The sequence below is a fragment of the Paenibacillus sp. FSL M7-0420 genome (assembly GCF_038002345.1).
Classification (GTDB): domain Bacteria; phylum Bacillota; class Bacilli; order Paenibacillales; family Paenibacillaceae; genus Paenibacillus_AQ.
Map to the genome: position 1 here is coordinate 3,690,365 of NZ_JBBOCJ010000001.1, position 57,671 is coordinate 3,748,035.

General features: G+C 50.2%; 49 protein-coding genes (2 of these 49 running past the window's edge). 44 read left to right on the forward strand and 5 right to left on the reverse strand.

Annotated features, from left to right (window positions below; all coding sequences use genetic code 11):
- The 9 genes from MKX51_RS15550 to MKX51_RS15590 form a co-directional block, all read left to right on the forward strand.
- A protein-coding gene (locus MKX51_RS15550) for a bifunctional 4-hydroxy-2-oxoglutarate aldolase/2-dehydro-3-deoxy-phosphogluconate aldolase (RefSeq protein ID WP_340993042.1) crosses the window boundary here: on the forward strand, nt 1–104 show its end. The gene continues 568 nt to the left of window position 1, outside the view; the window shows 104 of its 672 coding nt (coding positions 569–672); its start codon lies off the left edge, out of view; its stop codon occupies nt 102–104.
- Complete coding sequence (dgoD, locus tag MKX51_RS15555) at nt 101–1,249, forward strand: galactonate dehydratase (protein ID WP_340993043.1); 1,149 nt, start codon at nt 101–103, stop codon at nt 1,247–1,249. Before MKX51_RS15550 ends, dgoD begins: the two co-directional genes overlap by 4 nt.
- 148 nt (nt 1,250–1,397) lie before the next feature.
- Nucleotides 1,398–1,853: a GNAT family N-acetyltransferase gene (locus MKX51_RS15560; RefSeq protein WP_340993044.1), complete on the forward strand. Its 456-nt coding sequence runs from the start codon at nt 1,398–1,400 to the stop codon at nt 1,851–1,853.
- A 195-nt stretch (nt 1,854–2,048) separates the two neighbouring features.
- Entirely contained in the window at nt 2,049–2,993 is a 945-nt protein-coding gene (locus MKX51_RS15565; RefSeq protein WP_340993045.1) for an aldo/keto reductase, read from the forward strand.
- A 22-nt stretch (nt 2,994–3,015) separates the two neighbouring features.
- Nucleotides 3,016–3,423: a MerR family transcriptional regulator gene (locus MKX51_RS15570; RefSeq protein ID WP_340993046.1), complete on the forward strand. Its 408-nt coding sequence runs from the start codon at nt 3,016–3,018 to the stop codon at nt 3,421–3,423.
- A gap of 141 nt (nt 3,424–3,564) precedes the next feature.
- Entirely contained in the window at nt 3,565–4,230 is a 666-nt protein-coding gene (locus tag MKX51_RS15575) for a GntR family transcriptional regulator (RefSeq protein ID WP_340993047.1), read from the forward strand.
- A gap of 20 nt (nt 4,231–4,250) precedes the next feature.
- On the forward strand, nt 4,251–5,939 hold the full coding sequence (gene ilvD, locus MKX51_RS15580; protein ID WP_340993048.1) for a dihydroxy-acid dehydratase: 1,689 nt from the start codon (nt 4,251–4,253) through the stop codon (nt 5,937–5,939).
- A 24-nt stretch (nt 5,940–5,963) separates the two neighbouring features.
- Nucleotides 5,964–6,773, forward strand: coding sequence for an AraC family transcriptional regulator (locus MKX51_RS15585; RefSeq protein ID WP_340993049.1), 810 nt, complete (start codon nt 5,964–5,966; stop codon nt 6,771–6,773).
- A gap of 90 nt (nt 6,774–6,863) precedes the next feature.
- Complete coding sequence (locus MKX51_RS15590; protein WP_340993050.1) at nt 6,864–7,835, forward strand: proline dehydrogenase family protein; 972 nt, start codon at nt 6,864–6,866, stop codon at nt 7,833–7,835.
- A 75-nt stretch (nt 7,836–7,910) separates the two neighbouring features.
- On the opposite strand, the gene MKX51_RS15595 is transcribed toward MKX51_RS15590, so the two are convergent.
- Entirely contained in the window at nt 7,911–8,096 is a 186-nt protein-coding gene (locus MKX51_RS15595; RefSeq protein ID WP_340993051.1) for a hypothetical protein, read from the reverse strand.
- A gap of 381 nt (nt 8,097–8,477) precedes the next feature.
- On the opposite strand from MKX51_RS15595, the gene MKX51_RS33215 reads away from it, so the two are divergent.
- The 15 genes from MKX51_RS33215 to MKX51_RS15665 all read left to right on the forward strand — a co-directional run bounded on the left by MKX51_RS33215 (nt 8,478) and on the right by MKX51_RS15665 (nt 26,757).
- Nucleotides 8,478–8,600: a terminase gpP N-terminus-related DNA-binding protein gene (locus MKX51_RS33215; protein WP_445322068.1), complete on the forward strand. Its 123-nt coding sequence runs from the start codon at nt 8,478–8,480 to the stop codon at nt 8,598–8,600.
- Complete coding sequence (locus MKX51_RS15600) at nt 8,552–8,773, forward strand: hypothetical protein (protein WP_340993052.1); 222 nt, start codon at nt 8,552–8,554, stop codon at nt 8,771–8,773. Before MKX51_RS33215 ends, MKX51_RS15600 begins: the two co-directional genes overlap by 49 nt.
- Nucleotides 8,774–8,962: 189 nt before the next feature.
- Nucleotides 8,963–9,541, forward strand: coding sequence for a DUF3238 domain-containing protein (locus MKX51_RS15605; protein ID WP_340993053.1), 579 nt, complete (start codon nt 8,963–8,965; stop codon nt 9,539–9,541).
- 106 nt (nt 9,542–9,647) lie between these two features.
- On the forward strand, nt 9,648–10,085 hold the full coding sequence (locus MKX51_RS15610) for a hypothetical protein (RefSeq protein WP_340993054.1): 438 nt from the start codon (nt 9,648–9,650) through the stop codon (nt 10,083–10,085).
- A 292-nt stretch (nt 10,086–10,377) separates the two neighbouring features.
- Nucleotides 10,378–12,690, forward strand: coding sequence for an AraC family transcriptional regulator (locus MKX51_RS15615; RefSeq protein WP_340993055.1), 2,313 nt, complete (start codon nt 10,378–10,380; stop codon nt 12,688–12,690).
- A 158-nt stretch (nt 12,691–12,848) separates the two neighbouring features.
- A complete protein-coding gene (locus MKX51_RS15620; protein ID WP_340993056.1) occupies nt 12,849–14,483 on the forward strand; it encodes an extracellular solute-binding protein in 1,635 nt (544 codons plus the stop codon).
- 41 nt (nt 14,484–14,524) lie between these two features.
- Nucleotides 14,525–15,415 carry an ABC transporter permease gene (locus tag MKX51_RS15625; protein WP_340993057.1) on the forward strand — a complete coding sequence of 297 codons (891 nt, stop codon included), beginning with the start codon at nt 14,525–14,527 and terminating at the stop codon, nt 15,413–15,415.
- A gap of 15 nt (nt 15,416–15,430) precedes the next feature.
- Nucleotides 15,431–16,330, forward strand: coding sequence for a carbohydrate ABC transporter permease (locus MKX51_RS15630; protein ID WP_340993058.1), 900 nt, complete (start codon nt 15,431–15,433; stop codon nt 16,328–16,330).
- 39 nt (nt 16,331–16,369) lie between these two features.
- Nucleotides 16,370–18,193, forward strand: coding sequence for a hypothetical protein (locus MKX51_RS15635; protein ID WP_340993059.1), 1,824 nt, complete (start codon nt 16,370–16,372; stop codon nt 18,191–18,193).
- 257 nt (nt 18,194–18,450) lie between these two features.
- The gene (locus MKX51_RS15640; protein ID WP_445322009.1) at nt 18,451–19,416 is read left to right on the forward strand and encodes an ABC transporter permease; all 966 of its coding nucleotides are present in this window, start codon (nt 18,451–18,453) and stop codon (nt 19,414–19,416) included.
- 13 nt (nt 19,417–19,429) lie between these two features.
- Entirely contained in the window at nt 19,430–20,311 is an 882-nt protein-coding gene (locus tag MKX51_RS15645; protein ID WP_340993060.1) for a carbohydrate ABC transporter permease, read from the forward strand.
- Between the two features lie 38 nt (nt 20,312–20,349).
- Complete coding sequence (locus tag MKX51_RS15650; RefSeq protein ID WP_340993061.1) at nt 20,350–21,843, forward strand: extracellular solute-binding protein; 1,494 nt, start codon at nt 20,350–20,352, stop codon at nt 21,841–21,843.
- A 60-nt stretch (nt 21,844–21,903) separates the two neighbouring features.
- A complete protein-coding gene (locus MKX51_RS15655) occupies nt 21,904–23,757 on the forward strand; it encodes a sensor histidine kinase (RefSeq protein ID WP_340993062.1) in 1,854 nt (617 codons plus the stop codon).
- On the forward strand, nt 23,738–25,366 hold the full coding sequence (locus MKX51_RS15660) for a response regulator (RefSeq protein ID WP_340993063.1): 1,629 nt from the start codon (nt 23,738–23,740) through the stop codon (nt 25,364–25,366). Before MKX51_RS15655 ends, MKX51_RS15660 begins: the two co-directional genes overlap by 20 nt.
- Nucleotides 25,367–25,407: 41 nt before the next feature.
- Nucleotides 25,408–26,757, forward strand: coding sequence for an FAD-dependent oxidoreductase (locus MKX51_RS15665; RefSeq protein WP_340993064.1), 1,350 nt, complete (start codon nt 25,408–25,410; stop codon nt 26,755–26,757).
- Between the two features lie 84 nt (nt 26,758–26,841).
- On the opposite strand, the gene MKX51_RS15670 is transcribed toward MKX51_RS15665, so the two are convergent.
- Nucleotides 26,842–27,585 (reverse strand): suppressor of fused domain protein, encoded by a 744-nt coding sequence (locus tag MKX51_RS15670; RefSeq protein ID WP_340993065.1) that lies wholly within the window; start codon nt 27,583–27,585, stop codon nt 26,842–26,844.
- Nucleotides 27,586–28,009: 424 nt separating this feature from the next.
- On the opposite strand from MKX51_RS15670, the gene MKX51_RS15675 reads away from it, so the two are divergent.
- From MKX51_RS15675 to MKX51_RS15770, 20 genes are all read left to right on the forward strand, one after another.
- On the forward strand, nt 28,010–29,374 hold the full coding sequence (locus tag MKX51_RS15675) for an MFS transporter (protein ID WP_445322069.1): 1,365 nt from the start codon (nt 28,010–28,012) through the stop codon (nt 29,372–29,374).
- A gap of 69 nt (nt 29,375–29,443) precedes the next feature.
- Nucleotides 29,444–30,670, forward strand: a complete 1,227-nt coding sequence (locus tag MKX51_RS15680) for a macrolide family glycosyltransferase (protein WP_340993067.1) — start codon at nt 29,444–29,446, stop codon at nt 30,668–30,670.
- A gap of 55 nt (nt 30,671–30,725) precedes the next feature.
- Nucleotides 30,726–31,160 (forward strand): DUF4259 domain-containing protein, encoded by a 435-nt coding sequence (locus MKX51_RS15685; protein ID WP_340993068.1) that lies wholly within the window; start codon nt 30,726–30,728, stop codon nt 31,158–31,160.
- A 650-nt stretch (nt 31,161–31,810) separates the two neighbouring features.
- Nucleotides 31,811–37,147 carry a sugar-binding protein gene (locus MKX51_RS15690; protein ID WP_340993069.1) on the forward strand — a complete coding sequence of 1,779 codons (5,337 nt, stop codon included), beginning with the start codon at nt 31,811–31,813 and terminating at the stop codon, nt 37,145–37,147.
- Nucleotides 37,148–37,413: 266 nt separating this feature from the next.
- Nucleotides 37,414–38,562 carry an AMP-binding protein gene (locus tag MKX51_RS15695; RefSeq protein WP_340993070.1) on the forward strand — a complete coding sequence of 383 codons (1,149 nt, stop codon included), beginning with the start codon at nt 37,414–37,416 and terminating at the stop codon, nt 38,560–38,562.
- Nucleotides 38,555–38,836 carry a phosphopantetheine-binding protein gene (locus MKX51_RS15700; RefSeq protein WP_340993071.1) on the forward strand — a complete coding sequence of 94 codons (282 nt, stop codon included), beginning with the start codon at nt 38,555–38,557 and terminating at the stop codon, nt 38,834–38,836. Before MKX51_RS15695 ends, MKX51_RS15700 begins: the two co-directional genes overlap by 8 nt.
- A 23-nt stretch (nt 38,837–38,859) precedes the next feature.
- A complete protein-coding gene (locus MKX51_RS15705; RefSeq protein WP_340993072.1) occupies nt 38,860–39,135 on the forward strand; it encodes an acyl carrier protein in 276 nt (91 codons plus the stop codon).
- Between the two features lies 1 nt (nt 39,136).
- Nucleotides 39,137–40,096: a DUF6005 family protein gene (locus MKX51_RS15710; protein WP_340993073.1), complete on the forward strand. Its 960-nt coding sequence runs from the start codon at nt 39,137–39,139 to the stop codon at nt 40,094–40,096.
- Nucleotides 40,047–41,420, forward strand: coding sequence for a glycosyltransferase family 4 protein (locus tag MKX51_RS15715; protein ID WP_340993074.1), 1,374 nt, complete (start codon nt 40,047–40,049; stop codon nt 41,418–41,420). Before MKX51_RS15710 ends, MKX51_RS15715 begins: the two co-directional genes overlap by 50 nt.
- Nucleotides 41,407–43,203, forward strand: a complete 1,797-nt coding sequence (locus MKX51_RS15720; protein ID WP_340993075.1) for an ABC transporter ATP-binding protein — start codon at nt 41,407–41,409, stop codon at nt 43,201–43,203. The genes MKX51_RS15715 and MKX51_RS15720 overlap by 14 nt, the downstream gene beginning before the upstream one ends.
- On the forward strand, nt 43,200–44,744 hold the full coding sequence (locus MKX51_RS15725) for a class I adenylate-forming enzyme family protein (protein WP_340993076.1): 1,545 nt from the start codon (nt 43,200–43,202) through the stop codon (nt 44,742–44,744). Before MKX51_RS15720 ends, MKX51_RS15725 begins: the two co-directional genes overlap by 4 nt.
- Nucleotides 44,728–44,985: an acyl carrier protein gene (locus MKX51_RS15730; protein WP_340993077.1), complete on the forward strand. Its 258-nt coding sequence runs from the start codon at nt 44,728–44,730 to the stop codon at nt 44,983–44,985. The genes MKX51_RS15725 and MKX51_RS15730 overlap by 17 nt, the downstream gene beginning before the upstream one ends.
- On the forward strand, nt 44,982–46,124 hold the full coding sequence (locus MKX51_RS15735; RefSeq protein WP_340993078.1) for a hypothetical protein: 1,143 nt from the start codon (nt 44,982–44,984) through the stop codon (nt 46,122–46,124). Before MKX51_RS15730 ends, MKX51_RS15735 begins: the two co-directional genes overlap by 4 nt.
- A 4-nt stretch (nt 46,125–46,128) precedes the next feature.
- Nucleotides 46,129–47,118, forward strand: a complete 990-nt coding sequence (locus tag MKX51_RS15740) for a hypothetical protein (protein ID WP_340993079.1) — start codon at nt 46,129–46,131, stop codon at nt 47,116–47,118.
- A gap of 46 nt (nt 47,119–47,164) precedes the next feature.
- Nucleotides 47,165–47,974 (forward strand): sugar phosphate isomerase/epimerase family protein, encoded by an 810-nt coding sequence (locus tag MKX51_RS15745; RefSeq protein WP_340995617.1) that lies wholly within the window; start codon nt 47,165–47,167, stop codon nt 47,972–47,974.
- Entirely contained in the window at nt 47,974–49,260 is a 1,287-nt protein-coding gene (locus MKX51_RS15750; RefSeq protein WP_340993080.1) for an ATP-grasp domain-containing protein, read from the forward strand. Before MKX51_RS15745 ends, MKX51_RS15750 begins: the two co-directional genes overlap by 1 nt.
- Complete coding sequence (locus MKX51_RS15755; RefSeq protein ID WP_340993081.1) at nt 49,257–50,528, forward strand: hypothetical protein; 1,272 nt, start codon at nt 49,257–49,259, stop codon at nt 50,526–50,528. The genes MKX51_RS15750 and MKX51_RS15755 overlap by 4 nt, the downstream gene beginning before the upstream one ends.
- Before the next feature lie 30 nt (nt 50,529–50,558).
- Nucleotides 50,559–51,617, forward strand: coding sequence for a hypothetical protein (locus MKX51_RS15760; protein ID WP_340993083.1), 1,059 nt, complete (start codon nt 50,559–50,561; stop codon nt 51,615–51,617).
- A gap of 267 nt (nt 51,618–51,884) precedes the next feature.
- Complete coding sequence (locus MKX51_RS15765; protein WP_340993084.1) at nt 51,885–52,106, forward strand: hypothetical protein; 222 nt, start codon at nt 51,885–51,887, stop codon at nt 52,104–52,106.
- A 209-nt stretch (nt 52,107–52,315) separates the two neighbouring features.
- Nucleotides 52,316–52,891 carry a dihydrofolate reductase family protein gene (locus MKX51_RS15770; RefSeq protein ID WP_340940495.1) on the forward strand — a complete coding sequence of 192 codons (576 nt, stop codon included), beginning with the start codon at nt 52,316–52,318 and terminating at the stop codon, nt 52,889–52,891.
- A gap of 238 nt (nt 52,892–53,129) precedes the next feature.
- Here MKX51_RS15770 and MKX51_RS15775 read toward each other — a convergent pair whose 3' ends face one another.
- The 3 genes from MKX51_RS15775 to MKX51_RS15785 form a co-directional block, all read right to left on the reverse strand.
- A complete protein-coding gene (locus MKX51_RS15775; RefSeq protein WP_340993085.1) occupies nt 53,130–55,829 on the reverse strand; it encodes a CHASE3 domain-containing protein in 2,700 nt (899 codons plus the stop codon).
- A gap of 207 nt (nt 55,830–56,036) precedes the next feature.
- Nucleotides 56,037–56,510 carry a C40 family peptidase gene (locus tag MKX51_RS15780; RefSeq protein WP_340993086.1) on the reverse strand — a complete coding sequence of 158 codons (474 nt, stop codon included), beginning with the start codon at nt 56,508–56,510 and terminating at the stop codon, nt 56,037–56,039.
- A gap of 124 nt (nt 56,511–56,634) precedes the next feature.
- Nucleotides 56,635–57,671, reverse strand: the 3' portion of a protein-coding gene (locus tag MKX51_RS15785) for a glycoside hydrolase family 2 protein (protein WP_340993087.1). 757 nt of this gene lie beyond the right edge of the window; the window shows 1,037 of its 1,794 coding nt (coding positions 758–1,794); its start codon lies beyond the right edge, outside the window; it ends in the stop codon at nt 56,635–56,637.

Consider the following 57,671-nt stretch of genomic DNA (forward strand, 5'->3'; position numbering starts at 1 on the left):
TGGAGCAGGGCGACTATGGGAGAATCACAGAGACGGCCCGCCAATTCGCCAAGGAAGTCCGCAAGGCCAGAATGAACAACAACAAAGGAGCAAAAAAACCATGAAAATAACCGGATTCGAGACCTTTATCGTTCCTCCCCGCTGGCTGTTTCTGAAGATTGAAACCGATGAAGGTATATCCGGCTGGGGGGAGCCGGTGGTCGAAGGCAAGGCGCATACGGTGCAGGCCGCAGTGGAAGAGCTGATGGATTATTTGATTGGGCAGGACCCCCAGCGGATTGAAGATCTATGGCAGCTCATGTACCGGGGAGGCTTCTATCGTGGCGGGGCTATTCTGATGAGTGCGATAGCGGGAATCGATCAGGCGTTATGGGATATTAAAGGGAAAATCTACAATGCGCCTGTGTACCAGCTGCTGGGCGGCGCTTGCCGCAATTCTATGCGGGTGTACTCCTGGGTCGGCGGAGACCGTCCCATTGATGTTGTTAAGGCGGCGCTGGAGAAGAAGGCCGCCGGGTTCACGGCGATTAAGATGAATGCCTCGGAAGAAATGCAGTTTATTGATACACATGACAAGATCTATGCTATCGTCGAGCGGGTCGCCGCCATTAGGGAGGCCTGCGGACCGGAGTTCGGGATTGCTGTTGATTTTCACGGACGGCTGCACAAGCCGATGGCACGAGGACTTGCCAGAGAGCTGGACCCCTACCGTCTGATGTTCATAGAAGAGCCAGTGCTGCCGGAGAACAACGAAGTACTGCGGGAGATCGCACATCATACCAGCACTCCGATCGCCACGGGTGAGCGGATGTACTCGCGCTGGGAATTCAAGAATCTGCTGAAGGATGGGGTGGTTGACATTATTCAGCCCGACCTATCCCATGCCGGAGGGATCACGGAATGCAAGAAAATATTCGCCATGGCCGAGGCGTTCGATGTCGCAGTCGCGCCGCATTGCCCGCTTGGGCCGATCGCCCTGGCCGCCTGTCTTCAGGTGGATGCAACGTCTTACAATGCGGTCATTCAAGAACAAAGCCTGGGCATCCACTATAATCAAGGCAATGACCTGCTGGATTATATCACCGATCCGTCCGTCTTTGCCTACAGTGACGGGCATGTCCAGATTCCTTCCGGACCGGGACTTGGCATTACCGTGAACGAGGAGTATGTGCGGAAGATGGCGGAGGACGGCCACCGCTGGAGAAACCCGGTATGGCGGCACCGCGACGGCAGCATTGCGGAGTGGTAAGCTTAAGCAAATATAGTCCTATTGAAGCCGCTATTATAGCGGTTTTTTTATTTTAGATGTTGTCAGAAAACCTGCCATGGGGGTAATATGAAATACAGAAAGTAGACAGGTATAATTCATACTTAACATTAACGTAGGAGTGGTAGCAGTGAAGATTCTTGTAGATGATTTGAGCGGGGCACAAGTGATTGGATTAATTGCAGAACATCTGCAAGGAATGGCCGAGGACTCTCCGCCAGAGAGCATTCATGCCCTTAATCTGGACGGGTTGAAGCAGCCGGAAATTACCTTCTGGTGCGCTTGGGAGGATGAGGAGCTTCTGGGCTGCGGAGCGATCAAGGAATTGGACAAAGAGCATGCAGAGCTCAAATCGATGCGGACAGCTAAAAAGCATTTACGCAAAGGTGTAGCCAGAAATATTCTTGCTCATATTATTGAAGAAGCCAATAGCCGCGGATACAAACGGATCAGCCTGGAGACGGGCTCCATGAATTCATTCCTCCCCGCCCGCAAGCTGTATGAAGATTTCGGCTTCACGTATTGTGAGCCTTTTGCCGATTATATCCCGGATCCGAATAGTAAATTTATGACGAAGGCATTGTAGGTTTATTATAAAAACACTTGAAGAACAGCATTCTGTAGTTGCAGAGGATGCTGTTCTTTGAGTTTTTACATTGTTTAAGAATAGAAAGATATTGGATTAGTAGTATTGACTTAGAGTGCGCTTAAACTCGTATACTGGTCACGTACGATGCAAAAAAGTGGAAGTTCATTCAATTTATTAAAGGGAGGATTTAATGTGAAGCATTTTACGTTGGGGAATACAGAATTGCTGGTAAGTGCGTTTTCTTTGGGTTGTCTGAATTTTGGATCGCGAACCGACAAAAAAACCTCTTTCCAGCTGCTTGATCATTTTTTTGAGGCAGGGGGAAACTTTCTGGATACAGCCAATAATTATGCGATATGGAACGAAGGCTGTGTTGGCGGAGAAAGCGAGGCTTTGCTGGGTGAATGGATGAAAGAAAGAAAAAACAGACATCAGATCATTTTGGCCACCAAAGTGGGAGCGAAACCGGTAGTGCCGAAAAGCGAAAAAATGGAGGGCTTAGGCCGCCAAGCGATTGAGAAGGGAATTGACGAAAGTTTGCTGAGGCTTGGTACAGATTATGTAGATTTATATTATGCTCATGTAGACGATAACGAAACTGAGCTTGAGGAAACCTTGGAGACTTTTGATTCCTTGGTCAAAACTGGTAAAGTAAGAGCTATAGGCTGCAGTAATTACCGGTTTTCCAGGCTCCTTGAGGCCAAGGCGATCAGTAAAGCAAAAGGGTGGGAGTCCTATTGCTGCCTCCAGCAGCGACATACGTATTTGCAGCCTCGAGCGGATGCGGATTTCGAAGTGCAGGTCAGTGCGGATGAGGACTTACTTGCTTACTGCAGTCAACATGATGATTTTACGCTCCTGGCTTATTCTCCACTCCTTGGAGGCCTATACAACAATAAGGAAGCTGTCCTGCCCGATACATACCGGAGAGAGGATCAGATGACCCGATTGGATACTCTAAGGAAAGTTGCTGGAGAGCTGGGAGCGACACCGAATCAGCTTGTCCTGGCTTGGATGCTGCATAAGCACCCGAGAGCTCTTCCCATTGTTGCTGCAAGCGGTCTAACGCAATTGGAAGAAAATTTGGGAGCACTTAAGCTGCAACTTAGCTCAGAACAGCTTGATCAATTGAACTGATGTTGAAAGGAGCGTACTCGTTATGACCGGTAAAGAGCTGACCATTCAGCAGGCAGCTGAGATGACGGGGTTAAGCGTACATACCCTCCGTTATTACGAAAGGATCGGTCTTATGGACCCCATCCCCCGTGCCGAGAATGGTCATCGGATGTATCGGGAGCATGATTTTGAATGGATTGTATTACTCGCAAAGCTTAGGACTACAGGAATGCCGATTGCACTTATGCAACAGTTCGCTGATATGATGCGGCTTGGCAATGAGGGCATTCCAGAGCGCAGAAAACTTCTGGAAGAGCATGAGCGGAAATTAATCGAGCAGGCTCAAACGATTCATCAGACTTTGGATATTCTGCGGGGTAAAATTGATTACTATCGTTCCTGGGAAGAGGAGACCAGGCGCGGGGAAGCCACTATGAAGTCAGCCCGGTGACCAGTTCATCCAGGATTAGTATCCCGGGGTGCATACATTACCTATATCAAAACAACTCTTGCTGAGTTGTTTTTTTCTTGCTTTAAATATATGTATGCGATATATTGCATATAAGGAAATTGAGAAGTGAGGAAGATGACTATGCCAGTACCTAAAAATTTTGTCTCACCTGCACGGATGTCTGCGAAAGAAAGAGCCTTCTCCCAGATTCAACGATGGATTATCGACGGTACACTGCAACCCGGGGAAAAGCTGCTTGACGCCGAATTGGCTGAGTCGCTTGGCGTAAGCCGCACACCGATTCGGGAAGCCTTTCAGCTACTCGAAGTACAAGGGCTCGTATCTACTCATCCTGGTAAAGAAACCAGGGTACAGGAAATTGAGAAGGATGACATCTTCAAGATGTATTCAACGATGGCGGCCCTTCAGGCTTTGGCAGCTGAAACTGCCGCAAAAGTGATTATTCCAGAACAAATCGAGCAACTAAAAGCGATTAATCTTGAATTTGCAAGTGCCATTAATAGCGGTCAAGCTTACCAGGCCATGGAGGCGGATGAACAGTTCCACAACCTGATTGTGGAACTGTCTGATAATCCTTATATCGCTTCATTCAGCGCATCCCTTCAGATTCATATCCGGCGCTTTAAATACGTGTTCTTAGAAAGGCCGATTACGGAGACACAAGCTTCAGTCGATGAGCATGGTTTAATTATTGCAGCGTTCGAGAAGAATGATTCTGATCGTGCTCAGGCAATGATGAGGCAAAATTTCATCCGTCCGATGCAGGAACTGCACGGACTACTTTAAGCAGACAGGAGCGGGGACAAATGATGAACCGAAAAGATCTTCGTATTAAAAGCAAGGTAATTAGCGAAGGTGTCAACCGGGTGCCGAACAGAGCCATGCTGCGTGCGGTTGGTTTTACAGATGAGGATTTCAAAAAACCGATGATTGGCGTAGCCAGCACTTGGAGCGAGGTCACCCCGTGCAATATGCATATCAATGAATTGGCTGTTCAAGCCAAGCAAGGGGTGCGTAACCATGATGGTGCTCCGCTGATTTTTAATACGATTACAGTCTCAGACGGTATTTCAATGGGACATGGAGGCATGCTGTTCTCACTGCCAAGCAGGGAAGCCATCGCGGATTCTATTGAGATTGTAGCCGGAGCTGAGCGCTTTGACGGCCTGGTGGCAATCGGTGGCTGTGACAAAAACACGCCTGCCTGTCTGATGGCGATTGGGCGGCTGAATATCCCTTCCGTCTACGTATACGGCGGAACGATTCTGCCCGGAAAGCTCGACGGTAAAGACGTCGATATTGTAACGGCCTTCGAAGCGGTTGGCCAATATCATGAGGGAAAAATAACAGATGAACAGCTCCATAAGGTAGAGTGCAGCGTTTGTCCGGGTCCAGGCTCTTGCGGCGGCATGTACACCGCCAACACAATGGCTGCTGCAGCAGAAGCCATGGGCATGAGCCTGCCCGGCTCATCCTCTACGCCGGCCGTTTCGCCTGATAAAGCTGCAGAATGTGCTGCGGCGGGCAGACAAGTCATAGCGCTGCTGGAACAGGAGATTTACCCGAAAGACATCATGACGAAAAAAGCGTTCGAGAACGCAATTACGGTCGTTATGGCTCTGGGAGGTTCAACCAATGCGTTCCTGCATTTGCTCGCTATTGCGCATTCGGCAGGCGTAGATTTAACCTTGGATGATTTTGAGCGGATACGTCTGCGTGTTCCCCATTTGGCAGATCTGAAGCCAAGCGGCCAATATGTAATGCAGGATTTGAACGAAATTGGCGGTATTCCCGGCGTGATGAAGTTATTACTGGCTGAGGGACTTCTTCACGGGGATTGCCTAACGGTCACAGGTAAGACCTTGGCAGAGAATCTGGCGGAAGCAACGCCGTTGAGAGACGATCAGAAGATTATCCGTCCATTAAAACAGCCTCTGAAGCCAAATGGACCATTAGTTGTACTTAGAGGTAACCTTGCCCCTGAAGGCGCTGTAGCCAAGATGTCAGGCATGAAGAAGCTCCGGTTTGACGGACCTGTTAAGGTGTATGACAGCGAGGAGGCCGCAACGGAAGCGATATTAAGAAATGAAATCCAAAAAGGCGATGTACTGGTTATCCGTTATTGTGGTCCAAAGGGCGGTCCAGGCATGCCGGAGATGCTATCTGTTACCGCATTAATTGTAGGTAAAGGTCTTGGCGGGGAAGTGGCCCTAATTACGGATGGAAGGTTCTCAGGTGGCTCGCATGGATTCGTAGTCGGCCATGTATCACCTGAAGCGCAGGTAGGTGGACCGATCGCGTTGCTGAGAAGCGGAGACATGATTACCATCGATAGCGAAACGCAGCAGATTATGTTTAACGTGACAGAAGAGGAGCTGGCTACTAGGGCTCAAGCATGGATACAGCCTCCGCTAAAAGTAAATTCAGGCGTGCTGGCCAAGTATGCAAGATTAGTTTCCTCTGCATCTAAAGGTGCAGTGACTGACCAAGCATAGCGATCAGGAGGGAGGGGCGAGAACATGCCTGAAGTTACGTTTTACCGGGATGAAGCGCTGCCCTTTCTGGAGGGGAAGTATTGTACGTCGGGTGATCTAGCCTACCATAGGCATTTTCACGAAGAATATTCGGTTGGGCTCATAGATGCAGGTCACACCAACGCCTGGTGCGACGGCGAACAGATTCGGGTGGAAGCGGGGAAAATGATCAGTTTTCCGCCGATGATGCTGCATGCCTGCCATCCGGAACCGGACGCGGAATGGCGGTATAAGATGTTGTTTATCCGCCCCGACTGGCTGCATAAGCTTGGACCGGGGGAGCTTAACCGGCTGCACATCCCGTTCTTACTGGGCGGAGGCAAGAATGAAGCGTGCCGGGAACGATTAAATCACACGATGGACGCGCTCGCAGGGGGCGGTTCTCCGCTTGAAACCGAGACGGCTCTCATTGAACTGGTGCAAGCTTTGGTTGATCCTAACGAGAATGACCTGGGGCATACAGGCTCATCAGGTGTTCAGGAGCAAAAATACGTGAAGCTGATCAAAGACTACTTACAGGCGAATTATACAGAGCAGGTAACGCTTGAGCACTTGGAACAGGAAGCCGGAATCAGCCGCTTTCATCTGATCCGGCTCTTCAAGAAAGGGAGCCATCTGCCCCCTCACGCCTATCAAAACCTGCTGCGCATCAATCATGCCAAGATCCAGCTGGCGAAGCAGCGTCCGATCGTTGATATCGCGGCGGAGTCAGGGTATTATGACCAAAGCCATTTTACAAAGGCTTTCTCGAAAATTGTAGGGGCAACGCCCAGGCAATATGCGATGTCGATATAGATAGCGATGATATAGAAGAGCAATTTTTTACAAGATTACGCCCTTCAGCCCAAGTACACTTGAACTACTTGCAAAAGGGGGAAACGTAATATGCATGATCACAAGGAGTGGGAACAGCAAGCGGCAGACGCATTAAAGTCGGTCGCCAGACGAATGGATATCAAGGCTTATGTGGAGCAATCGCCATTGTTATACGGTCTACTGAAAAAGGCTGCTTTACAGTATGTAACAGGCGAATCCCGTATAAACGGACTCGAAGCGGGGCAGAGGCTTGCTGCCAAAGGCTATGCCATTTCGCTAGAGTACATTGGCGAGAATACGGTAAATGCCGGGGAATGCGAGGCGACGGTTAAAGAAATAACAGCGCTAATCGATGATCTCGGTAAACAGGGGGCATCCGCCCGCGTATCCTTCGATTTGTCGCATATCGGACTGACGCTGGAACCGGAGCTTGCTTATACGAACTTAGCCAAATTAGCAGCACGGGCGCTGGAAACAGAACTGGAGCTGTTCATCAGCATGGAAGAGTCCGCTAAGACAGAGCAGATCCTCAAGGTATACAAGCGGGCCGCGTCCAGGTATCCTAATATCGGCATTACGCTGCAGGCGCATTTACATCGGACGCTGGATGATTTGGCCGCGCTATCAGCTTCATCAGGCCGGATACGAATCGTGAAAGGCGCCTATCAGGAGTCGGGTGAAGTCGCGATATCCCGATCCGAAGCACTGAATGAGCGATATTTGCAGCTAGTGGAACAGGCGCTCGGAGACGGACACCGGGTTTCAGTTGCTACGCATGATGAGCACATTATAGAGGAAGCCATACAGCGCGGTCTATTGACAGTAGGTGGTGCGAAGCTGGAGATGCTCTACGGCATCCGGCCGGAGCTGGGCAGCAGGCTGAAATCAGCCGGTTATCCGGTACAGATCTATTTGACCTATGGCCGTGAGTGGTACTTGTACCTATGCCACCGGATCGCAGAATATCCGCCTAATCTGTACCGGGCAGTTGCAATTATAGCCGATTCGCCGCGCGTTGATCCTGTGGAGGCATATGATTGAACTAACTGGGAAGGTTAGTTGAATAACACAACTTGGTAGCCGGATAAAGGTCCGGCTGCCTTTTGTTTCCTTGCTTCATCTTTTGGTTGATTCAATTTTATCGGGAAGATCCTGTATCGCTTTAACAAGTTGGGCGAGCGATTGGTCTAGATGATCTAGTCGCTCTCCTATGGTTTGTAATACATAGCGGATCAATATAAAACACAGCGTAACCGGAAATCCGACATTCGTAACTAATGAAATCAGATCAGTAGCTGACATTGACGTCTTCCTCCTTTCATTTAAATTCTACAAATAGGTAAAATATTGATATTCGTATACAACCAAACTATAATATAAAACAGAACACGTGTTCTTATTTTGGTTGTAAAACATTGTTAAATAATTCCCTATATGTAGAAAGTAATTAAAATAAGAGGAGACACAATGGGTATGGAAGAGCAAATTATACAAAGTTATCGCAGGGAAGTATATCGTATAGGATGGCGATTGCAATATTGGAGTAAAAAGACTTACAGACACGAGTGTACATTTTTTGATGTCAACGCCGTTCAGGGTGATGAATCAGAGGATCTCATAAACCGGTTATCCGTTGAGCACATGTTAAGTACACTTCCAACTAGGGGAAGAGAGATCTTGCAAATGCTTTACCTACAAGGAATGACAGAGGATGAAGTAGCGGCTCAATTAAAAATGAGTCAACAGGGGGTAAATAAATGGAAAAGAAAAATGCTTCAGCAGTTATCACAGACCGTGAATTTGTAGAACTGCTTCTTGCGGCTAAGCAGAAGCAACCGGAGGCCATGCTACAAATCATAAAACTATTTCAGGAGGATATTGAAGCTGTCATTCAATACATTCGTATTCCGCGGGAGGATGCGATTTCCCACATTGTTACAGAACTTTTAACCTACATTCAAATCAAAGACACCTCATAAGGAAGCGGGCACCGCCGTGATAAATGGCGTTGCCCGCTTTTTTTGCCTTTTTATAAAAGGTTGTTAAATATGCCTGCTATTTTACATTATAGATGAGGAAGAGTGAGTAAGTCTCATACAGGCAGGGACGGCCTTTATGAGATTAGTCCCATCATTCATCTTCAAAATATCATTTGGAGGATGATTTTGATGGCAAACATTGTTGAGGTTCGAACTACTGCATTTATTGATGACGCCTGGTATTTGTACGGGTACGGCGCTAATGGGGTTACCACTCTTTATTTCGAAGGGAATAATCGCGGATTTAACTACTTCACCCTAGATGATAATTCCAAGTTCAAAATGTGTCATCATATTGCCGTTGATTTTGGGGCTAACACGGTGAAGGTTTTTAAGGATGTCGGACCGACCCGGTCGAAAGAAGTATTATCAGCCACAGGTCAAGTCGTTAAGTATACCAGTGGGCAGACACATTCGAATGACATGAGTCATTCCTATACCATCAGTGCAACTGAAGCAAATATCTACTTGCGAGGCGCAGCTGCAAATCCGCTTGTTAATTTTGCTCCTGATATTGATTGGGAATACAATGTAAAAGTTAAAAAAGATGGGACCGTCACAGTAACTGGTAAACATGATGGATTCCCATGCCATGAGATCTGGAAGCGAGTTGATAACGCAACACCGGTAGCACTACACTTATTCACTAAGCAGACACACTATAGTCTTGCTCCTCCGATGGAGATCAACGTAAATGCAACAGCTTAGGCATCATAAAAGCCAGTCCCTCACAGGACTGGCTTTTATATGGTAAAATAAATCTAATCTAAAAATACCCTTAAGTTTAAATACACTTTAAAAAAGGAGATTAGTGATGCGGATTAAAAAACTGATTGTAGGATTATTATATGGATTCTGTGCCAGCCTGGTTATTGCTTTCCTTATAGCTATTTTCGGAAACAGTATTGCAGGAGGAGCAGGAAGCGATGGCTGGTTATGGTTTTTCTTGACGTTATGTGTTCCATTATCCTTATCTTTTGCGATATCCGGTTTTCTATTCCACCGTATCCATTTTAAAGGTGTCAAATTTATGGTGTTATGTATAATCATCGCTCTTATAAACGTGTTAATTATGGGTACAGCAGGTGCCATTATTGTTAGTGGTGAAACCAGAGGGTATGAGACCGTAAATATTGAAGGTTATTTGCAATGGGGTCCTGTTTATGCAGTTCTTTTCCTCCCATTATCTACTCCCTTGGTAGCAGGACTTTTACTTGGATTCCGAAAATCATTGAATGTGATACAACGTTGAATGATTACAACAGGGATATTTAAACAATTTAATTTAGCGGGTCTCGTATTATTGGGTCAGCCAGAGATTTCTGGTTGGCCTATTTTTATAAGTGCTTTACGATAGGGGTAACCGTGAGAAGGAGAGTGCTTATCGTACTCCATGACAGAGCATATCAGAAATTGGAGGTTTCACTTTAAGACGTTCTCCATTACCTTTATTGTAAGCGATTACACAAGAGCGCGATGCATTTTATATGAAACCGTAAATCATGAAGCTGGTATTTTTCAATGATTGCAAGGGGGGACACATCATGGTTACCGAGTTCATAAAGAGACATACGTCCTGGTTAATTTTCGGCAAACGCTTCATGAAATACGGCCTTATATTGGCCATTCTTATGCTAATGATCATTCCGCTGTATTTCAAATCCTATACGCTCGCCAAGCAGCTGACACTGGATAAAAGCGAATCCAAGCTGCTGGACGGCGTGGAATCGTTGGAGCAGCAGGTGCTGCGGGCCCAAAACATTACCAGCCTGCTGCTCCAGGAGGAATCGTTTATGCATTTGTTTTTTCTAAAAGGTGTTCCGTCCAGCGGATACTACATGGATATCAAAGTATTACAGACCAAATTAAAAACCCTGGCGCTGACCCAGGATATGTATTCCAACGTATATATCCGCTTCAAGGACAATCCGGTATTTATCTCCAACTATATTTCATCGGACGACTATGAAGATGTGTATGCCCAATACTACGGGTACGGAAAGCTCTCGGCGGAAGAGTGGCAGGACCGGCTGTTCGGCGAGAACTACACCATGAAGCTATTTCCGGCCAAGGAGGTATACTCCTCTTACTACAGCCGCAAGCCATTCGACGGCATTACGGCCGTCATTAACAATTCCTATTTCAACGCCATTGAGCAAAAAAGCGTCCTGGCCATCGACATGGACCGTGAGGACCTTGTAAGCAAACTTCTGTATGAGGATCAGACGGATGATCATTTCGTCTACATTGCCGACAGCGAAGGCCGTATTTTACTGTCCCATAATTATGAAAAAGGTGATCCGCTGGAATCGGCGGAGACGCTAGCCGAAACTGAGATTTCGGGCGGCAAGTATATCTTGCTTACGCGTTCAAGCGAACGGCTGGGACTTCAGGTCGTAGTCGGCATCCCGGCGGGAGCCTTCGAGGAGAACGTTAATTCCCTGCTCGAACTTGTAGTACTTTACGTCGTGGCGGGCATGGTACTTACCGTGCTTCTGGCATTCCTTTTTTCGATGAGGGAGACGAACGCTTTGAAGAAGCTGGTAGAGACAGCGGCAAGGTCGACCCAAAAAGGCTTAACGCTCCGTAACGAATTCGAGTACCTTGACCACGCCTTTACTGAGATTCATACGAGGAGCGAACAGCAGCAAGGGCGGATCGAAGCATTGAACGATTCCATTAAATATTCCATCGCCAAGCATATGCTCATTCTGGGTGCCTTTACGGAGCAGGAAAAGGAAGAAGCGGAAAGCTATTTCGGCTCTGCCTTCGGGCGGTTTTGTGTGGTGAAAGCCATGTACAAGGTGGACGGCCCCCATGCAGGACTTAAGACTGTGCAGCACAATATCGGACTGGAGCTGGAGGAACGGTTTAACGCCGTCATGCGCCATCGTCCGCTTGCACTCAATTTTCATGCGAGCGAAACGGTTTTTATCCTGTTTTTTGATCCCGAGGAAAATGCAGTAGGGCGTTCGGAGATTAAAGTCCGGTTGTCGGAGTTAATCCGGTCGCTCAATGCCGGAACGTCACTGGCGGTGACGGTAAGTATCGGCGTCAGCGAAATCATGTCCGGTCCTGAGCAGGCCAAGGCAGCTTATCAGCAAGCGAAATACGCGCTAGGTACCAACGAGAACGAGGTAGCCAGCGGGGTGTATCTATTTGAGCTTCCTTCTGATGATTCCGATACTCGCCCGGCTTTCGACAATGCCGTGCTGCTGAAGCTGCACGATGCCCTGATCGCTGGCGAGACAAGCCTGGTATCGCAAATATTGGATGATTGTCTTGGACTTCTGGCCGACTATTCCCTAACGGAGCAGGAGCAGCTGCAGATCTTTTTCTCCGTCCGGCAGACGGTGTTCAGTGCCCATAAGGTGATCGGCGGAGACAAGAGTAGTCCGAGTGGACAAGCGCTGACGATTCCGGCTTACGACCAGTCGCAGGATATGATCCGGCTGGCTGACCGCCTGCGGAGGACCGCATTCGATTTATGCGACATCGTCATAGGCAACAAGAAGAGCAACAATAACAGGCTGAAGTCCGACATTTTAAATTATATCGGGACGCATTATGGAGATGCTGGCCTGTCTGCAGGCGGTATCGCCAGTGAACTGCTTATTTCCGAGAAATATGTCTTTTCCTTTGTCAAGGAACAGACCGGTAAAAGTCTGGGCAAATATATTGAAGAAATTCGGCTGCTGAACGCGGAGCAACTGCTGTTAACCACCGATTATGCCAACAACCGGATTTGGAAGCTGTGCGGCTTTGGCAGCGAAAATACATTCTACCGGGCTTTCTCTAAAAAGCATGGTGTAACGCCGACCGTTTGGCGGGAAAACCAGGGAAGTCTTACCGACTGACAATGCGGGGAGAATTGCCAGCCCCTCTGATCTTACCCGATGACAGTAGATAGGAGAAGTAACGGTTTTCACGGTGGGGCTAAGGGCAATACAATCGACCTGTAAGCGATTACAAAAAATATTGTGGATCACACGATCCCAAAAGGGAGGAATACCGTTTGACCCAACAGATCAGTAAGGAAAGGAAGGCGCTGTCGGCAGGTCTGTTAGTTCTTCCTATGCTGGGAGCGCTGCTCTCGGCTTGCTCACAAGGCAATCAACAGGCGAATGAGAGCGGAGAAGGAGGACGCCCCGTCATTACGGTTGCCGTTCAGGCTAATCCGAATGTAGAGGACTATGAAACGAACCATTATACGAAGCTTGTCGAAGATGCGATGAACGTCGATTTGAAATTTCTGGAATTGCCCAGCCAAGCGGACGAAGCGTTAACCAAGCTTTCGCTGATGGTCTCCTCGGGAGCGGAACTGCCGGATGTCGTCAACATTTATTTAAATGAATCCACGGTCTTTGATTATGCTGCCAAAGGCGTATTCATCCCCCAGGACGATTATTTGAATAATCCGGAGCTCGCTGTCAATTTCAATAAAATACCGGAAAAAGAATTCGTTCGCAGCTCGATGAAGCTGCCGGATGGCAAGGTGTACGCACTGCCCAGATACTCCCCGCAGAAATGGAATGAAGGCTCCAACCGTGCCTGGATCAACAGCGAATGGCTGGAGAAGCTGAAGCTGGACATGCCGAAAACGACAGATGATCTCTATAATGTCCTGAAAGCGTTTGTAGAGCAGGACCCGAACGGAAACGGCAAGAAGGACGAAGTCGGTTTTGTCGGCTCGCTGAACGGCTGGTCGCAGAACCCGCGCGTCTATCTGATGAATGCTTTTATTTACGCCGATCCGGGCAAGAGCTATATGAATGTGAAGGATGGCCGGATCTTCCCGGCTTACACCCAGACGGAATGGAAGGAAGGGCTGGAGTATATGAATAAGCTGGTTAAAGACGGCCTGTTCTCGCCCTTGTCCTTCACACAGGATGAAACCCAGATGAAGGCGCTTATCAACGTGCCGGGCGGCATGGCTGGCGTTGTTACGGCCGGCAGCTACAGTACATTCGGTCAGGAGCTGGACAACAAAATGACGTTGCTGCCCCCGGTCAAAGGTCCTTCCGGCCTGAGTGCGACTCCGTACAGTCCCTCCCTGCCAACCCAGCTGTGGTTCATCACGAAGGACGCGAAGGATCCGGAGCTTGCCTTCAAGGTCGGCGATTATATGCTGGACCCTGAGCTGTCTATCGTCAGCCGGTACGGCGAGAAGGGCGTTGACTGGAGCGATGATCCATCCGTTGTCGCCGGGTATGTCGGCCCGTTTGAAGAATTGGAAGGAGTGCCTGCAGCCGTTGCCGAGCTGAATCCGTCCATTTGGAACAACCCGCAAAATAAACACTGGAACGATGCCAATCCCGCTTACCGTTCACTGGAACTGGGGAAAACGGTATCCAACCTCAAGAAGGGTGCGGACGATGTACTGCCCAACTGGAGACCTGCATTTGAGGAAGGGTATGTACCCGCTTTTCCGGAAGAAGTCATCGTCAAGCTGAGCTATCTGCCGGAAGAGTTGAAGCAAATCGCCAACAGCAAAACGGCGATCGACAACTACGTGAATGAAAGCGCAGTTGCCTTTATCACTGGCAACCGTCCGCTGTCCCAGTGGGACGATTATATTGCCGAACTGAATAAAATGGGAATTGAGCAATATCTGGAAGTCACTCAAGCCGCCTATGACCGGTCGAAGTAGCCATGCGAGCATCTATATTTCATTGGCTGAAAAAAGAAGTTTTGCCGAGCTGGCAGCTGTATCTGTTTCTCATTCCGGCCACCGTGTACATCATCATTTTTGCTTATGTGCCGATGGCAGGCGTTCAGATTGCCTTTAAAAACTACAATTTCAATCTGGGAATCTGGGGCAGTGAATGGATTGGATGGGACAATTTCAGGCGGTTCTTCGATTCCTATCAGTTTACAACCCTTATTTGGAACACCATTAGCCTGTCCGTGTACAGTTTGCTGATTTCCTTTCCTTTGCCGATTCTGTTTGCCCTGATGCTTAATTCGTTTACGGGGCAGAAATTTAAAAAAATCGTACAATCCGTTTCTTATATGCCGCATTTTATTTCGACGGTTGTCATCGTCGGCATGCTGGTTCAGCTGTTCAATCCGCGCACAGGTGCTTTTGGAGCGCTGTATACGTTCTTTAGCGGTGAATTGCTGGCGGACGCCTTTGCCAATCCGGGCGCTTTCCAGCACTTGTATGTCTGGTCCGGCATATGGCAGGGCATCGGCTGGAGCAGCATCATTTACATCGCCGCCTTGTCTTCCGTTGACGAGCATTTGCACGAGGCTGCTCAAATCGACGGTGCTTCGCGTCTGCAGCGGGTGCGGCATATCGATTTCCCGTCTATTTTACCTACGGCTACCATCATGCTGATCCTTGCGGTCGGCAATATCATGGAAGTTGGATTTGAGAAGGTGTTCCTCATGCAGAATGAATTAAATATTTCGAAAAGCGAAGTTATCTCCACTTATGTATATAAGGTAGGGTTGACGATCGGTTCGGGCGATTTCTCGTTTGCAACTGCGATTGGGTTGTTTAATTCACTCATCAACTTTGTGCTGTTGATTATGGTGAACTACGCCGCCAAGAAATTCAGCGATACCAGCCTGTGGTAAGGAGGGAGACCGGCAATGGGCCAGAGCAAATTCTCAACGCATCCAACCTCGGATAAAGTGTACTACATCATTTCCGGCTTTATTTTAACTTTTATTTTAATCGCTGTGTCCTATCCGCTTATTTACGTGCTTTCGGCTTCCTTCTCTTCCGGCAATGCCGTATCATCCGGCCGGGTTCTGCTGTGGCCTGTCGATTTCAGTCTGGAAGGTTATGAAGCTGTATTCAAAAACAAAGATATCGTCCGAGCTTACGGCAACACGTTTCTGTATACCATTCTGGGAACGCTGGTGAATGTCACTGTCGTTATGACCTGCGCCTACGCGCTGTCCAGACCGGGGCTGAAGGGCAGAGGCAGTTTTATGTTTCTGTTCACGTTCACGATGTTTTTCAGCGGCGGCCTGATTCCGTTCTATATATTAATGAAAGACCTCCATCTGATCAACACCATGTGGGCGATGGTGCTTCCGGGCGCGCTTTCCGTGTACAACATGATTATCGCACGAACCTTTATCCAGTCTTCCATTCCGGGAGAACTGATCGAAGCAACCAGCATCGACGGCTGCAGCGATGCGCGCTTTTTCTTCTCCTTCGTCCTACCGCTATCCAAAGCCGTGATCGCGGTCATCACACTGTTCTCGGCAGTGGGCCACTGGAACGCTTATTTCAATGCTCTAATGTATCTGAATGACCGCTCGCTGTACCCGCTGCAAATTATTTTGCGGGAGATTCTGATCATGAACCAGGTGGATGTGAGCATGATTATGGACCCTGAACTGCAGGTGGCCAAAGCTCAGGCGGCTGCCGTGCTGAAATACTCCCTGATTGTCGTGGCGACGGTTCCCATTTTATGCGTGTACCCGTTCATTCAGAAATATTTTGTCAAAGGGGTCATGATCGGTTCGCTGAAGGGCTAGTCCTCCCAAAGAAACAGGCAAGGGGTTGAGCCAAAGGAAATGAATCCATTAAGTGAGTTGCAGCCGCTGTCCGGCGCCGGTCTGTATGCATATATCGACGCGTTGGAGCGGCCGGCGGCTTTCAAGCCAACCGGTTTCTCCAAGGATATCTATCTGGATCTGATGGAAGGGTCGATTCAGGAATACGGGCTGGAGCAGGCCGACAAGAGCTGGGAGACAGACCCGCAGGGATGTCCTGAGGATCTCCAGACCTATTGCCGCGTGGTCTCTGTTCTGGCAGGATTGATGGCCGCCGGACGCAAGCTTGAACTTTTACCGCTATGGGAGAGCATGATGGAGACGGGCTGCCGGGAACTGCCGCGAACGACGGGCAATCAGATGGCTGATTTCAGTACCAAGGAACTGCTGCTGGCTTATAAGTCGATGAAGCCGTATGTTTCCGCAGAACAATCTGTAAAATGGAAAAATGAATTAGCCCGCATTGAGCCTGCGGTCAATTATGTGTATACGCTGGCTTCCGTTTCCGGACCTGAACGGCTGCACAATATCAATATTTACAACATGGCCGGGGAGTATTTGCGCGAAACAGAGGGGATGACAAGCGCCGCCGGTTATTTGGCCGAGCATTGGCCGGTGCAGCTGCGGAAATTCGACGGGAACGGAATGTATATGGACCCGGGCTGTCCGCTGTTGTACGATCTGGCGGCCCGATGCCACATCCAGCTGATGCTCGCGGCCGGGTACCGGGGAGCGTATCATGAAGAATTGAACCGCAAGCTGGCTGCCGGCGGAATGATGACCTTGTTCATGCAGTCTGCCGCCGGTCATTTTCCCTATGGAGGGCGCAGCAGCCAGTTCCAGTTCAATGAAGCGCTGGCGGCGGCGTGCGCGGAATTTGAAGCCGCGCGGTACCGGCGGCAGGGCAGACTCAAGCTGGCCGGCGCTTTCAAACGAAGCGCCAGACTGTCGGCGCAGGCTATCCTGCGCTACGTCCGTGATATTACGCCGCCGCGCCATGTCAAAAATCACTACGGCATCCGTTCCGGTTACGGGACGGAATCCTACGCGTATTATGACAAGTATATGATTACGCTAGGCAGCTTCGCTTATATGGCCTATTTGTTCGCGGAGGATGATATTGCCGAAGCGCCTTGTCCGGCTGAAAGCGGGGGATATATACTGGCGACCTCACAGCACTTCCACAAAGTGTTTGCCTCTGCCGGAGGCCAATCCGTGCAATTGGATACTGCCGCCGATCACCGCTACGACTCCACGGGCCTGGGAAGATATCACCGTCAGGGTGTTCCTGCGGAACTGGCATTGTCCAGCCCGCTGTGTGCCGCACCTGAATACCGGTTGCCCGGAGAGGTCCGCTCTCTGAACGCTGCGATTGGTCCGGGCTGGGAGCGGGAGGACGGGACAGCGGTATATCTGGCAGATTTGAGCGGCGGGCTGGAGCATGAGCTTCATGTCATCCGGCAAGACAGCGGCCGTGTGGAGTTCAGGATCACCTATCGCGGTCAGGGTCTGCCGGAAGACGGGCGGGTGACGGAAAGCTACGCTTTGTCGGAGGATGGGTTGGAGATTGTTTCCGAGCTTGACATGCAGGATGCGGTACCTATTCTGTACCGGGTGCCCCTGTTCTGCAGTAATGGACAGGAACGGAGCGCGATAACAGCGGAGCAGCATGCCGTAAATGTCGCGTTAGGCCCCTTCCGCTATACAGTTGGCGCAACCGGCTGCTCCTTCGAGTTAGAGGAAGAACACTGCGGCAACCGGAACGGGCAATACCGTCTGGCCGTGATCCGGTCGCCCGGTCCATCCTTGAGTCTTCGGCTTAAATTATGGGCGGAAGGGGGATAGGCGAGAGGCCTGAAAGAACAAGAGACAGACTAAATATACTGGGTAGACTAGAAGCTGGCATATTCGCCAGCTTTTTTTCTTTATGTAAAGTAGCGTAGATGTGAGCTTGGGTGTGGAATATGGTTGTTCTCGGCCAAGTGGTCAAGAAATTCACCTAAAAGGTCATGCAAATGGCCTTAAAGCAAATGCCAAACGGCAGGTACAATAAGAATACCACACGGATAAGACATAATGACTAAGGGTAAAGGAGGTATCCTATGGATTCAGATTTGGCAGCGGCGGATAGGCAGCCCGAGAACCATCCCCTTCGTACGGTAAAGCCGGAGCGGTTTCAGGCCCTGAAAAAGTACTGGGACTTATACCTGATTATGCTGCCGGGACTCGCGTATTTTATCATTTTTAAATATGTGCCCATGGGAGGCATCATCGTTGCCTTTCAGGATTTCAGCGCCTTTGCCGGCATCCGCGGCAGCGAATGGGTGGGACTTGCGCATTTTAAAAATATGTTTACGGACAGCGAGTTTTACACGGTATTCAAAAATACGCTGCTGATCAGTTTATACAAGCTGATCTGGGGATTTCCGGGTCCGATCATCCTGGCCTTGATGCTGAATGAAGTCCGGCACATGCTATATAAGCGCGGGGTCCAGACGCTTGTCTATTTACCGCATTTTCTGTCCTGGGTCATCATCGGAGGCATTCTGGTCAATGTGCTGTCCCCGGCAACGGGGATCGTCAATCAGTTTCTGGGTATGCTCGGTTTGGAGCCGATCTTCTTCCTGGGCAGTCAGGAATGGTTCAGAACGGTGCTTGTGGTCAGCGATATCTGGAAAGAAGCGGGATGGGGGGCCATCATCTATCTTGCTGCGCTGGCATCGATCGATCCACAAATCTACGAGGCTGCTGTCGTAGACGGCGCAAGCAAATGGAAGCAGCTGATCCACGTTACCCTGCCATCGCTCATCGGGACCATCGTGATCCTGTTCGTACTGCGCCTCGGGAGCGTTCTGGATGTCGGGTTCGAACAGATCTTTGTGCTCTACAATCCGCTGGTATACAATGTGGCCGATGTTATAGAGACTTATGTATACCGTACCGGAATCACGCAGGGCCAATTCAGCTTTACTACCGCTGTCGGGTTGTTCAAATCGGTCATCAGTCTGATATTGGTCGTCCTCGCCAACAAAGCCGCCAGAAAGCTTGGCCAGGACAGCTTATGGTAGAGGGGGTGAATCTATGAGACTTACTAGGGGGGAACATCTCGCATCGAGGCTTAATTACCTGGCCCTAGGTTTCATTGCACTGCTTGCGCTTCTCCCATTCCTGCATATCGTGGCCCAGTCTTTCAGCAGTCATCAGGCGATAACATCCGGCAGGGTGACGTTATGGCCGGTGGATTTCAGCTTCGAAGCGTATGTGAAGGTATTGCGCGAACAGGCCTTTATGAATGCCTTCAAGGTCAGCTTGCTGCGCACGGTCATCGGAACGCTGTTGAATGTGGTGATCACTTCTATGTTGGCCTATCCGCTGTCCAAGGCTTATATTAAAGGACGATCAGCCATCATGTTCCTGATTGTGTTCACGATGCTGTTTAACGGGGGCATGATTCCAACCTTTCTGGTCGTGAAAGCGACCGGGCTGCTGAATTCCTTCTGGGTCTATATCATTCCTGGAGCGGTTAGCGCGTTCAATGTTATTATTATGAAAAATTTCTTTCAAGGCGTGCCGCCCGAATTGGAGGAATCAGCCAAGATTGACGGCTCCTCCAATATCGGAACGCTCGTCCGGATCGTCGTTCCGTTATCCATGCCGGTCATTGCCACGATTACCTTGTTCCATGCGGTCGGACATTGGAACGCCTTCTTTGACACCGTCCTGTATGTGACGGACCGGAATCTTTTCCCGCTGCAGGTGTATCTGCGTGAGCTGATCATGTTCAATCAATCGAACATCAGCAATAACAACGGGTATTCCGCCAATATTGACAGCACCCTGCTGGCCTTGGAGTCCTTGAAGGCTGCGGCGCTGATTGCAAGCACGGTTCCTATCCTGATTGTGTATCCGTTTCTGCAGAAGCATTTTGTCAAAGGGATTATGCTTGGATCGGTAAAAGGCTAGAACGGCATGTAACATGAGATAAGAGAGGGGATTGTTATATGAAAGTCTCAATCTTTGCAAAAAGATCCGTATCCATCCTGGCGGTGACCTCCATGCTGCTGGTGTCTGCGTGTTCATCCGGTACGAAGGAGGGAGGGGCCGAAGGGAAGGAAGAACGTCAGGCCATTGATATCGTATTAAGCAATGCCGGACGGAAGTTTCCGCCGGGCATGGACGAGAACAATAATCCTTATATTGATTACATCCGCGAGAACACGGGCCTGGACATCAAGCTGATCACGCCTCCTGCGGACGGTTACGGGGATGCCCTGAACGTGATTATGGCCTCCGATGATCTGCCGGATATGCTCCTGTCCTATGACGCCAATTGGTTCGAAAGCTATGTCCGGCAGAAGGCCCTTACCCCTCTGAATGATTTAATCGACGAATACGGACCGAATCTGAAGAAAAGTATCCCGGAGGAAGCCTGGAAGGTCGTCACCGTGGACGGAAAGATCTATGCGATTCCCGGCCTGAACCCGATCCCGGGCAATGAAATCATGTTTGCACGCAAGGATTGGCTGGACCGTCTGGGGCTCAAACCGCCGGCAACGCTGGAAGAATACAAACAGGTGATTCGCGCTTTTGCACAGGATGATCCGGACGGAAACGGCAAAGACGATACGTTTGGCCTGATCCTGCAGGAAAACCTCGGCAGAGTAGCTCCGTTTATCGGGGCATGGGGAATCCAGCGGGGCCAATGGACTGAACGGGACGGGCAATTGGTGAATTCCAGCACACTGCCGGAAATGAAGGAAGCACTAAGCTATCTTGCCGATCTCTATAAGGAAAAGCTGATTGATCCCGAGTGGGCTTTAAATAAGATGGCCAATGTTGACGAGAAAGTCGCCAGCGGCAAAGTGGGCCTGTTCTCCGGGAACTGGTATGATACCCGCGGCCCGATCCTGACCAACCAGAAAAATGATCCCAATGCCGAGTGGATTACCCTCGAATATCCAACCGGACCTGACGGGAAGCAGGGAACCTGGGGCAATAGCTATGTTTCCGGATTTAATGTGATTCCGGTTACGAGCAAACATCCGGAGGCTGTGATTAAGATGCTTGATTTCATGATCGGAGACGGATACCGCACACTCATGCTCGGATTTGAGGGCGAGGTATGGAATATGGAGGACGGAAAGGTGGTTACGAACTTTGATGAGCACAACAAGCATATTTACCGGCTCACGCTCGGCGAAGCGATTGTACCGTTCAATTCTGAAGTATCCAGAGAACGTCTGGACTCGCTCGGTATGGAGTTTAAGCTGAATGAGATTGTCGACAAGATTAACAAGGTTGCCATCCGTAATCAATATCTGGGCGTACCGACGCCTGGAATGGGTAAATACGGGCCTAAGCTGTCCAAAATGGAGGTCGAAGCCTTCACGAAAATCATCATAGGCCAGCAGCCGGTAGACAGTTTTGATCAATTTGTTGAAGACTGGAAGAAAAACGGCGGCGAAGAAATGACGAAGGAGGTCAACGGGCAATGAACAGGACGGATAACGGGGTCTAAGCTATAATGAAGGCAGCATGAATCGTGGAGGAATCGTATGAAGTGGCTGACGCAATTCCGCAGCGTTTTGAAGCAGTCGATTCAGTTTAGGCTAACCTGTTATTTTCTTCTCATCCTGCTGCCCCTGGTGGCGTTCAGCATGTTTGCCAATGTAAAGTCTCAGCGGATTTTGGAGCAGGAGCTTGGCGAGCGCACGCTCAGTGCCATGAACTCCGCTGTGGAGTTTGTTGACCTGACCTTAAAGAGCATCCATAATTTGTCCACCTTGATCGCAACCGATACCAATTTATCCACCCTGCTGTCTCATCAGGAGAAGACCCTGACCTCCGGAGCGATTATGGACTTCACACGTGTCATGGAAGAGATTACGAATATAACCATGGTCAATGAATATTTAAGCGATGCCATGATTTATCATCGTCCTTCCAACTCGCTGATCGCAACCAAGCTCGGGCTGCTGCACCGTGAATCCCAAGGTCCTGAACCATGGTACGATGAGGCTCTGAAGGCAAATGGTGCAAGCATATACTACTTGTCAGAACGCCATGAAGAGAATTTGTCCGGGCACCCGGATCCTATCTATAACCGGAATCAGCTTATTATGATGAGACTTATGGATTTCTATCGCGCCGAAAAAGGCGAAAATGTCCTCATGCTGTCGATTTCGAAGAATCAATTGCTCCGCTCGTTGTCCCATTTGCTGGCGAACAGCAGCTCCAAGGTCTATCTGTTTGATGCCCGGGAGCGGTTGATCGTATCGAATGCTCCTACAGAAACGTTGTCTTTCGAATGGAGAGACGTCCAGCCAGGCAGTGTTTTTGTCCGGGAAACCCCGGAAACGGATGAAAAAAATTTGATTCTGCGGGTGACTTCTCCCCGAAGCGGATGGTCGCTGCTGCTGATCCAGCCCGAGCGTGAGATTTACAATAAGTCGAGGCCGCTGCAAATTTTTGCGTACTGCATTATTGCACTCAGCGTCGTGCTTGCCGTCTGGATTGCCTGGTTTATCTACAGCGGAATTGCTTCTCCGATATCAAGACTTGTGTCCGGCATGCGGCAGCTGCGTAAAGGCAATCTGAATATCAGGCTGGAGAACGGGCGGCAGGACGAGTTGGGGTATTTAACGGATGCTTTCAACGAAACGGCGAGTCAGCAGCGTCATCTGATCAAGGATATCTATGAGCAACAGCTCAGAATGACCAAGACGGAACTCAAATTTCTGCAGGCTCAGATTAATCCCCACTTCTTGTACAACACGCTGGATTCGATTTATTGGACGGCCAAAAATTATGAAGCGGAAGAGATCAGTACAATGGTGCTCAACTTGTCGAACTTCTTCAGACTGAGTTTGAGCAAAGGGCAGGAGTCGTTTACGGTGGAGGAAACGTTCAAGCACCTTCATTACTATATTCGCATTCAGCAAATCCGTTTTGCCGACCGGTTTACGGTGGAGTACTGCGCTTCTGGGGATAGCCATCATTTGCATATTCTGAAGCTGCTGCTTCAGCCGCTGGTTGAGAATGCCATATTGCATGGATTGGAGAAACGAAAAAAAGGCGGAGTATTAAGCATTCGCACCGATGTGTCTAATGACCGGCTGATCATCCAGGTAACCGATAATGGAAGAGGGATTCCAGGGCCGAGGCTTATGCGGATTCAACAGGCTTTGGCAAGAATCAGGTTCGGGGATTACACAACACCCCCCGAAAAGAACTCCGAGTTTTTTGCGCTGCTCAATGTCCAGGCTCGAATCGCCATTTACTATGGGGAGACGGCGGAATTGAAGATCGTCAGCGGGGAAGGGAACGGAACGGTGGCGGTCATCGATTTACCGGCAGACCGCTGCCGGGAGGAGAGAGGGGAATCGGAGCATGAATCTCATGATTGTTGAAGATGAAATTCGAATTTTGAATAGCCTGGCCAACAATATACCGTGGAATGAGCATGGCATCGAAGTGGTAGCGCTTGCCGAGAACGGCTTGGAAGCACTGTCCATGATCGAGCGCAGGAAGCCGGATATCGTGCTGCTCGATATCGAGATGCCGGAGATGGACGGGTTGACCTTGGTGAGAACGGTGCTGCAGCAGGAAACGCACATGAAATTCGTGATTTTAAGCGGCCATGACGATTTCCCGTATGCGCAGGCTGCTGTGGGGCTTGGCGTCATGAAGTACTTGCTGAAGCCGGCCGGAGACGATGAAATTTTGAAGGCTATTCTTGCGGCTGCGGAAGAGATTCGAGAGGAACTGCTGGAAAAGCACAGTATGATTGAACTGGAGCGGAAATGGCATGACCGCCTGCCTCAGCTCCAGGATGATTTTTATAGAAACTGGATACAGGGCCGGTATGCGGACTGGGAGCTCAAGAAGCATATGGAGGAGCTGAATCTGGAGCTTGCCCTCTATACCTGGTTTGCTGTAGCCGTATGTGAAATCGATCCGATTCACGAGCAAGGAGAACGATTTACCTCTTCGGATCAAGCGTTGCTGCAGTTTTCGCTGGAATGCATAGCGGCTGAATGTTTGCAGCATGAAGACTGCCGGGTCTTTAATGATGCGAACGGAGCAACCGTGTTGCTCTTCTTGGGACAACCGGAGGAATCGGTTCCAGATATCATCCAGCGGATCAATGTTGACGTTCCCCGTCTCTTCAACATTGTTAAAGAGTGTCTGAAACTTACAGCCAGCGCCGGACTCGGGACCCCAGGCTCATGGGATCATGTTGCACTGTCCTACCGGCAGGCACGCCGTGCACTGCAGGAGCGGGCCATTTACGGTAATGAGGTGTTCGTTCCTTACCTGGACGTAACCAACAAGGAGCAGCCGTTTCATTATGACGCTGAGTTCGAAAAACAGCTGGAGATTGCGGTTCATACGGATCACGCGGCAGTGGTTGCTGAGCTGATAGACTGCTATTTCAAGGACGTATACTCCCAGGCGGTCTCAACCCAAAAGGTATACGAGCATTTGCTGTATTTGAGCAGCTTATTTACACGTATGATTCAATCGCGGGGCTGGTCGATGCAGGAGGTGCTGCAAGAGGATTATCCGATGTTTCTGTCCTTTGAATCCCTGCTCTCCAAAAAGCAAATCGTAGAATGGTCCAAAAGAGTGGCCAGCCGCATTACCCAATACCGGGAACGCGAGCGAAAGCATTCAAGCCATCGGCTCGTTAAACAAATGATCGAGGCCGTGGAGGAAATGCTGGGGAAAGAAGAACTGACCTTGCACACACTGGCCGAAAGATTATATGTCAATCCCTCTTACCTTAGCCGGCTGTTTAAGCGGGAGGAAGGGAAATCCATTTCAGAATATCTGCTAAAGCGGAGTATGGAGCATGCCAAAGAGCTCTTACACAACGGCGTTAAGGTGTATGATGCAGCAGAAGCGGCAGGATATCGTGATGTCAGTTATTTTGCCAGAGTGTTTCGTAAATATTGGGGCGTAGCCCCGAGTGAATTAAAAAAACAAGAGCGTTCGGTCTCACCGCGTTCGATGTAAGTTGAAGCTGCAATGGAAGAAATCAGGTGGAGGTGGTCAGAATGACCGATATGGCACTAACCGTTAAAATACCCGAGCGCGATATTCCTGTCTACACGGAAGTGGATGTTGTCGTTGCCGGAGGAGGACCGTCAGGAGTAGCGGCAGCGCTCGCAGCGGCAAGAAACGGGGCATCCGTATTGCTGATAGAGCAAAGGGGATACCTGGGCGGCATGGCGACAGTCTCTCAGGTTCCTGCATTTTGCCCGTATACCGATCAGATCAAGCCGGTCATCCGTGGGATTGGGCTGGAAATTCTGCTTGATATGAAGAGCAAGATGGAGGAGAGGTTTCAGGAAGCATGGAAGGACCGGCTGGATTGGGTGCCCATTGATGCGGAAATTCTAAAGCGCCTATTGGACGAGAAGATGATGGAGGCTGGCGTTAAAGTGCTGTATCATACGTTCGTCGGTCAAGTTCTTGAGCAGGACGGCATCCTTGAAGCGGCGGTCATTACCAACAAGACCGGAACCCAGGCGGTGAAGGGGAAGATATACATTGATGCAACGAGCGATGCGGATCTTACCTATCTTGCGGGCGGGCAGTTCGCCAAAGGTGGAGATGATGGAGAGCTGCAGCCGGGGACGATGTGCTTCGTTCTGAATAACCTGGACCGGAACAAATTTCTCTCAAGTGCTGAGACGCACGGTCACGATCTGAAACATGCGATCAACAAGGCGAAGCGTGAAGGACGGCTGCGCGTCGCGAGAGATTGGGCCGGTATTTCCTGGCTAAACAATCATACGGCAGGCTTCAATTTCGGGCATGTATTCGGGATTGACGGTTCAAATACGGATGATCTGACCCGCGGAGCAATCGAAGGCCGCGCGCTTGTTGAACACATTACCGGTTGGCTGAGGGAAGCAATTCCCGGATTCGAAAACGCTTTCCTGACGTTGACGGGCGAACAGATCGGCATTCGGGAAACCCGCCGGATCATCGGCGATTATATCGTCACCGCCGACGATTTTCTGGCGTGCCGTTCGTTCCCGGACGATATTGCCCGAAATGCTTACTTTATTGATATTCATATGGCAAAGCCTACGAGCGGTATGACGATGGTACGTCTATCGCCGGGAGAGTCGCACGGCATTCCTTATCGCGCTTTGCTTCCGGTCGGCATTCAGAACGTCATCGTAGCCGGCAGAGCGATATCAACCGATAGAGCGGCCCAAGGCTCCACCCGGGTCATGCCGAATTGCTTTGCAATGGGCGAAGCCTCCGGGACGGCCGCAGCGATTCTGACCGAGACAGGCACGCGGGAAACGCGCAGTATCGACATCAAGGAGCTGCAGCGCAGACTTGTCCGCCAAGGCGCATGGTTAGGAGAGCAGATCAATGAGCTTTACTAGGAAATAAAAAGGCTGAGCCCAAAGTCATATCCTTGACTTAGGCTCAGCCTTTTAAAGCTGTTTCTAACCCGTTCTTCCGGGCAGTTATTTACAAGCGTTGCGTCTATTCGGATTCAGAACGAGGAAATCCTCTGGAAGCTCAAACAGCTTGTCAACCAGTTCGTCCATGCCGGATTCCAGCTTGAACTCCATTTCCTCCCGGTACAGGGGGACCAGGAAATAAACCTGAACCTGATTACCATCTTTCGTATGGATGGTGCTAACCTCTTCCGGCAGAGCATACAGGATCACGCCTGACAACCCAGTGTTATCCGCATAGGGCTTGTAATCCTCAGTGTTAGGGATCGTATGTCCATATCCAAGCCACGTCTGATACATATGCGGGAATCGGGCAAGCATCTTCATCAGCCGGATCGGCCAGTAGTTCTCCTCCACTTCAAAATCCTCCTGCGTAAGCGGCCAGTCCGCCGGCAAAAACATCATCAGCTCCGCGCGTTCCAGATGCTTGTACTCTTCACGGATCTCCTGCGGGAGGGTCATCGGCAGATCGCTCATCCCATTGGTGTACAGCACCCGGTATCGCTCATCTGGTGTAGCCTCCATAATATTCACATCAATATGTACGATGTCTGAAATCAGTTCATGGAACACGCCGGTTTCCCGGTTGGGAAAGACCAGATTGAAATGGTCGTTTAAATCTTCCATGTACAAAATATTGGAGGGAGGGGTAATCTGCTGCTCATCCAGAGCGTCATAACCATAAATGGTGGTACCGTCTTCCGATTGGCCCATTGCATTGCCGCCAAACAGCTTTTTGAAAAAGTTCATGTCCTTGCGCTCCTCTGTGTGGGTTAAAGTGCGAAATGAATATAGATGGTTTGAAGCCTCACTTGAAAGTATAACAAAAGGCATAGCCCCGGAGCGATGGGTCTATCGATTCGAATTACAAAGGATATGCATGCACAATGGTCGTGTATTAACCAGAGAGTTTTTATGTACCAGGACAAGAAACGCTGTACTCGGATTCCGAAAATCATTGAATGTGATACAACGTTGAATGATTACAACAGGGATACTTAAATAATTTAATTTACTTTTTAAACAATTTACTTTACAAAGTATAACGGTTATTGTATATTCAGATCATAAAAAAGGTTATTTTTTCCAAAATACTTTTATGGAGGTGTAGGAGACAAACAACAATCAGATTGGGATTTTTGACAGGCAACATAGGGCGTTGACGATTGGTATTATGCTGGTTCTAACCACCGTAGCTTTCGAGGGGCTCGCTATTACGACTATTGCTGCGACAATGGCACAAAGCTTGCAGGGAATACATTTATACGGTTGGATTTTCAGCGCATTTTTGTTATCCCAGCTTATTGGAACCTTGGTTATAGGTCAGCTGGTTGACAAGCGCGGCGTTTTTACCTCCTTGCTCGTGTCGTTTAGTATTTTTGTGCTGGGAACCGTGGTTGCGGCTGTTTCTTTTGATATGCACATGCTTATTGCAGGAAGAGCCCTTCAAGGCTTTGGAGCGGGAGCTCTGATCACATGCATTTATACCTGTGTGACGCTGCATTATTCGGATGCTTTGCGTACTCAGATTTTAGCAGCATTCTCCATGGCCTTTGTTCTGCCTTCCTTAATAGGACCTTACCTGGCAGGTCTAATTGCCTCCTATATGTCATGGCGATTTGTTTTCTGGATTGTTTTACCCCTGATTGGCTTGGCGTTGAGTCTCACATTCCGCGCTTTCCGTGCATTGCAACTTCGGCAAGTGCTGACGGGTCCGGCGCAACAAGCAGACTCGAAGACTCTTCACGCGATCGTGCTTGCCATTGGAACGGGGCTATTACTCACAGGACTCGGGATGATAACCGATTGGACAGGAATTCTACTAACATTGGGTGGTTTAGTCGTCATGATCCCACAAATGCGGATACTTCTGCCTAAGGGCACTTTTGCGGTGAAAAAAGGATTGCCTGCCACATTGGTTTCCAGAGGGCTGTATGTGGCTTGTTATTTTACAACGGAGAGTTTTGTAATTTTGGCACTAACGGAAGTAAAGGGGTTATCAGCTGACCTCGCCGGCCTCATTGTCGCAGCAGGTTCTTTGAGCTGGTCCGCCGCAGCGTGGCTGCAGGCGAAGCTTGATGTACGGGATCAAGGCTATGGCCGAAAGGGCAGAGTTATGGCAGGTATCGGGATTATGATCGCCGGGACTGTACTTGTGATCCTGGCCCTTCTGTTGTCGGAAGGTGGAATTATACTCATCCTGCTCTCGCAAATGATTACCGGCTTCGGTGTTGGATTGGCTAATCCCACAACTGCAGCCATTGCTTTACAACATGCGGTGCCCGGGAAAGAGGGAGATATGTCTGCGAATCTGCAATTTGTGGATTCCTTCTATATGGGAGTAAGCATTGGAGTGGGCGGCGCTCTAATCGCCTTGTCCGAAACTTTACAGTGGGGCCTATCGACAGGAGTGGTGATGGTGCTAACACTCCAATTACTATGGGTCTTATTCAGTTTCCTGGCATCTCTACGAATCACCGAACTCGTTCATCAGGAACATCATCCGAACATCCAGTCGAAAGAGAAACTTCCCATGTAACGGATGACCATCACGTCGCTAAACACATCACGAAGAACGGAGGATAAATTGCATTGGGAGGTAGATAAAATGGCACGTGTATTAGTGGTCATTACTCCGGCTGAAGGCCATGTGAATCCGTCGTTAGGATTAGTTACCCAGTTGATTGACAGTGGAGAGGAAGTTGTCTATGTGTGCGTGGAGGAGTATCGTTCCCGAATTGAACAAACTGGAGCTATGCTCATAACCTATCCATTTCCGCAAGATGCCTTTTCTCATGATCCGGTGTTAAAACCGCAGGAGTACAGTCATCCTTATCAGTTCATTTATATGATGGTAGCCGGTATCATTCGGAGGATTATACCCGAGGTGCTTCGAGTGATCGGCGATCAAAAGTTCGATTATTTGATCTTTGATTCACTGATGGGCTGGGGAGGGACTATTCTTGCCGAAAAACTAGGGATTCCCGCGGTATGTTCGATTGCCTCCTTTGCTTTCGTTGATCCGTTGGGGACTGGCGGAGATATGAATGAGAAGGAGATGGATACGAATACGAAGGAGCTGTATGAGGCTACGATGAAGATAACACGGGAGTTAGCACAAGAGTATCAAGTGAGTATTCCCGCCATGGAAGAGATTCCGGCACATACAGGCCGGTTAAAGCTTGTGTACACAAGCCGTTATTTTCAGCCACATGCAGAAAAACTGGACGATCGTTTTATTTTCACAGGTCCTTCGATCATACCGCGTCAAGATGCTGAGATCTTCCCGTTTGAGCTGCTTCGTGAACGTTACCCCCATACCGTGTACATTGCTATGGGTACTATTTTAAATAAAAACCTTGATTTCTATCAGCTTTGCTTTGAAGCATTTGGGGATATGCCGGTGAATGTGGTTCTATCTTCAGGAAGATACACGGATATGGAGCCGGTGGCTGATCAAATTCCTCCTAATTTTATCGTCATGCCATACGTTGCACAGCTCCATATGCTACAGCATACCGATGTTTTTATCACACATGCCGGAATGAATAGTACGAGTGAGGCGCTATATTACAACGTTCCGTTGGTGATGATTCCATTAACGTCAGATCAGCCTCTTGTAGCCAATCGGGTACAGGAGCTGGGGGCGGGTATCACTTTAAATAAACTTAACCTCAGTGCAACTGATATGAGAGAGGCAGTATTAGAAGTCCTAAGCAATCCATTATATAAACAGCAGGCTTGCCTCGTCGGGGAATCTTTACGGCAGTCCGGCGGTTATAAGCGGGCCGCCGCAATGATTATGAGTCATATGGCTGTGATTGCTAATATTTGACGTGCATTGGACACGCTCCATATAATGAAGAGACGAGAGTGACAGGGGGGATCGAATGGGAGCATGGGGAATCAAAGCATTGGAAAGTGATGAAGGGCTGGATCTGGTGGCAGCGATCGAGGACTTGCTTCCTCGTGACACGTTGGATTTGGGTGAGCTGATGGCGAAGTTTGGTGAGGATGATTTCCTTTATGACGGAACAGTGCTCGCCCTCGCGGAGCTGTATATCGAGTTTCAAGAGAATGGCAGTTTGGATTACGGTTATGAGGAGGAAGAACGCGCCTTGAAGCAAGTACGGGCATTCACGGCCGATCATTCCGCGCTGGGGGCTTTGCTGGAGCATTTGAATGTGATTTGGACTGACATTGAGGGGGAGTGCGAGGGCGATTTGGCGGAACTATGGCACGAATCGTCAAGCTGGGACGAATGGCGGGCACATGTACAGCAGCTGATTTCCAAGTTGGAAGCGCGGCTTGCCAAAGAATCGTAGTAGGGTGATTGAATGAGGACAAAAGCGCGGCAATCCGTATGATAGGGTTGCGGCGCTTTTGAGTCCAATAGGAGAGAGGAAAGCCTGCTTCATCATAAGTAGCTTCCCTATTGGAGCATTCACAGACTTACCCGGCAAATTTTTTTCTAGCTTCATGGTCACAAGGCGTGCAATCTCCTGTACTGAAAGATCTGCAATTTTCCTTGAACTACCATGCCTTTGCCTGTTCCAATATGACCAGACATTGGCTGCTCAGTGAACCGCACGTTACTCCTGAAGAACAGAATTACCGAACGCTCAGGGCCATGCCGCAAATGTTGCATGATGAACTGAATTGTTATAGAGAAAAGGAGCAGGTATGAACTACATCATGAAGTTTTGAAAACTAAAAAATAATTAAAAGAACCCTTAAACATTTTAAAGGTTCTTTTTTTATTATCAGGAGAGGATAAACATTCGATAACAACACTGCAGATTGATACTTGAATAAATTGTGAAATTCTACATAGGGTGAAATAACAACTAATTTATGGAGGAGGAACTTATGAAAGCGCTGTTATATCCGCTGCGATGAAGTAAGCTGTTGAAGCCTTGGTGTTTACGATAGGGGTAAGCCGTGGGTGCACGGATCGAAAAAAGGAGGATTTTCAATGATGTCAAAACGATTTTGCAGAGTGCTCGTGTTCCTCTGTTGCTTGCTAATGGTGGCGTCACTAATGCCTGCCAGCTTTGCCGCCGCCACTGACAACAACGAGTATACAGAAGCACTTAATGGCGACAGCAGTTCTACAGCTCTTACAAGCTTGCAGACAAATGAAACACCGACCGCCATGTATGGAACTCCCGAACTCGGGTCAGACGACCCGCTGTGGGCCCTAACAATGGAGCATCTCATCAACAAAAGCACTGTGCCCGGCGACCCCAGGCCCCATTCCACAGGCACAGCCAGGATCCTTTGGGACCAAGACTACCTGTATGCCCGTGTAGTCGTGGAGGACAGCAATCTATATCAGGGACCCGGCAATGATTATCAGTTCGACGGCCTGGAGTTTTATGCCGGCGCTGGAACCCAAGGCGCGAATCAATGGCGCATCAGTGCGACGGGCGTGTTTTCAGGGCAAAACGCTCCGGGCAGAGCCGCGTGGACTGAGATCACGGACACAGGATATATCGTGGAGATGAGAATACCTAAAAGAACCTTGAACTTGCAGGCAGGCCCGTTTACCTTTGAAGTTTATATCAATAACTCGTCGGAAAAGGGCGGTGACCGCTATGAAGTCGTTTCCTGTTTCGGAACTCCGGACGCGGCTTACAACAATGCTGCTTCTTATACAAACAGCCTGAATCTCATTGCCGATAGTGGAGCGGACGACAGATTCTCAATCACCGCCACGGCGGAATCGGGCGGCCGGATAACGCCGAACGCACCCGGCAATGTTCTGAGATTAGCTAGCGGCTCAGACCAAACCTTTACGGTTACCCCCGATTACGGCAAAATTGTAGACACCGTAAAGGTAGATGGAGAGGACGCAGCTCTATCCGATGATGGCACATATACCTTTTCAAATGTTGCCGCTAACCATACCCTTCAAGTGACATTCAAAAATGATTCGACCGCGGAGTTGCTCCCCTTTATTGTATGGAATGACAACTTCGCCCGCGGCGAGTACACGACGGCTGTCATCATTGACTTAGGCGAAGGGAAGATGGCGGAAGGCTCCAAGCTTAATCCGGACTTGTTTACCGTCTCGGCCAGGAACACGACCCTGAACGGCGACTCGGTAACCTTTGAAGGGACGCGCAAGATCACTAGGGTATACGCCAATGACGAACCGAAGGTACGCGGCTATCTGGGGACGGTAAGCCGTTCACCGGATTATCAGGACGGACTGGAACGCGGCCGTTACATCGTAGTTGAGCTCGAGTTCTATTCAGAGAGCGGCGGCAATATAACGCTGGATGGCAGCATGAACTCAACAAAACAGGTTTACAGCGTCGTCCAAAACGGCGAGCTCGTACTGACAGAAGGGGCTCCGCTTAACTATGTGGTTTTTGAACAGGAAAAAGTTGTAAATCCGATCCTTGACCAATTTACAGCCCCTGCGGGCAATTCGGTCAATCGCGCGCTCTACCTTCACAAGGATGGAAACGGTGAGGTGTCGCGGGGCTTGCCGCTGTATGTCTATACCCACGGCATGGGACGCGGCGGCACAAGTGCTGCGACTGACCCCAAAGCGGCTATGAAATCCGCCAACGGCTCGGTCGCTCTGATGAAGAAAATGGAAAAAGATCCCGAGAAATACGCCAGCCATATCCTGAATATTTCCTATAATGGCACGAGTACTCCCTCCACAGCCAATGTTAAGAAGGTTATTGATGACCTGGTTGCCAGCGGTGCAGTAGACCCCAACCGTATTTACGCGGCGGGCTTCTCATGGGGCGGTCAGTATACAAACAGCTTAGTTAACGCTTATCCCGGCTTTTTTGCGTCCGCCGCACCTATGTCTCCGGTAAGCGGCTCACCTAACGCGAACGCCAACTACGTTCACACCAACCTGGCCTATTGGATGTTTATCAATGAGCACAACCTTGGAGGATACCAGACTAACCTCACTAACTTCATAACCGTTAATATGCCGAAAATGATCAATGCGAGAGCTTCGCGCTTTGAGAGCAATGAGGCGCTTATATGGCCTTACAATCAATTTGATCAGCCGAATCAGAAACCGGATCCGAACCATTCACCTGTCCTGAGTGATTCAGTGGCACACGAAGTGGAAGCGGCGGTTCTTTACAACGACATAACGATGGGGACTTGGAGCATAGCGCCAACAGCGCAGTCCTCTAACCTGCCGGCTTGGAACAATGACTACACAGACGTCTTTGACTGGATGTTTGCGCAGACCGCAGCAAACCATCGGCCTGTTGCCGGATACGGTTCACCTGTATTGGGCACAAACGACAAACTGTGGGAACAAGCTGTGGAGTTTGACATAAACAAAAGTAGCGCACCCGACCAGAAGATAGGCCCCAAGGCTACCGGCAAAGCCAAAGTATTTTGGGACGAAGACTTTCTGTATGCACGCGTTGTGGTTACAGACCCGAATGTGTGCGCCGGTCACACGCCTGGCACTGAGTACATGACCGACAGCGTGGAATTTTATGTCGGTGACGGAAAAAGTGGCTCAAATCAGTGGCGTATTGGCGCAAGCGGTATTTTCTCAGGTCAAACCGCTGCGGGCCGCGACGGTTCGGTTAAACGAACGGACACCGGGTATATCGCGGAAGTGAAGATACCTAGAAGAACCGTTGAATTCACGAGCAATTCCCCGATTACGTTTGATGTGTACATCAATAACTCAACGGGTGCGGGGAATGACCGTTATGAGGTGGTATCCGCTTTAGGTAAGCCCGACGCGGGTTATGGCAGTTCTGACAGCTTCAAGAATAGCTTGCTGCTGCTTGGGGGCTCCACGGTATCCAGGCACCCCGTTAACGCTACGGCAGGATTAAACGGCACCATCTCGCCATCCGGTTTGATTCGGGTAGCTGACGGCGGAAGCCAATCCTTTACATTCACTCCGATCAGCGGTTATGTCGTGGATACCGTAACTGTAAATGGTGCATCTGTAGAGATTGCAAATAATACCTATACCTTGAAAAACGTGAACACCGATGACAAGGTAATCCATGTTACATTCAAACCCGATCCGGCCGCAACGTTACTTAACTTTATCGTATATAACGATAACTTTGCCACCGGAGAATTTACCACAGCCGTTATCATCGATCTGGGTGCGGGAAATGAAGCTGCGGGTGCCGATCTTAGTTCAAACCTGTTTACAGTCTCGGCGAGGAATACTCTGCTGGACGGTAACCTGGCATATCAAGGCACACGCACCGTCAATAGAGTATACGTCAATGACGAACCTAGACCCAGAGGGTATAAAGGTGTGAACCAGAACTCCCCTGATTATCAGGCTGGACTAACTAAAGGCCGCTACATCGTTGTAGAATTGGAATTTTGGACATTAACCGGCGGACAGTCCACTTTGGAAGCATCCAAATCCACCATCCAGAATTACAACATTGTATCTAGTGGCGATATCAAGCTTGATGGCAAGGCTGCCATTGTTAAGTCGTCTTTCGCACAGTCAGGTACCGTTAATGAAATCATCGACAAATTTGAAGTGGGTCCCAAAATTGACAAAGCGGAAGCGATGCAGTATGGACTCTATATTCATAAGGACGGCAACGGCGTTCCGGTAAAAGGGCTTCCCCTTTACATCTACGCTCACGGTTCTACCCGCGGCGGTACACAGGACGGGGATACCTTCGCGCCCATCAGGTCCGCCAACGGAGCCACCGCGCTTATGAAAAAAATGGAGAAGAACGCTAAATACGCTAGTCATATCATCGCTTTGCGGGCGCAAAACAATGTTCAGGCAACACCCGCTACCTTAAAGGCTTATATCGATGATCTCGTAAGTAAGGGACTTGTTGACCCCAACCGTATTTACATGGCAGGCTTCTCTATGGGATCCGCTTATACGAATACTTTCCTGACGACATATCCCGATTTGCTCGCAGCCGCAGCGCCCATGTCTTTTCCACCATCAATCAACGCGAAACAAGCCGAAACGCTTAAAAACTTTGCATACTGGTCATTCGTTAACACAACTGATTCTTCAACAATAAAAACAGGGGCGGAAACTTATATAGCGAATATAATGCCCCTATTGGAAAACGCCAGGCACACGTTCATCGACAGAAATGAAATATTCGTGTGGCCTTATGACCAATGGACAAAGGCGGAAGCACCTGTTAATGGAACCAATTGGATTCCTTCCGGCCATGAGATGGAAGCTTCCGTTCTGTGGAACAATATTTCAGGCTACACAGATACTTTGTCCAATGTAGGTTCCAACAAGGAGTGGAGCCTTAAGCCTACGGCGCAGTCCTCTAAGTTGCCGGCTTGGAACAATGACTACACTGACGTCTTTGATTGGATGTTCGCGCAGAGAAAAACGGGCGTCCCCAATCCATCTGGTGGCAATACGGGCAATACCAGCAGTTCGGGCAATACCGGTAATAGCGGCAATACCAGCACCGGGACAGTCACTGGATCGTTGAAGCCGACCTACACAGTGATTACACCAAAGGATAAGCCTGCGGTCACGGACAAGAACGGCAACACCACCCTGCCCGGCGGCGGCGAGATTGTGACCAAGGGCGGGACGAAGATTAAGGTGCACGAAGGTACGACGATAGACTCAAAAGGTAAGGTGACCCTTCCGGCGGGCAAGAGCGCCGAAGTGACACTACACGGCGGCGCGAGTGCCGGCTTAGACAAAGGCATGTCGCTGAACATCCATGAGGGTACGGAATTTGTGTTCGATGACGACACCCCGCTGGGCTTCCTCGTGATGTCTGGCAATCCATTCAGGGATGTCAACATGGACGACTGGTTCTACAGCTACGTAAACTCCGCCTACACATACGGTCTTTTCAACGGCACGACGTACACGACGTTCTCACCGGGCACTTCAATGACGCGTGCGATGTACGTGCAGGTACTGGCCAATCTGGAGAATGTTAACCGCTCCGGCTACACGAATTCCCGTTTTAGCGACGTGACGGATGGGCAGTGGTACACGGCGGCAATCGAGTGGGCGGCCGAAAGCGGCATAGTCAACGGTATAAACGCAGACCTGTTTGAACCCAATTCACCGTTGACACGCGAGCAGATGCTGGTGATGCTGTACAATTACATGAAGTACAAGGGCTATGAGATACCTGAAAGCCAATCTAAATCCTTTGCGGACGAGAGTCAGATCAGCTCATGGGCGTTGAAGGCCGTTCAGGCACAGCAGGGCATCGGAATTGTATCAGGCAAGCCGAACAACTTCTTTGCCCCCCAAGCTACCGCCACCCGCGCTGAAGTAGCTGCTATCTTTATAAAGCTCATCGAATATCTGGCTAAGTAAAAGCGTAAACAGAAACATGCGGACCCTTCCGGCTGGGCAAGATCCAGCCGGAAGGGTCTTTTTCAGCAATCCTGATTACAAGAGAAGGAAAACGTCGATATGTGGCGAAAATACCTAAAGAAGTAAATAAATCTCATGGGAAAGGAGACCCCATGTTCATAGTTAATAAAGAACATTATGACCAGAATGAACTGGAACGCCGAATAAATGCGATATACGCATTATTGGGTTCCTCGGTTTGGAAGGAACGGCGGACAGCTGTATGCATGAAGGAACCGGCGAATATTCTGGCCGCCACGGAGCTGATTATCAGGAATGAGGGTTCGGTGCTTCTGATCAACGGCGATACCCCGATTGAAAGCGCTCTCCGTCAAGCCGAAGACGCAGGCTGTACGGGTCTGCTGACCGAAGCAGGAGGCAGCGCCGTCTTTCACCCGCTACACTCACGCCTGGATCGGATGAATGGGGAGCCGTCCTTGCTTCAATTCAGCTCCGGCACGACCGGCGCTCCCAAGCTAGTTGAACGGTCTTGGTCTCATGTGCAAATGGAAATCGAGGCCTACAACAAGCTGCTGCCCTGCAGCGGGGAGGATCAACCGATCATTCTGGTGCCCGTCTCCCATTCCTTTGGATTCATCACAGGCATGCTTTCCGCACTGAAGCGCGGAGTCGAGCCGGTTATCGTGACGGACAAGAACCCCAAGTTCGCCCTGCATCTCATGCAGCAGCATGATCGCCATGTGGTGTATGCGGTGCCCTTCCTCTTTCAAATTCTGCTCAGTCTGATGAGAGAGAAGGTGCTTCTTAGAAAGCTGGTATCCTCTGGTTCCCCGATGTCTGCAGAACTGCTGAACAGGCTTGGGGGTGCAGGTGTGGAGGTGATCCAGCAATACGGGTGCTCTGAGGCGGGCTGCATCTCGCTTGGCGACCGGCCCTCCGGTTCTACGGATGCCGGGATGTTACTGGAGCATATGGCCATTGAAAGAGCCGGAACCCGGGATCAGCCGGATGAAATAATCATTGCCACAGGCGGACGCCGGATTCATACCGGAGATATGGGATATTGGATCGGCGGCAGGCTTCATGTTCAGTGCCGGATGGATGATCTGATTAATGTGTCAGGACTGAAGGTAGCTCCCTCCGAGGTGGAGGATGTCATCCGGAGGCTGGACGGCGTTCAGGAAGCTGTCGTGCACAAGGCTCCGCATCCCGTCTGGGGGGAAGCGGTCAAAGCTCGAATCGTCCGGAAGGGCGATGCGCTGTCTCAGGAGGAGGTGAAGAGGTGGTGCGCGCGGTTTCTGCCTGCTTATAAAGTTCCGGGCTTTATTGCTTTTACGGAGGACATTCCGAAGACGGGTACAGGGAAGGTTATGCGAAAACAATTGGTAGAAGAGGAGTATGGTATTCATGGATAAGATACAAACGGTATCTCAATTGAGGCAGCTCATGTCCGAACAATTGGAGCTCTCTCTCCCGGACGTCATTAAAGAGGAAGACCGGCTGTACGAAGACTTAAACGTAGATTCGATCATGGTACTCCAATTGGTGGTATACATCGAGGAAGTGTTCAACGTAACTGTGCCCGAGGAGGAGATGGACCCTGCCGTCTTCCAAACGGTCGGTTCTTTAGTCGATTTCATCCACGCCCTTAAGGGGGAGCACATCGCCCAAGTGGAAACCAAATCTTAAGATCATAGAAAAGGATGAATATGATGACTAACGTGAATGAACAGGATATCGTACAATTCGTGATTGACCGGGTGGCCGATTTGACCTCCAGACCGGAGCTGGCGGAGGAATTGAATGGGGACGCACCGCTAGAGGATGCAGGCGTGGATTCGGTGCTGCTGGTCAACCTGATGATGCAGATTGAACAGCAGTATGAGATTTTTTACGAGGACGACGAGCTTCTGCAGGAGAACTTCGCCACCGCGCGCTTGATCTCACAACGCATATTGGCCAAACGGGCCGTTAAAACCGGGGCTTGACGTGAAGCAAGCCCATTGCTTTCTGAACGGACTCGGTTATGGCTTGGAGCAAGCCGGATGGGATGATCGTCCGCTCTATATCGGTGCTTGGGACGCGCCATTCAGCGTTACGGAGGACGGCAAGCTGACCTATTTCTCAGCGGACATCACACCGTCCGAATATTTGCGGCTGTTCACCCGCCTGTACGGGGAAGGGGCATTGGAGTGGTATGATTACGGGGCCGAAAAACTCGTCAACCTGAAGAAGTTTCTGGAGGTCCTGCGGCGTCATCCGGAGCTTCCTGTTTTGGTACAGCTCGATCTGTTTCATATGCCCTATCAAAAAAGAACGTTTCAAACCATGCATCAGCCCCATTTTGTCATCGTACACGGAATGCGGGGCAATCAATTCGTGGTATACGACCGCTATTTTGAATGGGAAGGGTTACTGGCCGCGAGCCATGTACACGATGCTTTTCTGAGCAATGAACTGGGCGGGGGACTGCTGCTTCATCCCGAATGGCTCCATGCGCCGGACGCCCACGAGGTGGCGAGAATCTTCGAGGATACGATAGAGACCGATCCGGGTGAACGATCGCTAACCGGCATGGTGAGGCGAAGGATTATGCAGACGGTGGAGTCGCCGGGCATGTATCCGCCCGGGACCTTGAAGGATTCTTTATCCCAGCTCGGCATCCTCGCCAAACGCAAATACAGCTACGGGCTGCTGTATCAATATTTTTCGGAAGCGCTTAATCAAGGTACGGAGCTGTATCAGGAGCAGCTGGAAGGATTCATAAAAATGTGGAGTACGCTCGCATACCTGGCGATCCGTACATCCATGCCGGGACGAACCGGGGAAATCGGACTGCTGGTGGATAAGGTGGAGCAGCTGCACAGGACGGAGCAACAGCTGAAGGAGGAATTGATCGATGTCTATCATCGCTGGAAACCCCGATTTGCATGCGGAGTGCAGACCTAGGGTGGGCTGCTTCGACGGCCATTCCCCCCGGTTGAACGAACGGGTGATTGATGACCAATGGACAGGGTATCTGGCTGAATATACGGAGCTCATCCGCATTCCGCCGGTACGCTTCGCCAAGATCTTCGGGGGTTCGCTTCGCCAGTTCTCCAAGCAGCCGATGTCTTCGCTTCCGCAAGCCTCGGAGCGGCTGGCCCGATTATGCGAGGAATACGGAATCGATACGCTTTATGTGAACGCTCCTTATTTCATGCCTTTCTTGATGCTGGTTCGGAGCTTCGCCAAGCTTCCGCTTCGCTTCATGGTTATCGCCCATTCCGTCGCATCCGCCCGTTGGTTAACAACTTGGCTGTCCTGTGCGCCTTGGATTACAGAACAGGATGTGCTGCTTGCCAGTACGGAATCTTGCAGACAGGCGCTGGTGAATCTCTCACCCCGGTATGCGCATGCCCATAAGATCCCGTTATGCATCGACACCTTGCTGGCTGCGGAGCCGGTTCGGCCGCTTCCCGGTAAACGTCTGTTATCCATCGGCCGGCTGGAAGAGGTAAAGAACATTCATGTGCTCTTAGAGGCTATGGCGGAAATAAAGCAGCGTGTCCCGGACACTGTATTGACGATTGCCGGAGAATATACGGGGTCTTTGCAGGAAGCGGACCGGTATAAAGAACGGATTGAAGCCATCGTAGCGGAATATAGACTGGAGCAAACCGTGGAGTTTACAGGTCCCGTCCACGGGAGCGAGAAAGACCGCCTGTTCCGGGAATCCAGGCTTCTGGTCAACCTCTCCACCGATCCTGGAGAGACGTTTGGCTTCAACCTCCTGGAAGCGAAAGCCCACGGTCTTCCTGTGGTCTGCACCAACTGGGACGGTTTCCGGGAGCTGCTTGTTGACGGCGAGGACGGTTCCTTCGTCCAGGTAGATTGGTCCGGTGAACATCCGAAGATAGATCTGGACGGGCTGGTTCGCAGCTGCACCGGGGTTCTGCTGGATGAGAAGCTTCACGACAATCTCTCGCAAGGAGCGCGGCGTGGCGCTCTAATGTACGACTATCGGACCATCATGCCGCAGATCAGGAGGCTCCTGAATGCTCCCCTTGGACAGATAGCGGATGAGGCGGAGGAGACCGCCCTGCTGGAATCTTCTATGAGAACGCTGAACGAAATCTATCATTGCAGCTTATTGGAAGCGGCAGGCTGTTTGAGTGAATCGCCGCTGTCGGTTCTGGATTGGCAGCCGCAGGGTGACACGGAGGAATGGATGCGCAGGGTGAAGCCGCTTATTCAACATTTTGCCGGGAGGAACCATCATGCACACGTTTAAACTGTTCCGACGTCTTGCTCCCTACGTGAAGATCAAATGGAATTTTACCTTGATTGCTTATGTTTGCACGTTCCTGCAATTGGGACTCGTCATGCTTCAGCCCTTAATCTTCGCCTATCTGATCGACCACGTGCTGATTGGCGGAAACCGCAAGCTGATTGTCCCGCTGCTTAGCCTGTCCTTGGGAATAGGTGTTCTCTCCATCGTGTTCCTGTTTATCCGGGTAGGTCTGTTCCGCTATCTGGGCATCTGTAATATGCTGGATATCCGCAACGAGCTGTTGAAGCATGTCCGGCAGATCCCCATTCCGGAAATTCAGAAGGAAGGACCCGGGAAATTCTCGGCCTTGCTCGGGATGGATACAGCTACGATGGGAAATTTCCTCAACCACATCCTGGTCGAGATTACCTCACAGCTGTTTATGATGCTGATATCCCTCGGAATCCTGTACTATATGGACTGGCGGCTTGGCATCGTTGCCACGCTTAGCATTCCCTTCCTCTTATGGGTGCCAGGGCTGTTCCGCAACCCTGTGGCGCGTTATTCGTCCGCCGTTCGAACCCATAATGAAGAGATCGGAACCTATCTCTATGAAGCGATCGAAAGTTCACAGGAAATCCGGGCTTTAGGACTAGAGGGATGGGAACGGAAGCGGAATGAAACGATGTACAAGGGGCTGGTGAAGGCCAGCACCCGGGAAACGCTGTATGCCGTTATGTCGTTTCAAATCAGCGGTTTCGTGATTAGCCTGATCCTGGCTGCCATCTATTGGATCGGCAGCGATCAGGTGCTCCACCAAATGATGACCGTTGGTATGATGGTTGCTTCCGTAACCTATCTGCAGAACGCTCTGAATCCGGTACAGCAGATTAACAACTTTTTCAGAGAGCTTCAAGGAGCGGAAGTTGCAATGGGCAGAATTGAGCAATTTATCCAGACCCCGATCGATCCCTATTCGGAAAACGAGAGGAAGCAGGCTTCGCCTGCAAGGGAGACTCAGCTTGAAGCAACGCCGTCCGGTATCGAAGTGTGCAGTTTGCGCGTCGGGTACGGTGGAACGGAAATCTTGAAGGATCTATCATTGTCGCTGTCTCCGGGCAAGGTGTATGCTTTCGTCGGGCGGAGCGGGTCTGGGAAATCCACCCTTTTCCGCGCGCTTATCGGGATGATGCCCGTTCTCGAAGGTGAAATTCGAATCGGCGGACAGAATCTGGAGGAGATGACCCGCAGTGCGATCAGCCGCAAGGTTGGCATCGTGTTCCAGGAGCCTTACTTGTTCCGGGGCACCCTTATGGAAAATATTGCTGTCGGGAAGCTGGACGCGACGGAGGAGATGGTCAGGCAAGCAGCCCTGAATGCGCGGCTCGGAGCTCTGCTGGAGCAACTGCCGGAAGGACTCAACACGAAGATTGACCATAAAGGCTTCCAGCTATCCGGCGGACAGCGGCAGAGGCTGGCTATTGCGCGTGCCCTCTTGCACAATCCCGATATTCTTATCCTGGACGAACCGACCTCCGCCTTGGACCAGCTTACGGAGATTGAACTTATGGATTCCATACGCCAAGTCATGGCGGGCAAGACGATTCTGGTAGCCACTCATCGCCTGCAAACCATTATGAACGCGGACCGTATTCTGGTGATGGAGAACGGTTGTCTGGTGGCGGAAGGCGACCACGAAGAGCTCATGAAGCAATCGGCTGAGTATTATGCTATGGCATCGACCTTCGAGCGCGATACCTCTGTGGCCGGACAGGCATCTTATAAAGAGGGGGTTCCGGTATGAATGGCACAGGCACCCTCAGGGAATTGTTTCAACGTGCACGAAGGCATGACCGGGGAATCACTTACAAGGCACGAAGCGGCGAGTCCGATTGGACAAGTTATGCGGAACTCGGAAACCGCATGGACCTTCTCGCTGAACGGCTGAAGCAGGCGCAGCTGCGTCCGAATTTTATCGGGGCTGTCTGGATGGCTCCGACGCCGGAGTGTCTGGCTGTCATCGGGGCAATCATTTTGGCGGGAGGCATTCCGCTCCCCATCCACAGCTACATGCCAGGACAGGACATGCTCCGCCTCATCCGCAAATTTGAACCCGAAGCTGTGTTCGTCTCGGAAGAGAAGTTTCCAATCCTCGCGGAATGGAACATGCAAGGGGAAGAGTTGCCATTCTGCCTGTATGCAGGTATGGCAAGCGGACCGGTTGCAGGAATCAGCGCCGCTCCGCGGCCGGTACGCCGGTACACGCCGCCAGAGGCCGTGCGTATGATATTCCTCTCCTCCGGTTCGACGGGAGAGCCGAAGGGGATCATGCTGAGCGACCACAACATGCTGTCCAATGTGGACGCAATCCTGGAGTACACGACTCTGTGCGACGAGGACATCGTTCTGCTCTCGAAGTCCCTGGGGTATTGCTCGACCATTGTTGGGGAATGGTTCGCCGCCATGGCCTCTGGTGCCAATCTTGTTCTAAGCGGGGGCTTCGTGCATCCCTTCGAGATGATCCAGTGCGTCCGTACGAATAAGGTGACCTTCTTATGCACTGTGCCGTCTGCGATCCTGCCTCTAATCCATTCCGCCAAATGGGCGGCGGAGGATCTGCTCACGCTCCGGCAGATGCTCATTGTCGGCGGCCCGATGCCTGCCGTCATGCTGCTTCGTTTGGCTGACCGTCTGCCTCACGTGCGGCTGACGCCCTCCTATGGACTGACCGAAGCATCTCCGCGCGTCTCGTATTTGCCCTACACTCAGTTGAGGACGAAAACGCAATCCGCCGGGATACCCATTAACGGCGTCGAGCTGGCCATCTTTCAGGACGGAAGAAAGGCGGCAACAGGGGAGAGTGGAGAGGTGGTCGTTCGAGGGCCGAATGTGATGATCGGCTATTATGACGATCCGGATCGCACCCGCGAGATCCTAGGCCACCTCGGCCTGCATACCCGGGATACCGGGTATCTGGACGAGGATGGATATTTGCACTTGACCGGGCGAACCGATAACGCTCTCCTTGTCGGGGGACACACGGTGTACCCGGAAGCGGTCGAAAGCGTCCTATTGAGCTTGCCTGGGGTGGCGGACGCTGCTGTGTCGGCCGTAGAAGACCTTCAATGGGGACATCGTCTGATTGCCGTGATAGTATCCGCAGCTTCCACAGAGCCTGTCAAGAGCCCGGAGCTGCATGCCTGGTGCGTAAAACGCTTATCCCCGGCCTTGCGTCCCAGGGAATTCCGCTTCGTTACGGCTCTGCCCAGAACAGCCAGCGGAAAGCTGGATCGCAAAGCCCTGAAATCTATGGTGAAGGAGGAAGAACATGTCCATAGAGCATGAAGATATACTCTTTAAGGTGAGAGAAACGATAGCCGCTGTGGCCAAGAGGCTAACAAGCGAGGTCGAGCTGGACCATGCTTTGGTAGATGATCTGGGAATCGACTCCATTCAAATCCTGGAGCTTCTGTCGGCTCTGGAGGATACATTCGGCTTTGAGCTGGAGGTGGACGATATTCGCCCGGAATCGTTCCGAAGCGTCCTGGCCGTATTGCATTTTGTAGAACGCAAGGTGGCTTCATGAAGGTGTTCACCCCGGGCCATTTGCAAGAGCTGGCCGGCGAATTGCGCCGGACGTACCCGTTTTATAACCCTTATACGGACGTTGATTTCCATCAGCTGCCGATTACAGACAAACACTTGATCGCAGGCAACCGCGCTCTTTTCGAACATCCCGGTGCGGGACGGGTGATCGAATCATTCACCTCAGGAACTACCGGAGTGCCGTTCCGCTGCGTGAAAACCCCGGAGGAGATATGGACACTCTCGCTGACCCTGTATAAGCATAGAAAAAAATGGGGGCTGCCGTCCAGGCACCGGATGCTGCTGCTGAGCAACCGTCTGCTGGCGGAGCCCAGGTCCCTTAGACATTATGCAGAACGGATGATCAGGGAAGATCCTCATTTTATCCAAGGGAGAGCTTCCGCTCTCTGCACGTTGGCTGAATATATGCGTGACGGGGGATATTCGTTGCCGTCTTCCCTCCTGTTTACCCAGAACTGGGGCGAAACGCTGCATGGCTCCCAGAAAGAACGGATCGAAGAGGTGTTCCGCGTTCCATGCGTAGACTATTACGGTTTGGAAGAGTTCTGGTGTATCGCATTCGCAGGCCAGAGCGGCCAACTGGAAATCGATGAGTCCGCCGTATATGTGGAAATTATTGATCCGGCTTCCGGACTCCATGTAGAGGAGGGGGAATTCGGCGAAGTGTTGGTCACCTCGCTGATCATGAGGAGTCTGCCTTATGTCCGTTACCGGACAGGGGATATCGGAAGTATTCGCAGGAACCCTGAAACCGGCCGTCTCCTTCTTCAACTGCTTCCCGTTCGAACATCCCAGATCCGGCTGCCTGGAGCGCAGGTGCATTCCGCCGTCTTCCGGTATTTGGACAAGTTTTTTTGGGAGCTTGCTGCAGCCAGAGGCGTCCGCCAATTTCAGATCGTGCAGAATACGTACACCTCTTTTTCCGTCCGGCTGGCGACTGAAGCCTCGCCAAGCGAGTTCGAGGACGTGCAGGCCAAGCTATCCGCTTTTCTTCACCAAGCGGCGGGCAAGCCGGTGAAATTGTCCATCGAAACCGTCTCCAGGCTCGAAGCCAATCCTGTCAGCGGCAAAATACCGTCCTTTATTTGCCGTATTTCCTCAAATGAAGAAGGAGAATGAAGAGATGACCTCTCATACGGATACGCCGGCTGCCAAGCCGGAAATGATGAAGCTGGCGGCGATGGAATGTGCAGCTTCCTGCATCATGACCCACTTATACCGGTCCGGGGCCAACCCTGATCTGTTTCTGCTGGATTACTGGAATGTCAATTATGTATCGCGCATTATTACGGCGAGCCAGCATGTGCGATTGAACAAAAGCTTGCCCTTTCTGTACGGCATCCATCTGGTTTACAAGGGAACCGGACCTGAGGCGCTAAAGCAGTCTGTTCAGTCAGGGAACCGTGCGGTAGTGAAATGCCGCCCAGCCGATCTGGATTTTTTCCCTCCCAATATGCTTAGCATGGCGGAGAGTGGATTCGAACATTATATCCTCGCAGACAGCTTCGATGAAGCGCGTAACGCCTTCAGAGTATTCGATCCCATTGTCGGCTTCAACGGATTCCTGACCGGAGAAGAGCTTATGCGGGCATCGGCGGAGCCGGAAGAGGAGGACATCATTTTCTACGAGCTTCAGCCGGATCAAGAAGGGAAGTTCGAGTCTCCCGGCAAGCGTGATATCTTCGCCTATGCAGCCAAGCGAAACTACGACATGTATGTCCGTTCTCAATACAGTTCGGGTACCGCCGCATTGGACAGCTTTGCCCGGGATTTGCAGGAATCTCTAGCTTTAAGCCCGGAACAAACCTCGAACTGGCTGAGCCAGAACTCGATCGCTATTGCTTCCTTAACCAAGCTCCGGTCTTCCATATGGAATAGCTTTGCCCAGCTGGGCGTGATGGACAAGGGGCAGGCGCTGGAAGGGACGAACCGGATCAGCGGGATCGTGAAGTTATGGACGGCACTGAATTTCCTGCTTGTGAAATACCGCAAGCACATCGGGGACGAAGCGCTGCTGCGCTCGGCTCTTGCCAGGCTGCGGGAAGTTCGGGATGCGGAGCTTCAATTCCTGGCCTGGATGAATGGAATAGGCGGTGATCTGACTGCGGTATAATCTATGTACGATTTCTTTTCGGCACGAGCTGGTATCCATCCGGGAGCTGCTCCGTTATGCTCATGATACGGGCTTCAACGGTATAGAACTGTGGGGCGTGCATGCCAAGGCTTTGCTTCGCCAACGGGGACAGGAGCTGGGAGGTATGCTGGACGAAATGTTCAGCTACGGGCTCGAAATCAACATGCTGAGCGATTATATCCCTCTCATGGGGAATATCCCAATGGACGTTCTGCTTAAGGAATGGCAGGAAACCGTACAGGCGGCCAAAGCATTCCACACAGATAAGCTGAGGATTTTCGCCGGAAACCTGAGCAGTCAATCTCTTGATGAGAAGGACTGGGAGCTTTGCACCGAACGTCTAAATCTCCTGTGCGCCGCAGCAGAGAGGGAAGGAGTCTATACAGTGGTTGAGACTCATCCGGGAACCGCTGCCGACGGCTTAGATTCCACACTTCAACTGCTCCGGCAAACCGATAACCCTGCCTTGAAGCTGAATTTGGACTTTCTGCACATGTGGGAATCGGGCGCTGATCCCCTTGCCGCCTACGAACGCTTGAAGCCATGGATTGTCAATATCCATCTGAAGAATGTGGAATCCCGGCAATGGCTCGAAGTATTCTCTCCTGACAATATATATTCTCCGAGCGGCAGCCGCAGAGGTATCGTACGCTTGGCCGATGGAGAAATGGACTGCCAAACCATAGTGAAGCGCCTTATCTTGGACCCTACCCGAGCCCCGGTATCTCTGGAATGGTTCGGAGCCATGCCCTTTGAAATCTTAAAGTCGGAGCTAGGCTGGCTTAAAGGGCTGGAGTCTGATCTCAAGCTGGAGAATGTGGAGGTGACGGGATAATGAATAACGCACCTTATATGGAGCATCTGACCGGAACGCGTGCACCGAAGCTCTGGTACTCCAATATTAATTGGGAACAAGGAAAAGCCGCTCAAGAGCTTCGCTTACCCCATATTAACAATGCGTCCGGAGATCGGCTCGTATCGCAAATGGATCTCTACCAGATTTATTTGGCTGACCGGGAGGATCTTGTTCTCCTGAAAGAGACTCCGGACCCTGAATTCCTAGCTTATTTGGAAGAAGAAAAGATAGCACTACCATCAATCGCGATTGGCGCACGGTCTGAATATACGGGTAAGTTTCGCAACCGGATGGCTGTTCCTTACTTGATGGACGAGCAGGAGGAGCAGTTTCTCAAGGAAAACGGAGGGAGCTGGATCGGCCCGCCAGCCCGGTTGTCCGTGGAACTGAACAGCAAGATCGCAACGCGTAAATTATGCGAAGAAATCGGCTTTCCAGTCAGCGACGGCAGGATATGCGAAGGGCTTGACGCAATCCGCCGTACTTGCGCCGAGTTGGAGGGACGGCATCCTGGAGCCCGGCTGGTTGTAAAAACCGCTTACGGTTCTTCCGGTAAAGCGCTGTTCCATATCCATCGAGGCCCGGATTTGGAGATGCTGCTGGGATATTTAGAGAGGCAGATCTCGCGGGGAGGCGGGCAACCGGTTGTGACGGTGGAACGCTGGCATCAGGTCGAGCGCCATCTGACGGCACAACTCTGGCTGGGGGGAACAGATTGCGAGATCCTGGCTATGACCGAGCAGAGGATTACGGATGCAGGAGTGTACAGGGGGAGCCGTCTGCACCCGGACCTGCCTGAAGCCTTGATCGCGGCTTATACCGAACAGCTGCAACAGCTGGGTACATCTTTACATTCCCGGGGCTACGAGGGTTTCATCGGGGTAGACTCCATACTGGATGAAGACGGAACTTTAATACCGGTTATTGAGATCAACGCCCGTCTTACCATGGTCACGTATTTGCTGAAGATTCGCAAGCATTTGCTCGAACGCGGGTTTCCTAGAATGGAGACTCAATCCTATGATTTCAAGCTCCACCCTGGTGCCAAATTTGCAGAATTTTCCGACAAGGTGGCATCGATAAGGATCTCTGCCGGACAAGGCGGGGCATTCGTGTATGGTTTCCACCAGGATGGGGAATCGGCAGACCGTATCCGGCCTTGCAGGGTCTCGGCTCTGAGCTGGGGTGTGGACGATGAAGCTGAGAAGCTTGCCCGTCAAGGGCTGGAGGAAGCCATCATGGAATGGAGGGGAGCTGTCATATGACTATGGCTTCACAACGACTGTCTAATCAGCAGGAGGAGGGCCAACCCTTTTGGCTGGAAGCAGTCGAGCCATTTGGATCACCCGTTTATGTATATGACGAGGGAAAGCTGGCCTCCGATTATTTTTCGCTGCGGGACGCTTTACCCAAGGATGTGACGCTATATTATTCCATGAAAGTCAACCCCAATCCGGAGGTATGCCGTCTCATCAACGGCTGGGGTTCGCCGATCGAAATCGCATCGGTTGGGGAATATGAGCTTGCCCGCTCTAACGGGGTAAATCCGAACAGCATCGTGTTTACCGGACCGGGCAAAAGCGCGGACGAGATTCATCATGTGCTTCGCCATGGGATCTACGCGATTAATGCGGAGTCCATCCCGGAGCTATTCGTCATTCACGATGAAGCTGTTGCGCTTGGTATGGCCGCTCCCGTTATGTTAAGGGTCAATTTGTCTACTGGAGCCAAAGGCTCGCGGATGTCATCGGTCGGACTTGCCTCCCAGTTTGGCATCGACGACAGTGAAATTAATGTGGCGGTGCAAACCGCCATTACCCTTGAAGGGCTAGAGCTTATCGGATTGCATACGTACCAGGGCACGCAAAATTTTCACCTCGACTTTTATATGGAGAGTGTTCCGATGATGTTCGGTCTCACCCGGCAGGTGCGCAACCAATTCGGCCTGCAGCTTCGCTGCTTAGGGCTCGGCGGCGGTTTCGGCGTTCCCATGTTTGAAGGCGATGAGCCGTTTCCTGTCGAAGCTTTCGGGGCGTATCTTGCTGAAGAGTTAGAGCGCAACCGGGATCTGGGATTGGAAATGGTATTCGTAGAATCAGGGCGGCGAATTGCCGCAACGATGGGGATGTATGCGGTCAGAGTGCTGTACACCAAGCTCTCCAAAGGCAAAGCCTTCGCCATTGTCGATGGGGGAACCCACCATCGGGCTTTTTCCAGCCTGATGGGACGAAGCTTCAAGCAGCCTCTGCCGCTTCAGCTTTGGAAGGCGGGGGAGCGCAAGCTATACGAATCCGGTGAAGGAGAGGGGCGAGTCTCCTACAATGTTTGCGGTAAATTGTGCACTCCCGCAGATGTGATGCAAGGCAGCGTCATGCTCCCGCCTCTAGAGCCGGGGGATTGGATCGCGTTTCCCCATATGGGGGCCTATGGCTTAACCTGTGGCAATGTTCATTTTCTGTCTCATGCTCTTCCGAAGGAAGTTATGCTTCGCCCTGACGGTACGTTAAATGATGTGAGCTGGCTATCCACCTAATAAGTGAGTTCATCATAGGGAGTTGACCATATGACGCCTACCCATCGGATTTTGCCTTATAATGACATATGGCTTGATTGTGTCAATAATAATTTGATGTCGATCCTCATTAGTCATCATTCATCGTTCGAGAAGTTGCCGCTGACTTTTAAAACGCAGTACTGGAAAAAACTCATCCACCAGACATTCCCCGAAGACAATTTTGAAAGCTTGCTGCATCAAGGATTAATGCTGCCGAAGGTTCAATATGACACGGAACAGCTCTATCATTATCTTCGCTTTGAGGATCAGCTTCTTGAGCAATCGGATATACCTTTGCTGGATGAGATGATTCAAGGCGCTTTAGACAAGAAGAAATATGTCTTTTTCGATGTGGACCGCTTTTTTTATTCCAGTGGAAGAGAAGCCGGGAAAATACATTTTATCCATCCGACCTTTATTCATGGGAAATGTGCGGGTGGGGATGCATACACAGTCATTGAAGATTGCTTATCTCCAGGGCGAATGCACGATTATCAAACTCCGCTTGAAGTCATTATGGAATCTACCCGATATCTACTGACAAGCGGCAGAAAAGTCAGATTCATCATGGTTTCTGTGCATGAAGGATCGATAAGGAATTTTAACCATGAATTTTCAGTCCAGGACTCGTTTATCTCAGAACTCAGAAACAATCTATTGGATGATAAAGTCGTTTTTCTGGAGCAATATGGTCTTCATTATCAGTTGGGACTACAAGCGTTGACCGATTATGTAGAGGAATTCGAAGAACTTGTAGGTCATTTGAACGAAACCAGCATATTTGCCTTGAGAAGCAGTTCTTTTGCACAGAATCATAAGAAGAATAACAGGCTTTTTAAGCTACTGGAAGATCAATCGTCCCATACAAATCTCTATAAGAAGTTAGCAGAGCAAAGCATGGAACTAAGTCATTTATGGGAAATTTATCGAACGACAGTTATTAAAATGATCGTATCTAATCATGTTCATGATCAAGCTATCGTAAAACTCGAAGAGATTGTGAAGAAAGAATATAACATGGTCCAGACGATGAAAATGGCAACTGAGGTTAGTAATCAATGCAATTGAGATGATCTAAATGATAACTAATGAAAAAACGCCTTTTAGGGCGTTTTTTTTATTGGAGAAGGTGTTTAATTTCTATACATACATATGTACAAAATACGGGTTTTGTGAAGAAGTAGTGAAATCAATATTCATTAAAGAATGTTCTTCAATCCAAATTCAGAAATTCTTAAGAATTTCCCTCTAAAGTTCTTCAGAGTTTATCTCTATTATGGATACATTGATTTTCATTATTTCATTATAATGATGATTCATTTAGGAGTTGAGCGTTTGAAGCTTATGAAACCATCCACCAAATCAGCTTATTTATCTTTGCTCTGGCTTGCTGCGATTCCAAGCTTGAATATTTTCTATGGTATTCTGAACCGGCCTGGTGATCATGTGTCTAGTCTTGCTGTAGCCCTGGATTCCATGATTCCTTTTGTACCAGCGTTTATCATTCCATATATTCTGTGGTATCCATTCATTACAGGTGCTTTACAGGTGCTTTGATTACACTTGCTTTTATTGACAGAAAAACTTATTTTCAGACACTGATTACACTTTGCTGCGGATTGGTGATTTCTTACATTTTCTTTTCATTGTTTCAGACTGGAATTGACCGACCGGATCTTCAGGGTCTCACCAACAAGTTGGTGAGGTATAATGAGTTATAATAAATACTTGAACAAACCTAACTACACATTGGAGGATCAATGAAGATGAGAAAACTCGTTCTATTTCTGCATTCATCGCTTGACGGTTTTGTTGAAGGGCCGAACGGCCCCATGGATATTAGCTGGGTTGCCTATGATGCTGATCTGGAGAGACACGCAAGAGAAATTCTGAGTACAGCGGACACGGTTCTTTGGGGACGTGGAACTTATCAGATGATGCACAGTTATTGGCCTTCCGTGCCAGCAGATCCCTCCGCTTCCCAACATGAACGGGATCATGCGGAATGGATTGAGAAGACAGCCAAAGTTGTCTTTTCCACAACCCTGGAGAACGTCGAATGGAATAATTCCAGACTGGTCAAATCAGACGTCGAGGAAGAGATCAAGCGCCTCAAACAGCAGCCAGGCCAGGATATCGTTATCCTCGGCAGTCCCCGGTTCGCCCATACTCTTATGCAGCTTGGTCTAATCGATGAGTACAAAATTACGGTCTCTCCCGTCCTGATTGGCAGCGGGCTGCCGTTATTCCAAGGGTTTCAGGAGAAGACTAATCTAAAGCTTATCGAGAACAAAACATTTGATTCTGGAGCGATAGGCCTCGTATACCAGACCGTTAGATGATCTAGTCACTTATATGGCTGCTTTTAAGCGCATGGGCCTGGGGGCCTTCGGAGCCGGCTTGTTCGGGTCGGTCCTGTTATCCGGGTTAGGCTTCCTGCTGGTGAAGGTCTTGGTATGACTTTCAATTCATATCTATTTGGTTTAACCCAGACAAAACAAAAAAATCAACCCGCATCCACGGGCTGATCATCATCTCAACATTTCAATATACTGTTATATATTCATTAATGATTTACCTTCATTTATCAGTTATCAACATCTGCATAAGCGCCAGCAACTGATCCATATTGATCGGCTTGCTTAGATACTCCGTAGCTCCAGCCATAATTACACGTTCCCGGTCTTCTTGCATGGCTTTGGCAGTCAAAGCAATAATCGGTACATCCTGATGGCCGTGCAGCTCCTTGATCTGCTTAATGGTCTCATAGCCGTTCATGACGGGCATCATGATATCCATAAGGATGAGATCAAACGATGCGGAGTTCTGCAATGCCTTCAGCGCATCTTCTCCATTGTGTGCTGCCGTGATGTCCAGTCCTTTTTGAGACAGGATTGTGGTTAACGCATATAAGTTACGTTCATCATCGTCAACCAGCAGCACTCTTTTGGAAAATAAAGGATTATGATTGTCTTGAGTCTCTATATCATCAATAGATTTATCCAAATCGACAGAAGTATATACTTCTGCGGTAACCTGCTCATCCTTCTTCTGCTCTTGATGCACCGGGAGATACACACTGAATGTACTGCCCGCCCCTTCTGCACTCACTAGCTTAAGCTGGCCGCCAAGCAGCTCTGTAAGCTCTTTGGAGATCGATAATCCTAAGCCGGTTCCTCCGTATTTACGCTCCGTATCACCTTCCGCCTGCTGAAAGGCGTTAAAAATAAGACCCTGTTTGTTCTTGGCAATGCCGATGCCGGTATCAGTCACACTGAAAACAATGCAAGGCCCTGCAGCAATCCCTTGCAGCTCCAGAAGCTCTTCAGCCGATACCATGCGTATTTCCAGAGTTACCGTGCCTTGAGCTGTGAATTTGAACGCATTGGATAACAGATTTATGATGATCTGTCTTAAGCGGTGAGGGTCCGTGTATAGGATATCCGGCAGTTCGTCGCTTAATTTCACCTGCAACGGAATGCTTTTCTTCTGGGACAGTTGGCCAAAATGAAGGGATGCTGACTCCGGAATTTCGGATATATTCACTTCTTCCATGGTAATGTCCATCTTCCCGGCCTCGACCTTGGACAAATCCAGAATGTCATTGATCAGTGCCAGCAGATCCTGACCCGACGAATGAATCGCTTGGGTAAATTCAAGCTCCTCTGCATTCAGTGAGCCCGATGGATTCTCCATCAGGAATTCGGAGAGCAGCATAATCCCGTTCAGAGGCGTCCGCAATTCATGCGACATATTGGCCAGAAACTCCGATTTGTATTGTGTGCTCCGCTTCAGCATTTCGGCATATTGGGTCAGCTCCTCACGCGCATCTTGGGCTTCCCGGCTCTTTTGCTCGGCGATCGCATTCTGATCTTCCAGCTTCTTGTTGGTGATCAGCAGGGATTCGGCCTGAATATGCAATTCTTCGGATTGCGTCTGCAGCTCTTCTGAATACACTTGCAGTTCCTCATTCTGACGTTGGGACTCTTCCAGTAACCGGTCAATTCTCATGCTGCTGACGGTACTGACAATGGCGGCTCCGAATTGTGCGGCGACCGACTCCAAAAACGTGATATTCGCTAAGGTCAGCGGCGCAAAAGAGGCAATCTCTACGACCGCCACCACTTCTCCCAGAAAACTCACCGGCAGCAGCAGCAGATGCTGCGGTGAAGAGGCCCCCAAGCCGGATCGGATATGAATATAATTCTCCGGGAGCGGAGCAATATTCAGGGTGTGCCCTTCTTTGGCACATTGTCCGATGAGACCTTCCCCATAGAGAATCCTCTCCTGCTCCGTATCCACGTTGCTCCCTGCAAACACCGCAGACCGGGTCAGGTAATCCTCCCCGCATTCCTGAGAACGGATATACAGCGTGCCATAGGGATAACCGATCATTTCTGCCGTCTTGCTGAGGAAGATATCCCCCAGCTTCGCAATTGTGGTAACACCCTGATACCCTTCCATCAAGCCATTGGCCCGCTCTTGGAACCATTCACGCTCCTGCTGGCTGTTCAGCAGCTGGTTCGTCGCATGACCGAGATCGCTGACTTCATCATTAGTGGTCATCGTCAGACGGGTATTCAGATCCCCGGTGCGGACAAGAGCCGTTAAGGTCCCGGTAATTTTCCGCACAGTCGCCGAGATAGAATGAGCTATGATCCAGGAGGCAGATATTCCTGCTGCGGCGATCAGGAACCAGACGATATACAAGATTTGCAGCAGAAATTGGTTGCGATCCGCTTGCTTATCTATCAGCAGGTTAGTATTCTCATTCATCGTCACCCGATACCCGCTGATTTGGCTGCGAATCCGGTCCATCTGGTCTATGCCTGCATCCGTATTGAAGATTTTTAGGATCTGCGCATCCTGCCCCTCTTTTTTGAGCTGAATGACCGGGTCTCCGGTGGCCGCAATCCATCGATCTACATTCTCCTTAATACTGTGCAGGCGGTTAAGCTGAAGGGCCCCGGCATTCGTTAGCGCAGCCAGTTGGTCGTAATTGCTGTCCAGGGAAGCCTGTCCCTGCCGGTAAGGCGCCAGATATTTGTCTTGCCCGGTGATAACATACCCCCGCTGTCCCGTCTCCATGTCCAGTATATTTTTTTCAAGCTGATTCGTTAAATTGGTCATTTCCCGGTCTTGTTGGGTAATGGAGTTAGTCGCTTGCTGTAAGGAATGAATGCGTCCGTGCACTACAATTACAAACGCCAGTAAGGCGGAAACAATGAGTACAGTGATAGATAATATCTTAAGTTGAACGGTAAAACGAATTCTCCGCACAAATAACCTCCGCTCTGTCTGCTCTATGGATGGATAGAATCCTATTCTACACGTTTATCAGAAGTTAATATAGCTTTATTGTCATAGATGCGAAGGTTTAATGTCTCTATCTGCAGCTGGTGTGATTGTCCTGCCCTGCAGCATAGATCCATAACAAACAGCTAGAGCCTCTAGAAGTTCTAGAGGCTCGTAGTAGTATTACTATATTTAGTTGCCAGTCATCTTCTGATACATACTCTCCGAAACAGTTCTTCTGGCGGTTACGTATCTATCCTTGTAGTAGCTCGAAGACAGCTTGGTGATGGTTACTCCATTATTGCTTGAGGAATGTGCAAATTTGTTGTCGCCCACATAGATGCCTGCATGCGAGATGCCGTTGCCTCCGGTGTCGAAAAAGACAAGATCTCCCGGACGTAGATCGGACTTGGCTACATATTCGCCTGCACTTGCCTGCGACTTGGATGTTCTCGGAAGATCTAAGTTGAACTTGCCAAATATGTATATTATAAATCCGGAACAGTCAAACCCTTCAGATGCCTTGGTGCCCCCCCATTTATATGGAGTTCCCATAACCTCATTAACCTCTTGGTCAAGCCTGGAGCTGTCATCCGCAGATGCTCTTTCAGATCCAAACGATAGCAATAGTACAATCCCCAGTAGCCACACGATCCCTTTCTTCAAAAAGAACTCAGTCTCCTTTCTTGCCGGCTAATGCTGCCTGACATATATTAATTTTTTGTAACTATTATGAATGATAGTGTAATAATCTCCGTTCGTCAACCCCTTCGGCGCTTTTTGAAAGAGTTTACATTCCCAGGCCCAGGTTAATCTCCCGGATTCTCGCAAGCGGCACCTTCGGCTCACGTTCCGCAGTCATTAAGCCGTTGACCTCATCCTGAACGTCCGTAACCTGCGTATAACAGTAGCCGGAGATGAACGGAATGGCCTGAATTGCCCGGGTCAAGCTGCCGAACCGCTCCAGAAAAGCTTCCTCGCTATCCACCTGCTGGCCATACCCCCAGCCGTGCTCGCTCTTGAAGGCAATCCCCCCATACTCGCTGATGATAATCGGCTGCCCCTTATAGCTATACCCTTCTGCAAAAGCAAACTTCCATTCGTTATACGTGCCGCTGCCGCCGGTAATAGAATCTTTATCCTTATAGGTTTCATATAACGCTTCGCCCCGCTCCACATAATCATGCAGGGTCAGAATGTCGGACACCGTGTGCTCCCACCCGTCATTCGTGATCACCGGACGATAAGGATCGATAGATTTGGTCAAATAATAGATACCCTCAGTGAATGTCTGCTGCCGGACGTCATGAAGAATATTCTGCACGCCCCACGATTCGTTAAAAGGCACCCAGGTGATGATGCACGGATGATTATACTGCTGCTGCACAACCTCCAGCCATTCTTTAGTGAAACGCTCCAGCGCCTCGTCGTTATATTCATAAGCGGCCGCCATCTCTGACCAGACCAACAGCCCTTTGACGTCACACCAGTACAAGAAACGGGCGTCCTCCACCTTCATATGCTTGCGCAGACCGCTCCAGCCCATCTCCATAATCGCCTCAATATCTTGAATCAGCGCTTCTTCTGACGGCGGAGTCAAATGAGTATCGGTCCAGTAGCCCTGGTCCAGGATCAGTCTTTGATACAGCGGGATATTGTTCAGCAGGATCTGGCCCCCCTTGATTGAAATGCTGCGCATACCGAAATAAGAGCCTACCCGGTCAATCTCCTGTTTACCCGCATACAGCACGAACTCGATGTCAAAAAGGTTCGGATTCCCCGGTGACCACAGGTTCTGCAGCCAAGGCCCGTTGATGCCGCCCATCA

What these genes read in the sequence shown, in the direction of transcription:
- ilvD (WP_340993048.1), top strand. Translation starts at nt 4,251, where the DNA reads ATGATGAACCGAAAAGATCTTCGTATTAAAAGCAAGGTAATTAGCGAA.
- MKX51_RS15685 (WP_340993068.1), top strand. Translation starts at nt 30,726, where the DNA reads ATGGGAGCATGGGGAATCAAAGCATTGGAAAGTGATGAAGGGCTGGAT.
- MKX51_RS33215 (WP_445322068.1), top strand. Translation starts at nt 8,478, where the DNA reads ATGCTTTACCTACAAGGAATGACAGAGGATGAAGTAGCGGCTCAATTA.
- MKX51_RS15630 (WP_340993058.1), top strand. Translation starts at nt 15,431, where the DNA reads ATGGGCCAGAGCAAATTCTCAACGCATCCAACCTCGGATAAAGTGTAC.
- MKX51_RS15615 (WP_340993055.1), top strand. Translation starts at nt 10,378, where the DNA reads ATGGTTACCGAGTTCATAAAGAGACATACGTCCTGGTTAATTTTCGGC.
- MKX51_RS15670 (WP_340993065.1), bottom strand. Translation starts at nt 27,585, where the DNA reads ATGAACTTTTTCAAAAAGCTGTTTGGCGGCAATGCAATGGGCCAATCG.
- MKX51_RS15675 (WP_445322069.1), top strand. Translation starts at nt 28,010, where the DNA reads ATGCTGGTTCTAACCACCGTAGCTTTCGAGGGGCTCGCTATTACGACT.
- MKX51_RS15735 (WP_340993078.1), top strand. Translation starts at nt 44,982, where the DNA reads ATGAAGGTGTTCACCCCGGGCCATTTGCAAGAGCTGGCCGGCGAATTG.
- MKX51_RS15660 (WP_340993063.1), top strand. Translation starts at nt 23,738, where the DNA reads ATGAATCTCATGATTGTTGAAGATGAAATTCGAATTTTGAATAGCCTG.
- MKX51_RS15590 (WP_340993050.1), top strand. Translation starts at nt 6,864, where the DNA reads ATGCATGATCACAAGGAGTGGGAACAGCAAGCGGCAGACGCATTAAAG.
- MKX51_RS15715 (WP_340993074.1), top strand. Translation starts at nt 40,047, where the DNA reads ATGTCTATCATCGCTGGAAACCCCGATTTGCATGCGGAGTGCAGACCT.
- MKX51_RS15595 (WP_340993051.1), bottom strand. Translation starts at nt 8,096, where the DNA reads ATGTCAGCTACTGATCTGATTTCATTAGTTACGAATGTCGGATTTCCG.
- MKX51_RS15610 (WP_340993054.1), top strand. Translation starts at nt 9,648, where the DNA reads ATGCGGATTAAAAAACTGATTGTAGGATTATTATATGGATTCTGTGCC.
- MKX51_RS15705 (WP_340993072.1), top strand. Translation starts at nt 38,860, where the DNA reads ATGACTAACGTGAATGAACAGGATATCGTACAATTCGTGATTGACCGG.
- MKX51_RS15650 (WP_340993061.1), top strand. Translation starts at nt 20,350, where the DNA reads ATGAAAGTCTCAATCTTTGCAAAAAGATCCGTATCCATCCTGGCGGTG.
- MKX51_RS15635 (WP_340993059.1), top strand. Translation starts at nt 16,370, where the DNA reads ATGAATCCATTAAGTGAGTTGCAGCCGCTGTCCGGCGCCGGTCTGTAT.
- MKX51_RS15680 (WP_340993067.1), top strand. Translation starts at nt 29,444, where the DNA reads ATGGCACGTGTATTAGTGGTCATTACTCCGGCTGAAGGCCATGTGAAT.
- MKX51_RS15640 (WP_445322009.1), top strand. Translation starts at nt 18,451, where the DNA reads ATGGATTCAGATTTGGCAGCGGCGGATAGGCAGCCCGAGAACCATCCC.
- MKX51_RS15645 (WP_340993060.1), top strand. Translation starts at nt 19,430, where the DNA reads ATGAGACTTACTAGGGGGGAACATCTCGCATCGAGGCTTAATTACCTG.
- MKX51_RS15730 (WP_340993077.1), top strand. Translation starts at nt 44,728, where the DNA reads ATGTCCATAGAGCATGAAGATATACTCTTTAAGGTGAGAGAAACGATA.
- MKX51_RS15750 (WP_340993080.1), top strand. Translation starts at nt 47,974, where the DNA reads ATGAATAACGCACCTTATATGGAGCATCTGACCGGAACGCGTGCACCG.
- MKX51_RS15575 (WP_340993047.1), top strand. Translation starts at nt 3,565, where the DNA reads ATGCCAGTACCTAAAAATTTTGTCTCACCTGCACGGATGTCTGCGAAA.
- MKX51_RS15695 (WP_340993070.1), top strand. Translation starts at nt 37,414, where the DNA reads ATGAAGGAACCGGCGAATATTCTGGCCGCCACGGAGCTGATTATCAGG.
- MKX51_RS15720 (WP_340993075.1), top strand. Translation starts at nt 41,407, where the DNA reads ATGCACACGTTTAAACTGTTCCGACGTCTTGCTCCCTACGTGAAGATC.
- MKX51_RS15770 (WP_340940495.1), top strand. Translation starts at nt 52,316, where the DNA reads ATGAGAAAACTCGTTCTATTTCTGCATTCATCGCTTGACGGTTTTGTT.
- MKX51_RS15665 (WP_340993064.1), top strand. Translation starts at nt 25,408, where the DNA reads ATGACCGATATGGCACTAACCGTTAAAATACCCGAGCGCGATATTCCT.
- MKX51_RS15725 (WP_340993076.1), top strand. Translation starts at nt 43,200, where the DNA reads ATGAATGGCACAGGCACCCTCAGGGAATTGTTTCAACGTGCACGAAGG.
- MKX51_RS15690 (WP_340993069.1), top strand. Translation starts at nt 31,811, where the DNA reads ATGATGTCAAAACGATTTTGCAGAGTGCTCGTGTTCCTCTGTTGCTTG.
- MKX51_RS15755 (WP_340993081.1), top strand. Translation starts at nt 49,257, where the DNA reads ATGACTATGGCTTCACAACGACTGTCTAATCAGCAGGAGGAGGGCCAA.
- MKX51_RS15600 (WP_340993052.1), top strand. Translation starts at nt 8,552, where the DNA reads ATGGAAAAGAAAAATGCTTCAGCAGTTATCACAGACCGTGAATTTGTA.
- MKX51_RS15655 (WP_340993062.1), top strand. Translation starts at nt 21,904, where the DNA reads ATGAAGTGGCTGACGCAATTCCGCAGCGTTTTGAAGCAGTCGATTCAG.
- MKX51_RS15605 (WP_340993053.1), top strand. Translation starts at nt 8,963, where the DNA reads ATGGCAAACATTGTTGAGGTTCGAACTACTGCATTTATTGATGACGCC.
- MKX51_RS15740 (WP_340993079.1), top strand. Translation starts at nt 46,129, where the DNA reads ATGACCTCTCATACGGATACGCCGGCTGCCAAGCCGGAAATGATGAAG.
- MKX51_RS15570 (WP_340993046.1), top strand. Translation starts at nt 3,016, where the DNA reads ATGACCGGTAAAGAGCTGACCATTCAGCAGGCAGCTGAGATGACGGGG.
- dgoD (WP_340993043.1), top strand. Translation starts at nt 101, where the DNA reads ATGAAAATAACCGGATTCGAGACCTTTATCGTTCCTCCCCGCTGGCTG.
- MKX51_RS15585 (WP_340993049.1), top strand. Translation starts at nt 5,964, where the DNA reads ATGCCTGAAGTTACGTTTTACCGGGATGAAGCGCTGCCCTTTCTGGAG.
- MKX51_RS15760 (WP_340993083.1), top strand. Translation starts at nt 50,559, where the DNA reads ATGACGCCTACCCATCGGATTTTGCCTTATAATGACATATGGCTTGAT.
- MKX51_RS15700 (WP_340993071.1), top strand. Translation starts at nt 38,555, where the DNA reads ATGGATAAGATACAAACGGTATCTCAATTGAGGCAGCTCATGTCCGAA.